The organism is Bacillus sp. FJAT-50079 (genome assembly GCF_018343515.1).
GTDB lineage: Bacteria > Bacillota > Bacilli > Bacillales > Bacillaceae_C > Lederbergia.
In genome coordinates this window covers 403,701-461,371 of sequence record NZ_JAGYPD010000001.1, presented here as the reverse complement: position 1 = coordinate 461,371, position 57,671 = coordinate 403,701, and the positions used below count along the sequence as shown (strand labels likewise).

The following is a 57,671-nucleotide window of genomic DNA, read 5'->3' as shown; positions in this document are numbered from 1 at the left end:
ATCCGTTATCGCGGGCTGATGCTGAGTCATTGGCAGATTATTTTATTGATGTGTATGCTCCTAGTAGAAGTGGAAATAATCGACTGAGAAATTTTGAAGGTTTTATTCTAGAAGGTCCCGAATATTTAACGGTCTTTGAAGGTGCAACAGGGGATGAATTAGAAACGATTCATTATAAACCAGGACGACATGATGACGGCTTGATGTGGGGCGACTATGCGATGGCAAGAATTGAGCCAGGAAATCGGGTAGACCGTTTTCTAGCAGGTGTTGCCTATCTTGATGGCGAGAAACCCGCGGCTGTTTTTGCAAGAGGATATTATACGAGAACGACACTCGTTTCGTATAATTGGAACGGAAAAAATTTAGAAGAAATTTGGTATGTTGATAGTGGTTGGACGCCGATGACGAATCCATTTAATGACGGTCCGCATGGTCGCGATGGGACTGATCCGGAGTTTGGAACGCTTACCACTCAAGGAGCCCACTCACTAAGTACTGCTGATGTGGATGGAGATGGAAAGCAGGAAATCATATATGGCGGAGCTACGATTGACCATGACGGAACATTATTATACAGTTCGATGGATATTATGCCTCCTCAAAGTGCAGACCCCGGAGCAATAGCAAGAGTTGGGCATGGTGATGCACTGCATGTTGCTGATATTGATCCTGACAGGCCCGGACTTGAAATTTTCATGGTTCATGAAGGAGGCGCTTCGGCACCTTATGGATATGCATTGCGCGATGCGAAAACAGGTAAAGTGATTTACGGCGGATATACCGGAAGAGATACAGGTCGTGGAATGGTGGGAGACGTCGATCCTGACAAGCGTGGTTTAGAAACATGGGCGGTGGGATTATGGACGGCTGATGGTGAGCAGATTAATACTTCAGCTCCGGGAACAAACATGAATATTAAATGGTCGGCAAATATGACGACCCAAATTGTCGGAGGTTCTGGTGATGCCACTACAACAATCGATGATTGGAAAAAAGGTAGATTGCTAACCGCAACTGATACGAGAACGAACAATGGTACGAAGGGAAATCCTTCATTAGTAGCTGATATTTTCGGTGACTGGAGGGAAGAGCTACTTGTCAGAACCGCAGATAGCTCAGCAATTCGAATTTTTGTGACTACAGAAGTAACAGATCGAAAATTGTATACATTAATGCATGATGCTCAATATAGAACGGGAATTGCTTGGCAAAATGTGACGTATAATCAGCCAGCATATCCGAGCTTCTATTTTGCATCTGACATTGATTGGAGCAAGGTGCCGATTCCTTCATTGGAGACGCCAGCATTGTTCACGGCATTGGAAGGCTTAATGTCCCAATATGAAAACAATGGTGAATTAACAGGTCCGCTAGCATCTCAATTAAATAATAGTTATAAACAAGCGATTCACCATGCTGAAAAAGGATCAACAAAGCAAGCAATTAAGTTTATGGAAAAACATTTATCGCAGATCGACCATAAAACAAAACAGGCAAATATTTCAGAGAAAGCGAAGCGAAACTTAAGTTATCTTGCTGAGCAGATTATTGATATGTGGAATAAGTAAGTGATAGATGATCCTGACATTCGAAAAATGAATGTTAGGATCTTTTTAATTGTTTTCGACCAAATTGGTATTAAAGGAACGAAGCTCGGGGTCTGAAAAAGCTCACGGACCGCCCCGCGGAAATCACCAGTTTTAATATCATGAAAAAAACATCCATATTTTTGCTATACTATTATGTATCTACTAGTATGGAGGTTTTATCTATTGCTCACTAAAGCAAATCACCTGCTGCACACACATTTCGGATATGATCATTTCCGAGATGGGCAGGAAGCGATTATTCAAAAAGTAATGGATGGTAAGGATACGCTCGGTATCATGCCGACGGGCGGGGGGAAATCAGTTTGTTACCAAATACCAGCGATGCTTTTTCGCGGTGTGACGATTGTCATTTCTCCTCTTATTTCATTAATGAAAGATCAAGTGGATGCGTTAGATAAAGCAGGCATTCCCTCTACATATATTAATAGTGCGATTTCTGGAGAAGAGATGCAGCAACGGCTTGCTGGTGTTTATAATGGAGAGTATAAGCTTGTTTATGTAGCTCCAGAACGGCTTGAAGCTCCGTCATTTCTTCGATTGCTTGATGGAATTCACATTTCTCTCATTGCAATTGATGAGGCGCATTGTATTTCGCAATGGGGTCATGATTTTAGACCGAGCTATTTAAATATAAAACAATTGATTAGTCGAATTAAGCCAAAGCCGGTCGTTTTGGCTCTAACCGCAACGGCTACTCCTCATGTGCGCGAAGATATTTGTGAACTTCTCCATATTGACGATCAAAACACAGTGATTACTGGTTTTGGTCGGGAAAATTTGCATTTCCAAGTTGTAAAAGGACAAGATCGTGATCGTTTTCTTATAGACTATATTGGAAAAAATAAGGAGCAGGCTGGAATTATTTATGCAGCAACTCGGAAAGAAGTCGATCGACTTCATCATTTTTTACAGACAAAAGGGATAGCGGTAGGAAAATATCATGCGGGGATGTCAGAGCATGAGCGGAATCGAATGCAAGAACGTTTTCTTTACGATGACGTGACGGTTATGATTGCAACGAATGCTTTTGGAATGGGGATTAATAAGTCTAACGTAAGATTTGTTATCCACTTTCATATCCCTCGCAATATGGAGGCTTACTATCAAGAGGCGGGAAGAGCGGGCCGTGATGGTGAAGAAAGTGCTTGTATTCTACTGTTTTCTCCACAGGATATCCACATCCAATCGTTTTTAATAGAGCAATCTGATATGGATGAAGGTCGCAAAGAAAACGAATATGCAAAGCTAAGGCAGATGGTTGCCTATGGTCATACAGAGTCATGTTTACAGCAATATATTCTTCATTATTTTGGTGAAGAGAATGCTTCTGAGTGTGAAAAATGCGGAAATTGTACAGATGATCGCGAACAGGTCGATGTAACGGTTGAGGCGCAAATGGTATTGTCTTGTATTCGACGGATGAATGAGCGCTTCGGCAAGACGATGATTGCGAAGGTACTTACAGGTTCAGGGGATAAAAAAATAAAAAGCTTTCAGTTTGATCAGTTGTCGACGTACGGAATTATGAAGGAAAAGACGCAGAAGGAAGTAAGTGAATTCATCGACTTTCTGACGGCCGAGGGATATTTACGACCAACGGATGGCGCATATCCGACCTTATTGCTAACAAATCAGGCTGGAGAAGTTCTTCGTGGAAAAGAACATGTGATGCAGAAGGAAAAAGTACAGATTACACAAATTATTGAAGACAATGACTTATTTGAAAAGCTACGTGCGTTACGAAGAGAGATTGCTGAAGCGGAAAAAGTACCTCCATATATCATCTTCTCGGATGCGACATTGCGAGAAATGAGTGGATTGTTGCCGCGTAACGAGCAAGAGCTCCTGCACATAAAAGGCATCGGAGAACGAAAATTAGAAGCGTATGGAGCACCATTTCTTGAAGTGATTCAATTGTATTGTGAGGAAAATGACGTTGAAAAAACTTCAAGCTTTGTTCCGAATATAGAAAAAAGGCCGGCCGTAAAAAGCGATAAAGAAGTGAGTCATCATACAACTTACAAGATGTTACAAGAGGGTCATAGTGTTGCTCAGATTGCAAATGAACGCGAGATTTCTGAGAGAACGATTGAAGGACATTTGATCAAGTGTTTTGACGAAGGAATGGAAATCGATTGGAACCAATTTATCCCGGAGCAATATGAAGACCTTATTGCGAAGGCTGTTAAAGAAGCTGATTCAACGAGACTGACACCAATCAAAGAGCTGCTACCGGATGAAATTAGCTTTTTCATGATTAGAGCGTATTTGCAAAAAAATGCATGATGCAATAAATGCCTAGCATCCGACCAAAATGGTTAGAGGCTAGGCATTTTTAAAATTAAAAAATGATATGAGCAACTAAGGTAATGATTGGCAATGTGATTAAAGTCCGCAATAGGAATAAAATAATTAAATCTTTCATGCCAACTGGTATTTTTGAACCGAGCAACAATCCACCTACTTCAGACATATAAATGAGCTGAGTAACGGAGACAGCAGCAATAATAAATCGTGTCATTTCTGACTCAATTCCTGCTGCTAAGATGGAAGGCAGGAACATATCCGCAAAACCAACAATCAATGTTTGTGATGCTGCTTGTGCTTCAGGAATTCTCAGTAATTCAAGGAGCGGGATGAATGGCAGACCAAGCCATTGAAAGATCGGCGTATATTCCGCGATGATTAATGCAACCGTACCGATGGCCATAACGATCGGTGCGACACCTATCCACATATCAAGAATATTTTTGACTCCATCTTGAAGAAATTTACTAACGCTGCGGCTTCTTCTTGCTTGTAACTGGGCTTGTTCCATTCCGTATTCGAAGCGCGAATAGCCATCAGGAATTAATTCCATTGTATTGTCGTCGACTTTCTCATTAATGAACGTGTTCGGCTTGTTAGCAAGCGGCCATATGCGTGGCAAGACAATCGCGGCAATCATACCTGAGAGGGTAACCGTCAAATAATAAGGGACGAAATAGCTTTCTAAGCCAACTTGCTTAATGATAACGATGCTAAATGTGATCGATACGACCGAGAAAGTTGTGCCGATAATTGCCGCTTCTCGTTTCGTATAGTACCCATCTTCATATTGTTTGCTAGTAAGCAAAACCCCAATTGTCCCATCACCAAGCCATGAGGCGAGCGCATCAATGGCAGATCTTCCAGGCAATTTAAAAACGGGACGCATAAATTTTGTTAAAAGTGCCCCGAAAAGCTCGAGCAATCCAAAGTTTAGGAGCAGTGGAAGCAATAACCCTGCAAAAAAGAAAACACAAAAAAGTACAGGCAATAAATCGAACATTAAAATGGCCCCAGTATTTTCAGACCAAATCGCTTCTGGACCAAGCTTAAAGAAAACCATGATTGAAAAAATGACTGCCAAAACTCGAGCAATTACCCAAATAACCGGAACATCAAACAATGCTGTTAGAAATGAGGATCGGCTCATAAAAAGAGGTCTTACTGTTTTTACTAGTAAGGTTCCAATAAAAGCAATAAAAATAATCGCTACCATGATTGTTGGAATCATTGCACTTAACCAATTTTGTAATGAGTTAGATAAAATAGCAATTGGAATGGTGATCCCACTCTTTGAGGGATTGGAATCATGAATAAAAAAACGCCGATAATGGACGGGATTAAAAATAGAAGTAAATCATTTATTGTAAATGCCCTAGTGTTTTTCACTGTTTACGTTCCTTTCATCTAATACATAAAAATTCAAACCTTCCTTATCTTAATGCATTGAGGTAAGGAAATCCAGAGCTTTATTTTGCCAAAAAAGAGAGTGTTCGTGAAAACAGTGATTTAGATAATGATCATAGCAGATAGGCTCCCTTTTTTGCAAAGTGTCGCTTATTCAGTTACAATATGAAGCAATAAGAGAGGGGAGAACCTCTTCGAGAAGGAGCTTTTCAATGATTAAATGTATTGCATCAGATATGGATGGAACATTATTAAACGCGAAACAAGAAGTCAGTGAGGCGACCGTTCAAGCAATTAAAGCAGCACAGGAACAAGGAATTGATTTTATCGTTGCGACGGGCAGGGCATATAGTGAGGTCCGCTACGTATTAGATAGAGCTGGAATTGATTGTCCTGCTATTTGTGTAAATGGCGGGGAAATTCGTGATAAAGATGGAAATGTATCTTTTTCGGTGGGGCTTGATGGCGAAACTTCAACAAAAATCACGTCCGTTTTTTCCGATTTAGATATTTATTTTGAATTGTATACACGAGGTGGCACGTATACGACAAGCTATGAAAATGGAATTCAAGTCGTTGTCGATATTTTCCATACGGCAAATCCATCGATGAACATTGAAGAAATCCGTAAATCAGCAGATGACCGTTTTAATCAGCGCTTAATCAAAGTCATTGACGATTATGGTCCAATTTTTGCAGAGGAAGATTGTCATGTATATAAATTTCTTGCCTTTTCACGAGACGAAGAAACATTGGAAAAAGCAAGAACACTTCTGAAAGAAATTGCTGGAATTGAAGTGACATCATCAGGCCGTAATAACCTTGAGGTGATGCATTATCAAGCTCAAAAAGGAGCCGCTTTGCAAAGATATACAGAAGCTCAAGGCATTTCATTAGCAGACACAATGGCATTGGGAGACAACTATAACGACATCTCTATGCTAGAAATTGCTGGTCATTCGGTTGCAATGGGCAATGGGGAAAAGCCAGTGAAAGAAATCGCTAAGCATGTGACTGATACAAACGATAATGATGGAGTTGCCAAGGCAATTGTACAGGCGCTTGAAGGGTTGAAAATATCAAAATAACAATGAACCGCTGAAATGAATTCAGCGGTATTTTTATGTTTAAAATTCACGAATTGAGATAAATAAGTAGTAAAAAAGCAGGTGAATGGGTATGCGTACTCCGGAGCTTTTTGCGTTAATCATGTTTATTGTTTTCATTGTATTGATTTTAGTCCCAATCGTTATTTTTCTTTGGATTTACATACTTGACGCGCGTCAAAAGGAACATTCGGTATTAAGGAATTACCCGTTGCTCGGAAATATTCGTTATTTAATGGAAAATATCGGACCGGAATTTAGACAGTATCTATTTACTAATAATCGTGAGGGTAAACCATTTTCAAGACACCAATATGAAAGTGTCGTGAAATCAGGAAAGTATAAAGAGCGTATCCATGCATTTGGATCTGAGCGAGATTTTGATCAACCGGGATTTTACATAAGGAATGCAATGTTTCCGCTTTTACACGAGGAGCTACGCATTGACCAAAAGCCTAAAGTACAAACGAAGTTATATACAATTGATCGAGAAGGACTGTTTAATCGCAAAGAGCATTGTGAAGATCGACTCGTAGATCCTCAGCTATTAGCTAATGAAGATGCGGTCGTTATCGGTGAACACCATTGTAGACAGGCATTTAAAGTGAAAGGGCTCGTCGGCCAATCGGCGATGAGTTATGGGGCTTTAGGGAAAAATGCGATTATTGCCTTATCGAAAGGTCTTGGGATTGCAGGCGGAACATGGATGAATACAGGAGAAGGTGGCCTTTCCTTGCATCATTTACGAGGAGACGTCGATATTATTATGCAAATTGGTCCTGGACTATTTGGTGTCCGAACAGAGGAAGGGGAGTTTTCTTGGGAGCTGTTTAAGAAAAAAAGTGAAATGAACCAAGTAAAGGCATTTGAAATAAAGCTAGCACAGGGGGCAAAAACACGAGGTGGTCATATTCTAGGTGAAAAAGTCACACCTGAAATTGCCGAAATTCGTAATGTACCCCCTTGGCAAACGGTTGATAGCCCGAACAGATTCCGGCAATTTCGCGATACGGAAGGGTTATTACATTTCGTAGAGGAGTTAAGGGAAGTAGGAGGGAAGCCAGTTGGGGTAAAAATCGTCGCGGGATCAATAGCAGAAGTGGAGAGCTTTGTAAGTGAAATGGCTAAGCTTGGAAGAACCCCTGATTTTTTAACGATTGATGGCGGCGAGGGCGGGACAGGAGCCACTTTTCAAGAGTTATCTGATGCAGCAGGGCTTCCATTATTTTCAGCCTTGCCTTTACTTGATGATATGCTAAAAAAATATGGCATTCGTGATCAGCTGAAAATCATTGCTTCGGGAAAATTAGTTACACCTGATCAGATCGCCTATGCATTATGCCTTGGCGCCGACCTTGTTAATACCGCCCGCGGCATGATGATTTCAGTGGGCTGTATTATGGCGCAAGTATGCCATAACAATACATGTCCGGTCGGTGTCGCAACAACGGACCCAAACCGTGAAAAAGCGCTTGTCATTGAGGAGAAAATGTACCGGGTCGCCAATTACGTTATTTCACTTAGAGAAGGATTATTTAATCTTGCTGCCGCGGCGGGTGTCGCTTCACCGACCGAATTGTCTGAGGAACATCTTATGTATCGCTCACCATCGGGGCAACTGATGACCGGTACGGAATTTAAAAGAAGCATACTCGATTTTGCGCCAGTAAAAAACTGAAATATACCTAAATGCAAAAAGCCCCTTCGTTGGCCTGAAGGGGCTATTTTTTATAAAACCTTATCTTTTTCCCAGTCATACGTCCAGAAGCGTTCTTTTTGCCAGCGTTCGATTAAATCCGGGTTTTGCGCTGCTTGTTCGTCTTCCATGTCCTCAAACATACCAGCTGTTTGGGAAATATGAGCTTTTAACGTTTCAATTTTTCTTTTCCAATATGGGCTAACATCATGAACGATATCGGCTTGCCCAATTTCGGCTTCATGATTATTCGAAAAGGCGACGCAATGTAATTTGGGGCGTGATTCTTTTGGCAATCTGCGAACAGCACGAACGACAGCCCTTCCAGTCGCTTCATGATCAGGGTGAACCGAATAACCAGGATAAAAGGTAATGACAAGTGAAGGGTTAAGCTCCTCAATTAAACCAAAAACCATGTTTGCAAGCTGCTCATCATTTTCGAATTCCAACGTTTTATCACGATAGCCCATCAATCGTAAATCGGCTAAACCCATTGCTTTAGCAGCGGCTTTTAGTTCCTCTTTACGAATGTGTGGGAGTGATTCCCGGGTTGCAAACGGTGGATTTCCAAGGCTCCTCCCCATTTCACCTAAAGTTAAACAAGCGTACGTAACGGGAGTTCCTTGGTCGATATATGCAGAAATTGTCCCCGAAATTCCAAACGCTTCATCATCGGGATGGGGAAGCACAATTAAAACGTGACGTTCTTTTTCCAACGGAATTCGTCTCCTTTTTATTAAAAAATTATTCGAAAGGTGTTTCACTTAATTCAAGTGCAACCGCCAATTTACCATCGAAGTCTAAACCTGCAAGCAAAAGCCTGCCAAGATGATCAATTTCAAAATGGGTAAGTCCTTCAGCATATACCCAGCCGTATGGGAGCTTCAATCCTACTCGGTACGGACCATCCCCAACGATTTTTCCATGTTCATAACATATTTCTCCGTTGCGAATATACGCTCCGGCTGAAAAAAAAGTTTCGTCTTTATGTGAAGCATAGGCCCCATTCGTCGTTTCTAAATGTATGAAGACCTTCTTTCCAGCAAATTGATTAATCACTTGCTGTACTTGCATTGTATTCATTTCTTCCATTCAAATAAACCTCCCTTAATATGGGGTAATGGTTCTATTTTACTAAAAAAAAGGAGTGATTACGAGGGAGTAGTCCTTATTTGGGTGCGATAAAAGTGGATTAAACAGATTAGAGTCTTTAATATAGTATGTAAAAGTGATCGAAAGAGGAAGATGTTATGTCAAGGGTAACGATGGCCGATGTCGCCAAAAAAGCAGGGGTTTCCAAAAGCACTGTTTCTCAATTTATTAATAAACGATTTGAATATATGGGAGAAGAGACAAAGAAAAAAATCGATCAAGCGATCAAAGAACTAGGTTATCAACCTAATTATTTGGCCCGGAGCCTTAAGCAAAAACGTACATCAATGATCGGCGTAATTGTCGCAAATATTATGCACCGCTTTTCCACAGAAGTCAGCCGTTCCATCGAGGATTATTGCCAGCAACATGGATTGCACGCCATCCTTTGTAATGCAGATGATGATCCGGAAAAGGAAAGGGAATACATAGAAGTATTGCGGGCAAAGCAAGTGGATGGTCTGATTATTTTTCCAACGGGAAAAAATATCGAATTGTATGAAAAAATGATGAATGAAAATTACCCCGTTGTTTTCATGGATAGGAAAGTCGAAGGTTTACATGCTAATTTCGTCTTGGCGAGCAATAGCGAGGCTAGTTACGAGGCAATTCGTCATTTTATAGGAAACGGACATAAGCGGATTGCGATTGCCACCCAGCCATTAAGCATAAGTCCGCGAATTGACAGGCTGCAAGGATATAAAGATGCAATGAAGGAAGAGAATATCCCGCTAAGAGAAGACTATATGTTACATGCAGAAATTCATAAAATGAAAGCTGAATTAAAGAAGCTCTTTTCGCTACCAGAGCCACCAACCGCTTTATTTGCTGGAAATGATCTAGTTTTCCTTGAAACACTTGAGGCATTTAAAGAAAATCAAGTGAAAATTGGTGAAGACATTGCACTCATAGTTTTTGATAATATTCCATTTGCACATTTAGTCGAGACGCCAGTAACGACGATTGCTCAGCCCGGATTTGAGATGGGGCAAAAGGCAGCAGAATTACTTATTAATAATATTGAAAATAAGGTGTCGCAAGTTGCTCGACAATATGTGTTTCCTTGTGAATTAATGGTTAGAGAATCTTCACAGTCAAAAGTAGAATAGAGTTTGCTTGAACTAAATCGATTTATGATCAACAAACCCGCTGAGACGAAAAATGTCCCACCGGGTTTTTGAAATTAGTTTTTCACATTGCCAACATATTGACTATAAGCGCCATGCATAACAGGGCCGACATATTCATTTAATTTCCAGCCATGTTCAATCGCTGCTGTTACAAATTGTTTAGCGGCTTCAACAGCATCTCTTACTGATTTGCCTTTTGCAAGGTTAGCAGTAATCGCTGCCGCAAATGTGCATCCAGCACCGTGATTATACGTTGTTTCAAGTTTAGGTTCTTTAAACAGTGTAAAATCCGTACCATCATAGAAAAGATCAACGGCCTTATCATGCTCAATGCCTACGCCACCTTTAATCACAACGTTTTTAGCACCGAGCTCGTGAATTTTTGCTGCCGCTTCTTTCATATCATCGATCGTTTTGATCGGTCCAGTTTTGGCCAGTTGCCATGCTTCGAATAAGTTTGGAGTTACAATTGTTGCACGCGGAACTAAAAGCTCGCGCATCGCTTCAGTATTTTCAGGTTGAAGTACCTCATCTTCCCCTTTACAAACCATGACAGGATCGATGACGATATTCGCCATTTGATGTTCGTCCATTTTTCTTGCGCCAAGTTCAATAATGTCTACTGAACCGAGCATTCCTGTTTTCATTGCATCAATTCCAACAGAAAGAATCGTATTTAATTGTTTTTCAACGGTAGCAACATCAATCGGAAAAACTTCATGATTCCATCCGTTGTTTGGATCCATCGTTACGATAGATGTTAACGCCGTCATTCCATACACACCATTTTCTTGAAAAGTTTTCAAGTCTGCTTGTATGCCTGCTCCACCGCTCGAATCGGATCCAGCGAGTGTCAATGTTTTTTTCATTGTCATAAAAATTTCCTCCCAGATAGCGCTTGTTGTTTATTTTAGAATATACCAATAGCTTGATAAAAGAAAGCAAGGAAATTTAACAATTTTAGGGAGACGTTTTCATTAATCAAACGTTTGATTAAACAACGGATCTTTACAATTAATGTTCGCTCATAGTACAATCATTGTAGTAAATACATCAGATTTTCCAAGGGAGGAATGCATTATGGCTATTGTAATAAGTGATATAACAAATTTCATTATTCTGCCCATGGAAATCGGTGTCGACTGTTCGTAACGTATTTTACTTCTGTCATCATTCCAATTTCCATGGGCAATATGTAAGCTCATGGTTTTATCGTGGACGGGTTTTGTATGCCTGTTATATGAACATAATTAACCGCAGCTTGCGGTTATTTTTTATGAGAAAATTGAATTGGAGGATGGACATGAATTTGAACAAATTAGGTTGGGGTCGTTTTTTTGAAGCTGAATTTGAATCATATACACATAAAGGATTCACAGTAGGAAGAGTAGCCCTTGAACATAAACGGATGTATCGAGTAATTACGGAACATGGGGAAGTGCTTGCTGAAGTGTCGGGAAAATTCCGTTTCAATGCTGCTGGGCCCAGTGAATATCCGGCTGTCGGTGATTGGGTAGTTCTTACAGTGAGGGAAGATGAAGGCCGAGCGACGATACATCATATTATAAATCGAAAAAGTAAATTTTCCCGAAATGTTGCGGGCAATCGAACAGAAGAGCAAATTGTTGCCGCAAACGTGGATACGGTCTTTATTGTTGTTGCATTGAACGCTGATTTTAACGTACGGAGAATGGAACGATATATACTTACCGCTTGGGAAAGTGGGGCAAATCCGGTAATAGTATTAAGTAAAGCCGATCTTTGTCATGAAATCGAGGAGAGAGTGAAGGAAACAGAATCCGTGGCAATGGGGGTTCCAATCCATGTTGTCAGTGTCGAACAGAATTTTGGGCTTGAATCACTATCGGCATATATAGAGCAAGGGAAAACCGTTGCACTGCTTGGTTCGTCAGGAGTCGGGAAATCGACACTGGTCAATGCCTTTATTGGAACGGAAAAATTGAAAACGGGACATATTCGTAAGGATGACGATAAAGGCCGACACACAACGACTCATCGAGAGCTGATCGTGCTTGAGCAAGGTGGAATTTTAATCGATACGCCGGGAATGAGAGAATTGCAGCTTTGGGAAGCAGATACCGGCTTGAGCCAAGGGTTTGCAGATATTGAAGAGCTCGCATCACAGTGTAAATTCAGAGATTGTCTGCATCATGGTGAACCAGGCTGTGCGATACAACAGGCGATTGAAGAAGGAACGATCGGTGTTGAACGTTATCAAAGCTATGTAAAACTGCAAAAAGAACTTTCATACATTGAGCGCAAAGAAGATAAACAGCTTGCCCTTGCTGAAAAAGAGAAATGGAAAAAGATTACGGTTTGGCAGAAGAAACGGAAGAAATAGGGGGGAGGGGCTGTTCTAGAAGTCAAACTTTTATTGACTTTTGAATAACCCCTTCTTTTTTATGCTCAGATTATTATCAATTTCCCCTTGATAGCAAATTAAACCATTATGGTAAGTCGAACCCCGCCCAATTGCCCCTCCTCGTCCAAAAATCCTCAATAAGGTAAATCGAGCCTCTTCCGATAGCCCCTCCCGGTCAAAAGATCCTCAGTAAGGTAAATCGAGCCTCGTCCGATAGCCCCTCCCCGTCAAAAGATCCTTAGTAAGGTAAATCGAACCCCGCCCGATAGCCCCTCCCGGTCAAAAGATCTTTAGTAAGGTAAATCGAACCCCGTCCGATAGCCCCTCCCGGTCAAAAGATCCTCAGTAAGGTAAATCGAACCCCACCCGATAGCCCCTCCCGGTCAAAAGATCCTCAGTAAGGTAAATCGAACCTCGTCCGATTGCCCTTCATCGTCCAAAAATCCTCAATAAGGTAAATCGAACCCCGTCCGATAGCCCCTCATGGTCAAAAGATCCTCAGTAAGGTAAATCGAACCCCACCCGATAGCCCCTCACGGTCAAAAAATCCTCAATAAGGTAAATCGAACCTCGTCCGATTACCCCTCCCCGTCAAAAAATCCTCAGTAAGGTAAATCGAACCTCGTCCGATAGCCCCTCCCGGTCAAAAGATCCTCAGTAAGGTAAATCGAACCTCGTCCGATTTACCTTCACTGGTAAAAAGTCTTTAATACAGCCAATCGAACGTACGATGTTTAGTAAAATCCCACTTCTTTTATATGGTTCTTATTTATCAAACTGCCTTTTCCTATAAATAACAAAAGTGATGACTAATGAAGCAATTGCCCAAATAAGTAGAACGAAAACATGATGACCAATATCGCTTTGTCCATTGCTAAGTATAAGCCAAGCAGCAGTAAAATGTTCACTCGGCAAGAAATTGATGAGCTTTACGATCGCTTTATTTTCGATTAAGGAAATGAACATTGGGGCTAATCCGAAAATAACCATGGCAGGCATTCCGATGATCGTTGTCTCCATAACCGTCCTTGAAAGCAGGCCAAGGATCGTCCCCATGGAAATATAAAAAATAAGATTAATTAAAATAAGTAAGGAAAACATTGCCATATTTTCAACGTGAAAATCGCTTAGCGTGATTGAGCCAATGATCACAAGTACAGTCATGATGAAGGTTAGTGCACTTTTTCCAATTAATATTTCAATTGTTGTTGCAGGTGAAAGCAGCAGTCCGCGTAATGTATTCTTCTCTTTTTCTTCAGCAATCATGGCAGCTTGAATAAAGACACCGGCAATGAGCAATGCGAGCGTAATCGGCATTGATTGCATATGGGCGGCTTCATCCCCGATTCTGCCTAATAATGCCGCGAAAGCTAAAGGCATCGCTAATGTGAATAAAATATATGAATTTTTATATAATTCCTTCCAATCCTTTTGGAAAATGGCATTTATTCGTTTAAATGAAAATGTCATACTAAATCCCTCCCAGTCAACGTAACGAAAATATCTCCTAATGTTGGTTCATTCGAATGGATGGAAAGCAGTTCATCCTTTTTCATCCATTGATATATTTGATCTGCTCCAGCGGCGTTTTTTTCAATGGAGATCTTGCGCTTATCTTTCAAAAGGACAGTAATTGTTAAATCTGCATATTGTAAACGTAGATTTTGCGGCGTATCGAGTGCTTGAATTTCTCCATTATGAAGAAAGGCGACTCGATCACATAAGTGTTCGGCTTCATCCATATCATGTGTCGTTAAGAAGATCGTCGTACCTTCTTTATTTAATTGGCGTAAGCCTTCGTGAATCTGCTTTGTATTAACTGGGTCAAGTGCTGAAGTTGGCTCGTCTAAAAACAGTAAAGCTGGTTTATGGATAATTGCACGAGCAAGTGTGACGCGTTGCTTCATTCCTTTGGAAAGTTCTTTAACGATTGTTCTCTGCTCGTTTGCTAAGTTAACCTGTTCTAATACTTCGCTAATCCTGTTTTCTTTTACTCCATACAACTTGCAATAAAGTAAAAGATTGTCATAAATCGATAATCGATCATACAACCCGCTATTATCTGTTAGAATTCCGATCTTTTCCATAATGGAAGGGTGTTTCTTTTTCGATACCGATTTACCGAGTACATTCACATTCCCGGCAGTATGTAATAATTGTGAAGTTAAAATTTTTATCGTCGTTGTTTTCCCAGATCCACTTGGTCCGAGAAAACCAAAAGTTTCTCCTTTTTTTACATGAAAAGAAACGTTTTTTAAAGCTGTTTTATTACCAAACGTTTTCATTAATTGGTTCACTTCAATGATATGTTCCATTCTATCTGCTCCTTTTTCATTTGCTGACTTCATCATATGGAGAAAATGAAGAAACCGCATTAGATCAACGTTCAAAGGAGCATATAAGAGGGCGAATGGCGCAAAATAGAGCCTGAATGGAGCAGAAAAAAGGGCGGAAATTCGCCTTTACATCCCGATAATTTGCTTCAATTCATCCATTTTACCTTTCGATAAAGGGATCGAGCTTTTTTTCTGATCGTCGAGAATTAAACTGTAACTATTTCTCGTCCATGTAATTACTTCTTTTACTTTTTGTAGATTAACGATATAAGAACGGTGACAGCGAAAAAATCCAAATGGCTGCAAACGATCATGTAACGCTTGAAGGGTAAGCGAGCTAGGAAATGTTTCGCCATTGACATTTAAATTTGAAACACCGCTATTGCTTTCAATAAAATCAATTTCGGTCGGATCAAATAAAATAATCTTATCGTCTACCTTTGCTGGAATTTTATCAATGCGAATAGGGATACTCGATTCTGGCTCTGTTTGTTCTTGAACGATGCTTTCATGTTTTTCTTCAATCATCGGTTCTTCACGATCATCTACTACATCTAATTTATTAAGACCAGTATGATCTAAACGATATACAAGATTGGTCAGTGAAATCGCGTTTTCTAAATTATCAGTTGTGATCAATATCGACTTACCTTGCTTTTCCAAATTGGAAATGAATCGATGTAAAATCATCGTACTCTCTAAATCGAGATTTTGGGTAGGATTTTCCATCATAATAAAACTTGGATTATGTAAGATCGATCTTCCGAAATGGAGTCGCTTTTTCTCGGAAGAAGATAGCTTCTCAGAACGAATATGTTTTTTATCAATAAGTCGAACTTCTTCAAGTATAATGTCGATGTTTACTTCGACATCATATAGTTTTTTGAAAAAATGCAAGTATTCTTTTGCGTTCAATCGTTCATATAATTCGTCTGATTGCAAAGAAAGGCCGAACTGCTTAAAAAATTCTTGCCTATTCTTCGCCTGTTTTTGAAAATGAATGTTTCCGCCAGTTGGAGGCAGTTCACCACAAATAATGCGAAGTAAAGTATTTCCAATTACACTATTGCAATAAATAGCAATGGTCTCACCTTTATTAATGGTCAAATCAAATGCAGGAAAGTCTAATGTGTTTCCTGTTCTTTTCTCTAGTTGAACAATCGATAATAATGTCACTCCAGCTGCACTCCTATCAATATTTAAGCGTTTTTTATATCAACTAATGTAAATCGTTCACATACTAATATCATATCATCCGAAAATGTAAGGCCGTGACGACTTAATTCATCAGTAAAGAATTTTTCGTGGGCTTCTTTCCAATATTGATACGTCCGATCCCCTTCACCTTCTGCAAACGCAAACTCCTCAGGAACTTCATTCATCGGCATGATTTTAACATCGACCGTTTTAATCATTGCTAAAGGTTCGTCTTTACTATTTAAGATGATGCTATAATCTTCAATCGAAGGAAGTGGCACGTTTTCAATTTCGTAAAAAATCAGTCCAGAGCAAGTGGCTGATTTTATCCCATCTATGACTAATTGAGCTAAATTGTCTGGATTAACTCCAAATTGCCATGCGCTTACTGATTTGGGTTTTTCTTGGCCTTGAGCTTGCCAAAATTCCTCCCAATAAATTTGTGATGCATCGTTCATTGTTCTCTCTCCTTCAAACAATCGGAAAATCATTATTTTAAGTGAAACGGGTCATCCAAGAAATGAGGCGCTTTCTGTTATAATAAATGGACAAGCTTATTTTCCAACCATCATCGTTTTCAGCAATGCAAGCCGTTCGCGAGCAAACAATTTATGCCGAACGATTTTCGGTGTTTTAGCAGGGATGACATTAACTTGCAGTCCGAGTGATGCGGCTAGTTTTTTTGCCCTCGCTAAATGGTAATCGCTTGAGATGATGGTGATCCCTTTGACTTGAGGTGGCAGTAGCCCTTTGGAAAAAAGAAGATTTTCATACGTGGACGTAGATTGCTTTTCAAGGAGCATACGCTCTTCATTTATTCCATGTTCCATTAAATATATTTTCATCGCTTCGGCTTCAGTGATAAACTCACCGGGACCTTGACCGCCTGATAAAATGAAGGTGACGTGAGGGTGCTTTTCGGCATATTGCAATGCTGCATCTAATCGATATTGTAAAGAAAGTGAGGGAGTTTCTCCGTTCACTTTTGCACCTAGAATAATTGCATAGGGGTGCTCGCCGTTAGCAATCGGGCGCTTGCCAGTTTGGATCCAATTGCCGGTCATTAGCCACAAAATTGCCCCTGAGGCGATGATACCCACAACTGAAATAATGATTTTCTTAATAATCATGTGATCACTCAATTCAGAATAATGAATAGTTTAAGAATAGCGGACTTTACTTAATTAGTAAATCTTGATGATGGGGGAGACTTGCCGTTGAAAACGATTATTTTAGCAGGTGGAAAATCAAGTCGAATGGGCGAAAATAAGGCTTTGATGAAAATTAGCGGAATGCGGGTCATTGATCGACTCATTGCCGAGTTTACCCCAATCTCAGAAGAAATCATCTTAATCACAAATGATCCGTCATTATACGAAGGACTTCCAGTTACAATCGTAGAAGATTGCCCTGCTTATAAAGGGCATGGTCCATTAGCTGGCATATATACCGGGCTATCGGCTGTAAAGAATGATCTATGTCTTATCGTCGCCTGTGATCTGCCATTTGCTTCTGCCCAATTCGGGCGAGCATTAGTAAATAAACTGCGGGAAAAAAATAGCGATGCGGTCGTGCCTCAGGACAAAGAGCAAATGCATCCACTGTTTGCAGCGTATGACCCACGGATCGTTGAGAAGGCGGAACAAACGTTAAAAGATGGAAAAAGATCTGTAAAGGCATTACTTGATCAAATACATACAGAATGGTTTCATATAGAGAGGGACGAAAAAATTGTCTGGAATATGAATACCCAGGATGATTATATAGAGGCTGTGAAACTTGCCAAAGGTGGTAGAAATAAATGAATTGTGAAATTACGAGAGAACCGATTAAGATTGACGACGTTTTTCAAAAAGTAGTGCGGCGTGAAGCCGGTGCGGTCACTACTTTCATAGGAACAGTAAGGGAATTAACGTACGGAAAAAGGACGTTATATCTTGAGTACGAAGCATATGAATCGATGGCATTGAAAAAAATGGAGCAAGTCGTTATGGAAATGAAAGAACGTTGGCCAGGTGTCGAAGCTGCTATGGTCCACAGAATTGGCCGTTTGGAAATTAGTGACATAGCGATTGCGATTGCTGTTTCCGCACCGCATCGACCAGAAGCATATGAGGCAAATCGCTATGCGCTAGAGCGGGTGAAGGAAATCGTGCCAATTTGGAAGAAAGAGCATTGGGAAAACGGCGAAATGTGGGTTGGAAATCAGCAGGGAACAAAGCAATATACCGATGGCGAGCCGAAGGAGGCAGATTTGAATGAATAAATTATTATTATTTGCTCATCTCAAAGATGAGGCTGGCAGTGCGGAGCTAGCGATTAACGCTGCAGGAAAAAGCGTTCAGCAATTGCGGGTGGATTTAGAAGCTGAATATTCATTTGGCAGCCTGGCTGGCATTATGATCGCGATCAATGAGGAGTTTGTAACTGACGATGTGATCATTGAAGCTGGCGATGAAATTGCGCTAATCCCACCAGTGAGTGGAGGATAATTCCTGATGGATGAACGCTATTCACGGCAAATATTGTTTAAGCCAATCGGGGAAAAAGGACAAGCAGAAATTGGGAAAAAGCATGCATTGATTGTTGGAGTCGGTGCGCTTGGCACCCATACGTCAGAGCTGCTTACAAGGGCAGGAATTCGTAAGTTAACACTGATCGACCGCGATTATGTAGAAATGAGCAATTTGCAGAGACAAAATTTATTTACGGAAGAGGATGCATTGCAAAAATGGCCGAAAGCGGCGGCCGCAAAAAAAAGATTGGCGCAAATCAATCCTGCCGTTGAAATTGAAGCAATTGTTGCTCAAGCTGATTCTGTTCTTTTGGAAAATCTCATTGACGATGTCGACTTACTTATCGATGGAACCGATAATTTTGAAACGCGCTTTTTACTAAATGATGTAGCGCAAAAGTATACGATTCCTTATTTATTCGGTTCATGTGTAGGCAGCTTTGGGATGGCGTTTACGATTATTCCAGGGGTGACCCCATGCTTGCAATGCCTATTGAAAAAATTACCATTACAAGGGCAAACATGTGATACAGTTGGCATCATTGCTCCGACTGTGCAAATGGTTACGGCCCATCAAGGGGCAGAGGCATTAAAGATTTTATCGGGGAATATGGATGCGGTAAGGGCTGCCTATGTTTCTTTTGATCTATGGGAAAATCATTATTTATCATTGAAGGCAGGGGCATTAAAAGATGTTGGCTGCCTATCATGCGGGGATGAGCGGACATACCCGTATTTGCAAGCCGATTCAGGAATGAAAGTTGCCGTTTTATGTGGGAGAGATACCGTACAAATTCGTCCAGCCCTTCGCGATGGGTTAGCATTAGAAAAGCTTGCTAATCAATGGCGCGCGGCAGGATATGAAGTTGGCGGTAATCCATTCCTCGTTTCTGTTTTGAAGGAAGGGACCCGGGCTGTGTTTTTTAAAGACGGACGTGCGCTTATCCATGGTACGAAAGATTCCAAAGAGGCGAGAAAAATATATGATTCTTTAATCGGGTAAAAAGGGAAAGGAGAGTAAACCAATGGTAACAACCGCAACAATGATCGCAATTATCGTTTCTTTTCTCATTGCAGTAGGAACACCAATTGCTTTGCTAATTATTTTTAAAAAGAAATTTGGTATATCGCTGAAAGTTCTTTTATTCGGTATGTTGACGTTTTTCTTATTTGCCCAAGTGTTAGAAGGGCTTGCCCATAGCTTTTTCCTCGTTGGAAATGAAACGACAAAGCAATGGTTTGAAAACCCGTGGTTATTTATGCTTTATGGTGGACTGATGGCTGGTATTTTTGAAGAAACGGGCAGATTTTTAATGATGAAATTCGCCTTGAAGAAGTTCCGTAGATGGAAGGATGGACTTTCTTTTGGAATCGGGCATGGTGGAATTGAAGCGATTCTTCTGATCGGTATTAATAGCGTGATGCTGTTTGTCTTCGCGTTGATGATTAATAATGGTACATTCGAATCGCTAATTGTAAATGAACAAGCAAGTGTAGCACTTGCACCGGTTCAAGAGCAATTAACAACTGGGTCACCACTTTTAATTTTACTCAGTGGAATTGAGCGATTAGGTGCAATGTCGCTTCATATTGGATTATCCATTCTCGTTCTTTATGCGATTAAAAGTAAAAGACCGCTCTACTTTATTTATGCGATTTTGATTCATGCACTCTTTGATTTCCCTGCTGCGCTTTATCAAGCAGGTGTAATTAAAAATATTTTTATGATTGAAGCATTTATTGCGATTGTTGCAATTGGTGCGGTCGTTTGGACGGTAAAGTCGAAACGATTATTTGCAGAATAATAGAAGGCTGTCCCGATTTTGAGACAGCCTTACATCCGACGTATATTAATGGGTTGCTACAATGACTACTTGTCCGCCATCAAGCACTTCTTCATATTTTTCAGCTTCTTGCTCGGATAATCCGACGGCTTCAAATTTGGAACGAAGCTCGTCACCTCTTTTTTGGAATACATTGCTAATTGTGTTAAATAACCCTTGTTCGCCAACGCCTACTGCTGCTGTATCCGTTGCATCCGTTAGATCTTTAGACCGCTCAATCCCATGAGCAAATATATAAATATCATCGTGGGTAAACCCTTGAGCCGTCAAGTCTTCAACGATATCTAATGCTTGTACACCATTCTCACAAACTTTTACTACATGCATGGAAAAATATCCTCCCTTTAAAAAAAGCTATTGGTCTTGCATATTTGTTATTTATCCTTTCTCAACTCGTTTAAACATAAGAATGGAAAATTGGGTATAGAGAAATAGGAATTAGAAAGGATGGTTCACTTGAAAAAAATATTAAAAAATGACTGGTCACCTCTTCTTGAAGAGGAGTTTCATAAGCCGTATTACTTGCAGCTGCGTTCCTTTTTAAAAGACGAATATGCACATAAAGTGATTTATCCTGAAATGGAAGACATTTTCAACGCATTGCATTATACATCATTTAATCAGGTAAAGGCGGTCATCCTAGGACAAGACCCATATCATGGACAAGGACAAGCACATGGTTTAAGTTTTTCTGTAAAGCCAGATGTAAATATCCCGCCATCATTAAGAAATATTTACAAAGAATTAAATGATGATCTTGGCTGTTACATTCCGAATCATGGGCATTTAGTTAAATGGGCAGAACAAGGGGTATTAATGCTTAATACAGTTTTAACAGTGAGGGCTGGTGCAGCTCATTCACATCGTGGAAAAGGCTGGGAAATATTCACCGATAAAGTCATTTCTCTTTTGAACGAACGAGAAAAGCCAATTGTCTTCATTTTATGGGGACGGCCTGCTCAGGAGAAAATAAAGCTAATCAATACGCAGAAACATTTGATTATCCAATCGCCGCATCCAAGCCCATTTGCAGCTCATAAAGGCTTTTTCGGGAGCAAGCCCTTTTCGAAAACGAATAAAATGTTGCTAGAAATGGATGAAGAACCAATTGATTGGCAAATTCCAAATCTTTGATTTTTCCATGGAAAATGCCTATGCTTGTACATAGAAAAATGGGTTACGGGAGTTGGCGAACATGAATGTTTCGTATGAAAAGCTTTTTGAAAAAATGGAGCTTGAATTGAGAAAGGCAAAAGCAACGAGAAATAAACAGCAGCTTCAAGGGCATATGCATGTAATCAAAGCCTTAGCAGAGGTCATGTTAGAAGAAGATAAAAGTGAAAAAGTTGCGCTAGAACAACAGCCATTCGTTCCTCAGGTCGTACCTTCACCGATTCCGACCGTTACGGGAATAGGTGAAAAAACGCTAGAAACAGATGACGGAGCAAATGGAGATTCACTCTTTGATTTTTAAAACGGATAGAAAAGAGGAGCATAGATGAAGGTATTTATTATTATAGGGGCAATTAATGCCTTTTTGTCAGTTGCGTTAGGAGCCTTCGGTGCACATGCACTTGAAGGGAAAATCGAACCTCGATACTTGGAAGTATGGAAAACAGGAGTAACCTATCAAATGTTTCATGCGCTCGGTTTAATCGCAATCGGTATAATTGGAAGAAATGTTTCTCCGTCTGTACTCCTTTCATCATCGGGCTGGTTCATGTTGGCAGGAATCATTCTTTTTTCAGGAAGCCTATACGTGCTCAGTACATCCGGTATAAAAGTGCTGGGCGCAATTACACCACTAGGCGGAGTTGCTTTTCTTATCTCATGGGTGTTACTCATTATTTTTACTGTAAAACATCTTTAAAAACAGCAAATTGAAGCTTTTTTGCAAGCAAAAGGATTATAACGGCTTAGAAAACGGCGTAATGGCTTATAAATTCGTTTATTGGCTTAGAAATTACCACAATGGCTTATAAATTTAACAATCCGTTTGCAAATTTTTGCAATATGGCCTCTAAACTCAACATAGCATACAAAATGGGCAGTGAAAAAAATCACTGCCCATTTCCTTTAGCCTTTGATCTTTATCTTGGCGGATAATTAGCGAGTGGTCCTGCGCCGCTACCAAATGGATATTCATATTCAATCGGCTCATCGAACGTAATAAAATCTACATATATCATTGGGATTAAATAACGTTTACCTGTTTGTGGATCGCTTAAAATTACATGGTCTCGACCGGCAGCTTCAATGATGCCGTGGAAAATTTTTGCATTCCATTCTTTATTATGTTCGTATGTGCTATTAATCTGGACGAGCTTTCCTTTGTTTAAACGGAGAATATTTTCAATATACGACTCTTCGACTGGCAGCATTCCCGGAACATTGATTCCGCCGCTTGGAGTAGCAGCAGTTGGCGTCGGAAATGGAACCTGCATCTGTTGTGGCATTGGGGCGAAAGGTTGACCGTAAGGCATTTGTGAAAACTGACCTTGTGGAAAAAAGCCAGCTGGATTTGGTTGTTGTGCCAAAGTATTCCCTCCTAATAAAAGTTTCAAGATATTGGTAGAAAACGAACTTCACTCTCTTTCATTTCTATGCAGGAGGGACTGGCGATATGCAAAAAAGAAGAGATCCTACATGAGTGTTTCATGTGGATCTCTTTATTGTTATTTTGCTATGCTTGGCACAGATAGGAAGCGCTCAAGATCATTGTCTTCAAGTAAATTACCGACGTAGAATGACCCGAATTCTCCATAGCGTGCACTTACTTCATCAAAGCGCATTTCGTAGACGATTTTTTTGAACTGAAGTACGTCATCAGAGAAAAGGGTGACACCCCACTCCCAGTCATCGAAACCGACAGACCCACAAATAAGCTGTCTCACTTTCCCTGCATATTGGCGGCCAATCATCCCATGACTGTACATTAAATCTTTCCGCTCTTGCATGGAAAGCATGTACCAGTTATCGTTTCCTTCGCGGCGCTTATCCATCGGATAGAAGCACACATGCTTCATTTTCGGCAAAATTGGATATAATCGTCCACGTACGTATGGATTTTCATATGGATCTTCATCCGAATCTTTTGCTAAATAGTTACTTAGTTCAACGACTGATACGTATGAATATGTAGGGATTGTATATTCGGCAATCGTTAATTTATTAAATTCATTTTCGAGCTCATTCAATTCTTCCATCGTTGGACGTAAGATCATCAACATGAAATCTGCCTTTTGGCCGACGATTGTGTAAAGGGCATGACTGCCTTCTTTATTCTCTTGAACAACATTTAGTTTTTCAAGGTATTGGGTGAATTCATGGATCGCTGCTTGGCGTTCTTCATTTGATAATTTCTTCCATGCAGCCCAGTCGATTGATCGAAAATCATGCAATGTATACCAACCATCTAACGTTTGTGCTGGTTCACTCATGTAGATCAACTCCTATTCATCATATTCTGATCTTAATATAGCATAGTTTGTCCAAGATCGCGTTTTCAAGGCTTAAATGTAAGAAAAAAGTCAATAATACACCCATATCATTATGAGTTATGGAGCAAAAGGGTATATGATGGTAGTGGATAGCTATTTATGTATAAGACATCTTAGACTAAGATTTACGAAAATAAGGAGGACGAAGTAAATGGCTGATTTGTTTGTAGGAATTAAAGAAAAGATTGCCGGACAGGATCGGAAAATTGTTTTTCCAGAAGCGTTAGATGAGCGTGTGCTTGCTGCGGCAGGAAGACTTGCAGAAGATGGGCTGGTTAAGCCTATTCTCATTGGAAATATAGAAGCGATTCAAGCGAAAGCAAAAGAGCATAACGTAAAATTAGATCAAATGGAATTGTATGATCCGGAAAACTATGCAGAGTTCGATGAAATGGTTGCGGCTTTTGTTGAGCGTCGAAAAGGGAAAGCAACTGATGCAGATGCGAGAAAGCTATTGTTAGATGAAAATTATTTTGGAACAATGCTTGTATATATGAATAAAGCCCATGGCTTAGTAAGTGGAGCGGTTCATTCAACAGCGGATACCGTTCGCCCAGCATTGCAAATTGTGAAAATGAAACCAGGACTTGGAAAAACGTCTGGTGTCTTTATTATGGTAAAAGATGATGAAAAATTTGTTTTTGCTGATTGTGCGATTAATATTGCGCCAAATAGCCAAGACCTAGCGGAAATTGCAGTGGAAAGTGCAAAAACAGCAGCAATGTTTGACATTGATCCACGCGTAGCAATGCTTAGCTTTTCAACGAAAGGTTCTGCTGTTTCAGATGAAACGAAAAAGGTTTCAGACGCATTGGAATTAGCGAAGGAAATCGATCCACAACTACTCATCGATGGAGAATTCCAATTTGATGCTGCGATTGTTCCGTCCGTTGCTGCGAAAAAGGCGCCAGATTCACCGATTCAAGGGGATGCAAATGTCTTTGTTTTCCCTAGCTTAGAGGCAGGAAATATCGGATATAAAATCGCTCAGCGTTTAGGTGGATTTGAAGCAGTTGGTCCGATTTTACAAGGTCTAAATGCACCGGTAAATGATCTATCACGCGGATGTAGTGAAGAGGATGTGTACAAGCTCGCTCTCATTACAGCACTGCAATCACTAGGCGCTTAAGCTTAAGTATAGAAGGAGTTCAGCTCATGTCAGAGGGGATATTATTATTGCAGCAAGAAAAGTGGAGATTAATTGATCAATCCTCATTCAATCCTCATTTTCATGCGTTACAGTCGTTTGCAATCGATGATACACTTTGCATGTCGGTAGGAAGGGGCTACTCCCCTCCTACGGCAAGAGCTTGGGTTCATCCACGGACGATTGTTCTTGGGATTCAAGATACGAAACTCCCAGAGTTACAAGCAGGATTAGCTTTTCTTGCAGAGGAAAATTATGATTATATCGTTCGTAATTCCGGCGGATTAGCAGTTGTGCTTGACGATGGGGTACTCAATCTCTCGCTTATTCTACCTGAAAAAGAGAAGGGGATTGATATTAATCGCGGGTATGACTCGATGTGGGAACTGATCCGTTTCATGTTTCAAGACTTTCCAGTCGAGATCGAAGCACGGGAAATTGTTGGTTCCTATTGTCCGGGAAGCTATGATTTGAGTATCGGCGGAAAGAAATTTGCTGGCATTTCTCAGCGGAGAATCCGTAAAGGAGTTGCTGTGCAAATTTATTTATGCGTGACAGGGAGCGGAAGGCAACGTGCGGAGCTGATTAGACAGTTTTACAAACGTGCGAAAAACGATCAACCAACGAAATTTATTTTCCCAGAAGTGCGCCCAGAAGTGATGGCATCTTTGTCAGAACTGCTCGGTGTACAATTGACAATCCAAGATGTCATGCTCAGATTTATGAATGTTTTACAAAAGATGAGCACGGAGCTATTCGCCGACCAACTACAAGGGGACGAATTAGAATGGTTCCAAGCGTATTACGAGCGAATGGTAGAAAGAAATAGAAAAATATAAAAAGATGCCTGCCCCCAAAGTGTTAGCTGAGGGGAGGCACCATTTATTCTGCTAGCTTTTCCAAGTTTCCATTGCGATCCATTTTAAATGTTGTTGGCCGTTCTTCATCTTCAAATAAAACATGTTTGCGAGCGCGATTTAAGATTTTCATCATCGTTTCATAATCGTCTTGCATCGTGACCGATTTGTCTTCTAGTTTGTTCACCTGTTGCTGTAAACGCTGATTCTCACTCTTCAAACCAGCCATTTCCCTTTTTAATCTTGCATTCTCATTTTTTAATATATCTAACTGAAACTCAGAAGTTTGTAATTGTTGCAAATAAGCAATAATAGAGCGAATATTGATTCCTTCCGCATTTCCTTCCGGTTTAGGCGCAGGTAAAAGATGCGTTGAAACAGGAACAGTTTCCTCTGAGAATTCTACAGTTGTCATTTCTGTTAGCTCAGGTTCTAACATAGGCTCAAGGATTTCTTCAACGGTTGGAACAGGTGGCTGATAAAGCAGTTTCTTTTTGCCCCCTTGATCTTTACCAAGCATTCGTTGTCGCTGCTTTCGTTGTTTTTTCGCTAAATCAAGCGCTTTTTCATATTGATGGCGAACGACTGCATTCCATCTGAAGCCACATGCTGCCGATGTTCGATTCAGTTTATCACCAACTTCCTCAAACGCGTTCAATTGCGTACTTCCTTCACGTACATGGCGAAGCACCGTTTCCGCTAAAAGCAAGTCGTTTTCTTCTGTCCATGCATCTTGTCGTGTTTTCATTTCTCTTCAACTCCCTATCATTCATCTTTTGATTTTTTGATTCAGTAATCATAGGATGGACAAGGAAATGCATCTTTATACCAATATCGCAAAAAAAATGATAGAAACTTCTGTACTTTTAATAAAAGGGTAAAGCCGATATAATGGAATCATGATAGATAGGAAGAGGGGCGTTTATGCATCATTCCAATTTAAAATTAAGTGAGGAAAAAGTTTTTAAAGACCCTGTTCATCGCTATGCACATGTGAGAGACCAAACGATCTGGGATTTAATCGGCACGAAGGAATTTCAGCGCCTGCGCCGAATAAAGCAGCTCGGTACGACATATTTAACGTTCCACGGTGCGGAACATAGCCGCTTTAATCATTCTTTGGGTGTATATGAAATCGTGAGACGAATCGTTGATGATGTTTTTCAAGGACGACCAGAATGGGATGACGATCAACGATTGCTGTCTTTATGTGCCGCACTTTTACATGATCTTGGACATGGACCATTTTCTCATTCATTTGAAAAAGTGTACGGATTAGATCATGAACAGTTCACGAAGAAAATCATTCTTGGCGATACAGAAGTGAATGCGGTTCTGCAACGTGTCAGCCCAGATTTTCCGCAAAATGTGGCGGAAGTAATAGGGAAAACGTATAAAGATAAGCTCGTTGTCAGTTTGATTTCCAGTCAAATCGATGCTGATCGAATGGATTACTTGCAACGTGACGCATATTTTACTGGAGTCAGCTATGGGCATTTTGATATGGAACGGGTTTTACGTGTCATGCGCCCGCGGGAAGATCAGGTCGTTTTTAAATCGACAGGGATGCATGCGGTTGAAGATTATATAATGAGTCGCTATCAAATGTATTGGCAAGTGTATTTTCATCCTGTCACGAGAAGTGCAGAGGTAATTTTGACGAAAATCTTAAAGCGTGCCAAAGCGCTATATGAAGACTCTTACTCTTTTAAGTATGAACCTACGCATTTTGTCTCGCTTTTTGCTGAAAAAGTCACATTGGAAGATTATTTAAAATTAGATGAGTCCGTCATTTTATATTATTTTCAAATGTGGGAAGATGAAGATGACTTTATTTTACGAGATTTATGCCAGCGGTTTATGAATCGGAATCTATTCAAATACATTGAATTTGATCCAGCTCGACAGTATAAATTATCAGTTCGTCTGCATGAGCTCTTTAGAGAAGCGGGAATTGATCCAGATTATTATTTGGCGGTCGACTCTTCATCAGATTTGCCATATGATTTTTACCGTGGGGGAGAAGAAGAAGAGCGGATGCCGATTCAATTATTAATGCCGAATGGCGATATACGTGAGCTTTCAAGGGAATCAACGATCGTTGAGGCGATTTCAGGGAAGAAACGAACAGATCATAAATTGTATTTTCCAGAGGATTTCCTTTTAGATGATTCAAAGCATGCAAACATTAAGCAACAAATTTTATCGATTTTGAAAAAACATTAGAAGGAGCCCATTGCTGGACTCCTTCGTTGTTTTCTTATTGATCGCTAAGACGTTTGCCGCCAACGGCATAATGGTTTTTACTCATTTCTTCGATGAAGACAACAATTTTATCTTCGGTTGCACCAGTTGTTTCACTGACAGCAGCTGTTACTTTCTCCACAAGCGCTTTCTTTTGTTCTTCACTACGACCTTCAATCATTTTTACTGTTACGTATGGCATATTGGAACCCCTCCTAGAAAATATGTATCATCAAAAGTGTATGCTTTTTCGGTTGTTGAGGCAAGATGGAGAATTCAATGCTTTTTTTGTATAATAGAGATTATGTTAGAAAAAAGGGAGTTGGATGTATGGAGCGTTTCCTCGCATTTCGCTTAGAACAAATTCCGCTCGTTGCAGCGGCATTATTAATTGCTTTTACCGTTCATGAATTTGCTCATGCGTATACTGCATATAAATTAGGGGATCCAACTGCGAAAGATCAAGGTAGATTAACGCTAAATCCGATGCAACATCTTGACCCAATCGGGACATTGCTTATTTTTATCGTAGGATTTGGCTGGGCACGCCCTGTTCCCGTCAATCGTTTTCTCTTAAAGAACAAACGAATTGGGGGCATTCTCGTTTCTCTCATGGGTCCGATAAGTAATTTGCTTCTGGCGATCATTGGGACTGCGATTATTTTTGTTCTAATTACAACGGGTATGGCAGCGTCAATGCCTTCGATGGTTATGCAGTTTTTCAATTTATTCGTGTACTTAAATGTTCTTTTATTCGTTTTTAATCTACTGCCGTTACCACCATTGGATGGCTATCGAATTGTCGAGGATCTTGTATCACCATCTGTTAGGGCAAAGATGACTCAATATGAACAATATGGTGCACTCGTTTTTTTAATTCTCGTCATCACTCCATTGGGAGGATATACGATTTATCCAATCATTCATAATGCCGTTCCGTTTTTTATTCAAAGTATCAATCAATTATTTTCGGTCTTTTTATGAAATGAGTAGAGGGGGAGCTTATTAATGAGTCAAGGCAATCGGAAAATAGAATTTAATATTATTAAAAACGCTCCGACGGATGGCCATAAAGGCTTTGGAATCGGGTCTCTTAATCTTGAGAATATAACGCCTTTATTAATTGATCCAGAAAAGAATGAAGTATGGATTGAGCCGCAAGCAATGCATGCGCGCAGCAAAACAGAGCGGGGAGTTAAATATTTAAAGGATCGCTCGGAGTTACCAGAAGAAGGAACGAAGCTTTATTGGGTCATATGGGTTGCCATCGATCGTAAGCCGGAAGGACCTTATTATGCTGGAGTCACAGCGTGTGAATTACTTATCAATCGTTCGATCCGCCGTGGATATAAATCAATGCCGGAGCACGTAAACCATCTTGATCGGGCAATGAAAGGGAAGATTATCGTCGAGCAAATGGACGAAAAATCACGTAAGTTACTTGGAGAATTTTTGCGCGGACATGATGAACAGATATGGGAACGATCCAGCGAGGAATTAAAGCAAAGCTTAATGTGAACAATCTATGACAGTTTAATAAAACAAACAAAGCTAGCTTGCTGAATAACTGAAAAAAAAGTAAACTGAAAGTAGATTGCACATAAGCAACTAGGACATAAAAAACCCGAGGCCGCACACCTCGGGTTTTTTTATATGAAGAAAATCAGGAATTGCGCCACTTTCGATTGTAATTGCGTGTCTTTTGGATTAATTGCGTCAATTTTAGTGTTAATTGCGCCTTTTTCATAGATAATTGCGTATTTGACCTAGTTTGGTGCAATTGGAAGATGATCCGTACAAACTTCAGTTGGCTCGGTCCCTTTTTTAAAATAAGTAAGGCGAAAGACTGGGCAAAATTCGGTTGCAATTTTCCCTGTTTCCGGATCAATCGGTAACACCTCAACACCGGATGGAGGTTTGAACTCGTGAAGCTGTTCCATTTGTCCTTCAATCGCTTGTTCCATAAAACGAATCCACACATTTTTGGCAACGACTTTATCCTCGGTCAAAGTTAAGTCTTCTCCTTGGTCATAGCCTGTCCAAACGGCAGCTGCTAGTCCAGGAGTAAATCCCGCCATCCAGCTATCTGACTGGGTTGAACCGGATTTCCCTGCATACAAACGCCTCATTTGTGAAGAAATGGATGCGCCTGTCACCGTCGCATAGCCATTTAATTTCGTATCAAACATCCCCGTCATCATTTGACTCATTACAAAAGCATGTTGAGGATTTAAGATTTGTTCATCGTTTGAATTTGCTTCATAAATGATCTTTCCGTCCTGATCTTCCACTCGCTGAATCAGTGTCGGTTCTACTTTTCTTCCGCCATTGGCAAGAATGCTATAAGCATTGACGAGCTCAGTTACCTTTATACCCGAAGTGCCTAGTGCGAGCGATGGAACTTGATTGATATTAGTTGAAATTCCAAATCGTTTCATCGTATCAACGAGCACATCCTGCCCTAAAAACAAATGAGTTTTCACTGCATAAATATTATCGGAAACCGCTAACGCTTGCGCCATCGTTATTTCTCTATTTGCATACTCATTATTAAAATTATGCGGTGTATACTCTGCATTCCCATCAAGCTTAAATGTTGTCGGCTCGCTCGCTAACAGGGTAGAAGGAGTAAAGCCGTGTTCAAGCGCCGCGTAATAAAGCAAAGGCTTGACAGTAGAGCCTGGCTGGCGAACAGCCTGGGTGGCTCGGTTAAATGGGCTTTCATCATAATCACGTCCACCGACCATAGCGGTAATAAACCCAGTTTTTGGATCCATCGCTGTAAAACCAATTTGTAATTCTGATTGGTCAGAAATGGTTTCCTTAACGATTTCCTCCGCTATTTTTTGCTGCCGTTCATCGAGGGTAGTAAACACCTTTAACCCTCCGAGAGAGACCATTCGTTCATCAAGACCAACCGTTGTCACAAGCTCCTTTTGCACCGCATCAAAAAAATACGGAGCTGATTCTGCTCGGTGATGCGGATGTTCACCTGTAAAGTTAAGTTCTTCCTTCCCAGCAATGTCCGCTTGGCGTTGTGAAATAGCACCCGTATCGACCATTGCATCTAAAATAAGCAATTGTCTATTTTTCGCCTTTTCATAGGAATGAAGAGGTGAAAAGCTACTCGGACCTTTCGGAATCCCCGATAGCATTGCGCCTTCTGCTAAAGAAAGATCTTTGGCACTTTTGCCAAAATAAAACTGGCTTGCTGCTTCGATTCCGTAAGCGCCGTGTCCAAAATTAATCGTATTCAAATAGCCCTCTAATATTTCATCTTTATCATAATTCACTTCTAAACGAAGCGCATAAAATGCTTCGGACAATTTACGCTTCCACGTTTTATCCATCGTTAAAAATAAATTTCGTGCATATTGTTGGGTGATCGTACTCGCCCCTTGCACTTTGTCCATTTGCTTGGCATTTGCTAAGATCGCTCCACCGATTCTTTTTATATCGAAACCAAAATGGCTGTAAAACGTTCGGTCTTCGATCGCAACGACCGCATCTTTTACGTTTGGGGAAATTTCATCTAAATGAACCCAATAACGTTTTTGTCCACTATTGCTTTCGCCGATAATGGCACCATCATTAGCATAATATAATGTCGACTGCGGAATGGCGAGCGCCGGCGGACCTAGAATTTTAATATACAAATAAACAGAAAAAAGCAAGCATGCGGCCACAACGCTCAAAATAAGTGCAGCATAGCTATATAATCGGATCGTTCTCCATTTTCTCCGCGATCTCCGTGTCACCTTTTTTGGCTCCAACGTTTTCACCCCATACTCCAAATCTTTTTTTCAACAGTATGAGGTCAATAAACAAGTTTTATTCAAAAATTTCCGAAATTATTTTCTGTTCGTCTTATTTCGTGGTCAAAGCACAATTATGCTATATTGAAAGATAGGACATGTCGGTTTATAATGAGGAGATTATTGTAACGATTGAAAGAGGGCGAAGTTTATGAACGCAGTAGAAAATAAAAGCCCAGCGAAAATTAAGCTTATTACGACGATCCGTCATCCAGACCAAGAAAAAGAGACATTTGAATTGTGGGTAGAAGGGTTTTTCATTCGAAAGCAAGGTCAAATGTATTTATCATACACAGAAATCCAAGAAGGTGGAAATGTAAGGACGACGGTGAGAATGGGTGATCACGAAGCGCTTATATTAAGAGGCGGGGCGATTCGAATGCGCTTGCCGTTCCGATTGAATGAACAACAACCAGGTAGTTATGATGGTGGGTTTGGTTCACTGGCTATAACTGTTCACACCCATCGTTTAACATTTGATCCTGATCAACGTCAATTTTTTGTAGAATATGACTTACTTGCTGACGATCAGCATGTAGGGGCTTATCGATTAGAATTTTCATATACGGAGGAGTCACAATGAATGTAGTTGAAAAAATGCAGAGCGATTTAAAAACGGCCATTCAAGATGCGGTCGTACAGGCTGGCTTAGCAACGAAGGAAGAAATGCCAGAAGTAATTTTAGAAACGCCAAAAGATAAATCTCATGGCGACTATTCGACGAATATGGCAATGCAACTTGCTCGAATTGCGAAAAAGGCGCCACGAATGATTGCGGAACAAATTCAAGCGAATCTTGATCGCTCCAAAGCATCGATCGAAAAAATCGATATTGCTGGACCAGGATTTATTAACTTCTATTTAAATAATCGTTATTTAACGGAGCTCGTTCCTGCTATTTTAGAAGCAGGAGATGAATATGGCCGTTCCAATGCAGGAAATCAGCTAAAAGTACAAGTTGAATTTGTTTCAGCTAATCCGACTGGCGACCTTCATCTTGGTCATGCACGTGGCGCAGCGGTTGGCGATTCATTATGCAATGTACTCGACAAAGCGGGCTATAGTGTATCCCGTGAATATTATATTAATGATGCTGGAAATCAGATTCATAATTTAGCGTTATCTGTGGAAGCCCGCTATTTTCAAGCGCTTGGATTAGAAAAAGAAATGCCAGAAGATGGCTATCATGGAAAAGATATCGTGGAAATTGGTAAAAAGCTCGCGAAAGAATTCGGCGAACAATATGTCCATATGGATGAAAAGGAACGCTTTGAATTTTTCCGCCGCTACGGACTTGACTATGAAATGGAAAAATTGAAAGCGGATCTGGAACAATTCCGCGTGTTATTTGATGTTTGGTATTCAGAAACCTCTTTATACGAAAATGGAAAAATTGATAATGCATTAAATGTGCTTCGAAATCAAGGTCATATTTACGAAGAGGATGGAGCAACATGGTTCCGCTCAACGACGTTTGGCGATGATAAAGATCGCGTTCTTATTAAAAATGATGGAACGTACACATATTTAACTCCTGACATTGCCTACCATCAAGATAAATATGAACGGGGTTTTGAGAAGCTTATTAATATTTGGGGAGCGGATCATCACGGATACATTCCAAGAATGAAAGCAGCGGTTGAGGCGCTCGGCCATGAAAAAGATAGCTTGGAAGTTGAGATCATTCAACTCGTCAATCTTTATAAAGACGGAGAAAGAATGAAGATGAGCAAAAGAACAGGTAAAGCTGTTACAATGCGTGAATTAATTGAAGAAGTGGGCCTTGATGCTGTTCGCTACTTCTTCGCAATGAGAAGCGGTGACACGCATATGGATTTTGATTTGGATCTCGCTGTTTCCGAATCAAATGAAAACCCGGTCTATTATTCGCAATATGCACATGCACGAATTTGCAGCATCATGCGCTCTGCTGAAGAGAAAGGCTTCACTGTTGATCAAAATGCAGATCTTACTTCTCTAAGTAGCGAAAAGACAGTAGAACTATTGAAAAAGCTCGGGGAATTTCCTCAAGTAGTTGCGGATGCGGCTGAAAAGCGAATCCCGCATCGGATTACGAATTATATTTTTGAGCTTGCTTCTACCTTCCATAGCTTCTACAATGCGGAGAAAGTATTGAACGAAGACAATCCGGAAGAAACGAAAGCTCGACTCGCTCTCGTAAAAGCTGTACAAATTACACTGAAAAACGCACTCGCCCTAGTCGGCGTGTCTGCACCAGAAAAAATGTAATAAAAAAGGCCGCTATGTTCAATAGCGGCCTTTTTGAATGGATACTAATATGAAGAAGTACTTCTAATTTGTAGGGGAATTTCTCGAAGTTCGGTAGGTAAGCTCCAGTTCTAATGGATGTAGAAAGTAGGGACCCCCTAAATTCTAGTAGATGAGCCGCTATCCAATAACAAGCAAACGTCAGATCTCATAAAATCACTTCAATAATTCCAGGCCAAAACGATAGTATTTGCTTCAATAAGAAATTCGAACGGTTTCATATTACAATAATCCCTTTATAATATAGCTAATTCCTTCTTTCCAGCGAGCGCCGAGTGGAAGTGAATATAAGTTTTCCAGTTTGAGGCGGGTCGAATGACGAATGTCTTCAGCGAGCGCCGCCTCGACTTCGGCAATGAATGCTCGTTCATAAATAAAACAATTGATTTCATGGTTTAAGAGGATGCTTCTGTAATCAAAATTAGCTGTGCCAATGTCACAGATTTTCCCATCAATGACAATCACTTTCGCGTGAAAAAATCCATTCTCAAATTGATAAACGATCCCATCTTTAGCGAGGATTCGTCGTAAATAGCGAAAAGAAGCTTCTTTTACAAGCGGGTGATCGGATTTATTTGGAACGAGTACAGTGACGTTTACTCCTCTATCCATTGCCGCTTCGATTGCTGAAAATAATCTTCTTGGTGGAATAAAGTAAGGGGTGCCAATCACAAGCGACGTTTTTGCTTTTTCAATGAGTTGAATGAGCATGTTTTCTACATCGACTCCTTCAGATGGATAAAGCCGATGCTCCATATCAAATCGGGAGGGGGATGGTTGTATAATTTGAAAAGCGTCCCCTGTTGCTCGCTCCCAATCCATTAAAAATTCCTGTTCAAGATCGGCAACGGCCTCACCGATTAAGCGAACGTGATAATCGCGCCATGGAGACAGTTCAGGATCGAGATCAATGTATTCCTTCCCAATATTGTATCCGCCTAGATAGCCAACCTGACCATCGATGATCGTAATTTTCCGATGGTTTCGCTGTTGGAGGGAAAACATGAGAAATGGCAAGCGCGGTTTGTGGCAATAAGCGATATGGATACCGACGGCACGGGCCTCTTTTATCCATTGTTTTGGTACGCTGCGACCACCGAACCAGTCTAGTAGTAGCCGGACTTTTACACCTTTTATAGCTTGCTTCTTCAAGGCTTCAAAAAAAGCTTGGCTAAAACGGTCATTTTTGACGATATAAAAAAGAATGTGGATCGTTGATGTGGCTGCTTGCAAATCAGAGAAATAAGCTTGATATAAATCTGATCCATTCGTAATCAATTCGAGTTTGCCGTCCCGGATCGGATATTCACGCGTTTTCCAACGTTTTCGATGGATGTACTTTCCGATATGAAAGTCGATATACCCCCATAGCACGATGATCAAAATGATGACGCAAACTGTTGCAAACGATCCCATTAGTTATCCTCCAAATACGTTCTCATCGAATTCTTTCACTTTAATCTTTAGTAAGTATTCCCTTAATAGTACCAAAAAAGATGTGAGAAAAGAAAAAAACATGTATAATAATGGATGTTCATTCAACTACATAGCTTGGACGTCGGTGCTTCTTTTCAAAAAGGAGCTGAAAAGGGAAGTTGGTGCAATTCCAACGCGGTCCCGCCACTGTAAATGGGAGTGAGCTGTTAAAAACCACTGTGCGATGCATGGGAAGGTGCAGCAAGCAATGACCATGAGCCAGGAGACCTGCCGATGCCACTGCACCAGCGTACCTACGAGGATAGGGAGGTGAAGAAGCGGCATTCGTCGCTTTATGTTCTAATGTACATCTTCCTTCTGTGAGGGTGTTTTTTATTTTGTAAAAAAAGAGGAGGAGTAGGCAGAATGAAAAAATTACACCTATTGTTAGCAGCTTTGCTACTCGCATTATTAACTGCTTGTGGAGCTACTGCGGATCCAAAGCCGGCTGAAAAAGAACCAGTAACAGAGCAAGCAAATGAAAAAGAAGCGGCATTTCCGGTAACTATTAAAGATGGTGTCGGAAAAGATGTTAATCTTGAACAAAAGCCAGAGAAAATTGTTTCGCTAATTCCGAGCAACACGGAAATTGTATATGCACTAGGTGAAGGTGAAACAATCGTCGGTGTGACAGATGTAGATAACTATCCGGAAGAAGTGGCAGATAAAGAAATCGTCTCAACATTTATGGAGCTGAATATCGAAAAGATCATTTCATTAGAACCTGACGTTGTGCTCGCACACGCTTCAACTGCTTCGTATTGGGAAGCAGGATTGCAACAGTTAGAGGATAGCGGAGTAACTGTACTTGTTGTTAATGATGCCCAAAGCTTTGATGGAGTGTATGAATCAATTGAAATGATTGGAAAAGCAACGGGTAAAATAGAAGAAGCGGATACATTGATCGAAGATATGAAAGGGAAATTGGCAGAATTGAAAAAACAAGCAGAGTCGATTTCAGATGAAGATCAAAAATCAGTATTTGTTGAAATATCTCCCGCACCAGAAATTTATGCAACAGGGAAAAATACATTTATAAACGAGATGCTTGAATTGATTCATGCGAAAAATGCGGTGGAAGAGGAAGGTTGGCCGCAAATGAATGAAGAAGCAATCATCGCCCTTAACCCGGACGTCATCGTGCTTACATATGGATATGTTGAAAATGCAGTTGATCAAGTATTAGAGCGTGCAGGTTGGGAAGATGTAACAGCTGTGAAAGAAAAGCAAGTGTATGAAGTGAACGAAGACCTTGTGAGCCGTTCGGGTCCAAGAGTTGTTGAAGGAGTAGAGGAGCTTGCAAAAGCCATTTACCCGGATGTTTTCGGGAAGTAAAACGGTAATTTCATACAGTGTAGCAACGGGTTGCTTATTTTTCGCTATGTTGCTTGCGATTTCCCTTGGAACAGTACATGTACCTTTCAAGGAAATCATGGCGATCATTGGTAGCGAGGTATTTCATTTACCGCTCAATCATTCGCTTGATCCAATGAATACAAACATCGTTATGAAAATTCGCTTACCACGTGTGATTTTAGCTGGACTTGTTGGGGCTTCTCTCGCTTTAGCGGGAGCGGCCTTCCAAGGCCTACTTCGTAATCCGCTCGCAGATCCATACACACTTGGCGTGTCATCAGGCGCATCGATTGGTGCAGTTTGTGTGTTATTTTTTCAACTAAGTTTACCGATGACGGGAATCTTCACATTGCCATTTATAAGCATTATTGCTGCCTTCATTACTTTATTCCTCGTATTACTATTTGCTAAAACAGTTGAACCTTCGATGAAGGTGGAGACGATTATTTTAACGGGAATTATTTTTAGCTCATTTCTTGGTGCCCTTCTATCATTAATGATTGCCTTATCGGGGGAAGAATTACGGCAAATTATCGGTTGGCTACTTGGTAGTGTTTCGATGCGGGGCTGGAGTTATATCCGGATTATTCTACCGTTCTTCATTATCGGCAGTATAATATTACTTTTCAATTCTAGGGAGCTCAATGCGATGTCATTTGGAGAAGAGCGTGCGCAGCATCTAGGAGTAAACGTTGAATTGCGTAAGCTTGTTATTCTTGTAGCTGGCTCAATGCTTACAGGTGCGGCTGTTGCCGTTTCGGGAACGATCGGATTTGTTGGACTCGTTATTCCTCATTTTGTTCGTATTCTCTCAGGGCCTGATCATCGCAGGCTTTTACCATTAACGCTGCTCGTTGGCGCTGCCTTCCTTATACTCGCTGATTTAACGGCCCGAACCATCATTCAGCCGGCTGAGCTGCCAATCGGCGTTATAACTGCACTTATCGGAGCGCCGGCATTTGCAGCAATATTAGTGAAACGACGAATGGAAAGTAGAGGATAGCAATGCTGAACATACATCAGTTATCAGGAGGTTACCCTGGTCAAACAGTTTTAAAAAACGTAAATTTTTCAGTGAGACAAGGGGAGCTATTCGGAATACTAGGACCAAATGGAAGTGGGAAGACAACATTATTAAAAATGATGAGTAAGCTGCTTGTCCCTGAGCAGGGAGAGATTTTATTAAAAGGTCGCTCACTCCATAAGTACTCAGCTAAAGAGCTCGCGAAAAAAGTGGCTGTCTTGCCACAAGTATCATCAGCTTTTTTTTCCTACACAGTGAAAGAAACGGTTGCGCTTGGACGCTATCCACATCAAAAAGGCTTATTTCATTCTAAGCAGCCTTATGATGAAGAAGTCATTCAAACAGTGATGAATATGACAGGGGTCGAAAAGCTGCAATCGAAAATGCTTCATGAATTATCAGGTGGGGAAAGACAGCGTGTGTTTCTTGCCCAAGCACTTGCCCAAGAACCGGAAATTTTACTATTGGATGAGCCAACGAATCATTTGGATCTCTCTTTTCAAAAAGATCTTTTAGATCAACTTAAAAAATGGACAAGAGAGCAAGGGATGACGGTCATTTCTATTTTTCACGATGTCAATCTTGCCGGGCTTTATTGTGACCGGCTTTTATTATTACATCAAGGAGAAGTGAATGCCCTTGGTGCACCAGAAGAAATTTTGCAAGAAGAGAAAATTCGCGATATATATAATACGACAGTTGTCAATCAACCGCATCCCCATGTACCACAGCCGCAAATGCTTCTATTACCTGAATTGATGCAAAGGGAAGCAGAGACCAGCGTTGGAGAACGATTTTTAAATAAAACCGATAGTGTGCTGGAGTATTGCTCACCACTCCCATTACGAACGATTGCTACGGGTGTTGCTTCCGGTGGTGGGATCGGTTGGCATCAATCTTTCATCCGGACATCGAAAAAAGAGGAGGCGCGACCGAATACGATTCTATCCACTCATGCATTTCCAGCACAGAAAGTAACAACAAAACACATAAGAGAAAAAGAGTTTTCCGTCTTCCTTGTGACGTCGGCAAATGAAATCTGGATTTTTATCGAAGCGTTCCTATCCGATGAACAATTGGTTACGCTCGTTGTCGACATCGCTGCGGCAAAAGCTCGAGATGAGCGCTCATCTTCTAGTAGTATCATTGTTGGTGCAACGCAAACAGGGAATCATCTCCAAGCAAGAAGGGTAACTGAAAAAATCGCTGCGTGGATCAAGGGATCATAGACTTAGAGGGAAGGCTTTTGCTCATTCACATAGCAAAAGTCTTTCATTATCCATACGACCAGCTACTGTCATAATATTATGTTCTCTATTCTCCCATGAAAGCAGAAAAACTCGTCCCCCGGTCGAATAGGTTAGTTTTAATCTCCCATGAAAGCGGAAAAACTCGTCCCCCGGTCGAATAGGCTAGTTTTAATCTCCCATGAAAGCAGAAAAACTCGTCCCCCGGTCGAATAGGTCAGTTTTAATCTCCCATGGAAGCGGAAAAACTCGTCACTCGGTCGAATAGGTCAGTTTTAATCTCCCATGAAAGCGGAAAAACTCGTCCCTCGGTCGAATAGGCTAGTTTTAATCTCCCGTGAAAGCAGAAAAACTCGTCCCCCGGTGGAATAGGTCAGTTTTAATCTCCCACGAAAGCAGAAAAGCTCATTTCTCGGTCGAATAAGCCCTCTTCTAATCTTCCTCGAAAAAAACTCCGTCCCTTATCCGCTCATTTCTTCTTCAAAGTCAATGATCTTCCCCGATTAAAAGCTTTCACATTCCCGAATAGAACAAAAATCCTGTCTTGACTGAATGCTCATTCATTATATAATAAAATTAACAACATTAAGAATATAAAGAAGGGAGTGCTATCAGTGAATATATTGTTATGGGTGAACTGGATCGCGTTCATCATTGTAACCGCTTACGCTATTTCTTTATTTATCTATGTCGTGAAGACGCGCATTGCGTTCATTAAACTTGGCAAAAAGGCGGAATTCGATCACAACTTAAAAGCGCGTCTTAATAAAATTTGGATCAACGTGTTTGGGCAAAAGAAGCTTTTGAAAGATAAAAAAAGTGGCGCCATTCACGTTGTATTTTTTTATGGATTCATTCTCGTGCAGTTCGGTGCAATTGATTATATTTGGAAAGGACTTGCGCCTGGATCACATCTCCCGCTTGGTCCGCTTTATCCAGGTTTTAAATTTTTCCAAGAGCTCGTTACCCTCGCGATTTTAGTTGCGGTCGTTTGGGCATTTTACCGCCGCTATATTGAAAAACTTGTCAGACTGAAGCGTGGTTTTTATGCAGGGCTCGTTCTTTTGTTCATCGGGGGCTTAATGCTAACAGTGCTGCTTGGAAATGGCATGGCACTCATATGGAATGGAAATGAGTTTACTTGGTCTGAGCCAGTTGCTTCTGGCATTGCCGCTATCTTTGGCTGGATGAGTTCGACTGCTGCTGCGGTCGTCTTCTATATCGCATGGTGGCTACATTTATTATTATTGCTTTCTTTCCTCGTCTATGTCCCGCAATCAAAGCATGCCCATTTAATCGCGGGCCCGGCTAATGCTTACCTTGAGCCATTAGATGGCGGAAAAAAGCTTGAGCCGATTGATTTTGAGGACGAATCTCAAGAAACATTCGGAGTTGGAAAAATTGATGAATTTACCGATCTTCAGCTTGTTGATTTATATGCATGTGTAGAATGTGGGCGTTGTACGAATATGTGTCCGGCTACGGGAACAGGTAAAATGCTTTCCCCGATGGATATTATGGTCAAACTGCGCGATCATCTGACGAATTACGGTGCGGCTGTTACGCATAAACAGCCGTGGGTACCGACGTATGCCTTTTCGGGGACAATCGGAAATCAGCTTGCCAAGGCAGGTAACAGTAAAGGAACGATTGAGGCTGCTTCGGCGGTTGACTACGCACCAAATATGATCGGGGACATTATTACTGAGGAAGAACTGTGGGCTTGTACGACATGCCGCAATTGTGAAGATCAATGCCCAGTAATGAATAAGCATGTGAGCCATATTATCGATATGCGCCGTTATCTCGTTTTAACCGAAGGAAAAATGAATCCGGATGCTCAACGTGCAATGCAAAACATTGAGCGTCAAGGCAATCCATGGGGATTAAACCGCAAGGAGAAAGAAAATTGGCGCGATGGGCGTGAGGATGTATATGTGCCGACGGTGAAGGAATTGAAAAAAGCAGGCGAGGATTTTGAGTATTTGTTCTGGGTTGGTTCCATGGGAGCGTTTGATAACCGCAGCCAAAAAATCGCCCTTGCTTTTGTAAAACTGTTAAACGCAGCCGGCGTCTCGTTTGCGATCCTCGGCAATAAGGAAAAAAACTCAGGAGATACCCCCAGAAGATTAGGAAATGAATTTTTATTCCAAGAGCTTGCAACAGCAAATATTGCTGAGTTCGAGAAAAATAATGTAGAAAAAATTGTGACGATTGATCCACATGCATACAATATTTTCAAAAATGAATATCCTGATTTTGGATTAAAAGCAGAAGTGTATCATCATACCGAATTGCTTTATGAACTAGTAAAAGAAGGACGTTTACAACCACAATACGCCGTGGAAGAAACGATCACTTTCCACGATTCATGCTATTTGGGACGTTATAACGACGTGTACGATCCGCCGCGTGAGCTATTGAAAAAAATTCCGGGTGTGAAGCTCGTCGAAATGGAACGCAACCGTGAAAACGGAATGTGCTGTGGGGCTGGCGGCGGAATGATGTGGATGGAAGAGGATACGGGCCAGCGTGTGAACGTTGCTAGAACGGAGCAGGCATTAGCGGTCGACCCGACGGTAATCAGTTCGGGCTGTCCATATTGTTTAACGATGCTGTCAGACGGAACAAAAGCAAAAGAAGTCGAAGACCAGGTGAAAACATATGATATCGCTGAGTTGCTAGAAAGATCGATCGTAGCAAGTACGGCTTAAATGAGGAGGGATGGGTGATGGCACGAACGGTTATTTTGTCGGGAGCACGGACACCTTTTGGAAAATTAGGTGGCGGATTACATTCGTTGACTGCTTCCCAGCTTGGAGGGATGGCGCTAAAAGAAGCGTTACAACGGGCGGATGTTAATCCGGAATTGGTTCAGGAAGTGATCCTTGGAAACGTTTTGCAAGGTGGGCAAGGTCAATTGCCATCACGGCAAGCAGCTCGTAAAGCCGGCTTGCCTTGGGATGTAAAAACAGAAACGATCAATAAAGTGTGTGCGTCAGGAATGCGGGCGATCACATTAGCTGATCAAATTATCCGGGCAGGAGATGAAGAACTGATCGTTGCGGGCGGGATGGAGTCGATGTCCAATGCCCCATATGCACTGAAAAATGCGCGTTGGGGCTATAAAATGGGCGATGCAAAGATGATCGATTTGCTCAAGTATGATGGCTTAACTTGTTCATTTACTGGAGTTCATATGGGAACGTATGGCAATGCGACCGCAAAAGAATACGAGATTACGAGAGAAGAGCAAGATGAATGGGCGCTGCGAAGCCATAAACGGGCGATGAAGGCGATCGAAGCGGGATATTTTGCAGAAGAAATCGTTAAAGTGGAAATCCCACAACGAAAGGGGGAGCCACTCCTCATTGACAAAGATGAAGCACCGCGCAGCGATACAACGCTCGAAAAGTTAACGAAACTAACATCCGTGTTTGATCAAGATGGAACGATCACCGCCGGCAATGCTCCGGGAGTGAATGACGGCGCAGCCGCACTCGTATTAATGAGCGAAGAACGCGCCATAAAAGAGGGAAGACGACCGCTCGCCTATATATTAGGTCACGCTGAAATTGCTGTGGAGGCAAAGGATTTTCCAAAAACTCCGGGATTGGTCATTGAACAATTATTAAAGAAAACAGGAAAAACGCTTGATGAGATTGATCTTTTTGAAATCAATGAGGCTTTTGCAGCAGTAGTGCTTACGAGCAGTAAAATTGCCGGGCTAGATTCAGAAAAGGTGAATGTAAATGGCGGGGCGGTTGCATTAGGGCATCCGATTGGTGCGAGTGGGGCACGGATCATCCTAACGCTTATGTATGAATTGAAAAGGTGTGGTGGTGGACTTGGTATTGCCTCGATCTGTTCCGGGGGCGGTCAAGGCGATGCGGTATTAATTGAAGTACCAAAGGAGGCTTAAGATGGACATCAAATCGGTCATGGTGATTGGAGCAGGACAAATGGGGTCTGGAATTGCTCAAGTATGTGCTCTTGCTGGGTATCATGTCTACCTGCATGATTTGCATGAGGAAATCGTGAACAATGGAATTGCGCTAATTAAAAAGAATTTGAACCGTCAAGTGGAAAAAGAGAGAATGACAGAAATAGAGAAAAAGTCAGCATTAGAAAATATCATCGCTTCAACAAAGATAAACGATGCGGAAAAGGTTGATATTGTCATTGAGGCAGCGACAGAAAATATGCAAATAAAAACAAAGATTTTCGCAGAGCTTGATCAATATGCCCCTAACCACGCCATCCTGGCATCGAATACATCGTCTTTGCCGATTACCGAGATTGCGGCGGCGACAAAGCGACCAGAGCAAGTCATTGGTATGCATTTTATGAATCCTGTTCCGGTGATGAAGCTTGTTGAGATTATTCGTGGGTTGGCAACGACTGATGAAGTATATAAAGCAGTCGAGCAAATGGCGAAAAAATTAAACAAAATTCCGGTTGAAGTAAATGATTTTCCTGGATTCGTGTCCAACCGTGTGCTTATGCCGATGATTAATGAAGCAGTATATACATTGTACGAGGGGGTGGCGACAAAGGAAGCGATTGATGAAGTGATGAAGCTTGGGATGAATCATCCGATGGGACCATTGACATTAGCAGATTTCATTGGACTTGATACGTGTTTGTACATTATGGAAACCTTGCATGCCGGCTTTGGGGATGATAAATATCGACCATGCCCGCTTTTAAGAAAATATGTGAAGGCCGGTTGGCTTGGAAGAAAGGTCGGTCGTGGATTTTACACTTATGAGTAAATTGGAGGCGAATTAATGATGCATCTACAATTTACAGAAGAACAGCTGATGATAAGGAAAATGGTTCGTGACTTTGCCAAAGCAGAAATTGAACCGTTCATTGAAAAAATGGAGGGGGGGACATTTCCACGAGCGATCATAAAGAAAATGGGTGAGCTTGGTTTAATGGGCATTCCAATTGAGGAGCAATACGGTGGGGCGAGTATGGACTTTATCTCCTATATTATTGCGATTCATGAATTATCAAAAGTAAGTGCAACGGTTGGCGTCATTTTATCTGTGCACACATCTGTTGGCACGAATCCGATCGTGTCTTTTGGATCGGAAGAACAAAAGCAACGATACGTGCCGAAGCTTGCAAGTGGAGAATATTTAGCAGCATTTAGCCTGACAGAGCCGAATGCAGGCTCGGACGCCGCGAGCATCCAAACAAGAGCTGTACGCAAAGCCGATCATTATATCTTAAATGGAACGAAGCTGTTTGTCACAAATGGCGGCGAAGCCGATCTTTATATTACGTTTGCGAGAACCGATCAAGGCATTACTGCTTTTATCGTTGAAAAAGGAACAGAAGGCCTAGTGATTGGCAAGGACGAAGCAAAAATGGGGCTGCACGGATCCAGAACGGTTCAGTTAACATTTGAAAATATGAAAGTACCCGTTGAAAATTTGCTTGGAAGAGAAGGGGACGGCTTTCGTGTTGCATTAGCGAATTTAAACACCGGAAGAATTGGGATTGCAGCCCAAGCATTAGGAATCGCCGAAGCGGCTTTTGAGGCAGCAGCCAATTATGCTCAAGAACGAAAACAATTTGGCAAACCGATTGCCGAGCAACAAGGTATTGCATTTAAACTCGCTGATATGGCGACAGCGGTGGAAGCTGCTCGCCTCCTCGTTTACCGGGCAGCTGATTTATGTGAACGCGGCCTACGCTGTGGGAAGGAAGTGTCGATGGCAAAGCTATTTGCTACTAAAACGGCTGTCGAAGTAACAACTGAAGCGATCCAAGTATTTGGTGGATATGGATATACGAAGGATTACCCGGTTGAGCGCTATTTCCGTGACGCGAAAGTCACCGAGATTTATGAAGGGACGAGTGAAATTCAGCGAATCGTCATCGGCAAACAACTACTTTGATGAAGGTGAAAGGTGGCGGGGAAATTGAACTTCCAATTAAGTGAAGAGCATGAAATGATTCGCAAGCTAGTCCGTGATTTTGCGAAAAAAGAAGTCGAGCCAAGCGCGGCAGAACGCGATGAGGAAGAGCGTTTTGATCGTGGGATTTTTACAAAAATGGCTGAAATCGGGCTAACAGGTATTCCGTGGCCAGAAAAATATGGAGGGATTGGCAGCGATTATTTAGCTTATTGTATCGCAGTTGAGGAATTATCACGTGTTTGTGCATCGACAGGGGTGACGCTTTCAGCCCATACATCGCTCGCTTGCTGGCCTTTATTTGCATTTGGAACGGAGGAACAGAAACAAACCTATTTAAAGCCGCTAGCGGAAGGGAAGAAAATCGGTGCGTATGGTTTGACTGAGCCTGCTTCTGGTTCGGATGCCGGCGCTATGAAAACAACCGCTCGTCTTGATGGAAAACATTATGTCCTAAACGGATCAAAAATTTTCACGACGAACGGGGGAGTTGCTGACACCTACATCGTCTTTGCCTTAACCGATCCAAACGATAAAAGAAGTTCGACGGCTTTTATTATCGAAAAGGATTTCCCGGGCTTTTCAATTGGAAAAAAGGAGAAGAAACTCGGCATTCGCTCATCGCCGACAACAGAAATTATTTTTGAAGATTGTCAAGTACCTGTCGCCAATGTTCTCGGTCAAGTGGGCCAAGGCTTTAAGATTGCGATGATGACGCTTGATGGCGGGAGGAATGGAATTGCGGCACAAGCGGTTGGCATTGCCCAAGGAGCATTGGATGCGGCAATTGCGTACGCAAAAGAACGGAAGCAATTTGGCAAACCGATCGCCGACAATCAAGGAATCTCTTTTAAACTAGCGGATATGGCAACGAATATTGAAGCGGCGCGCTTGCTGACATATCAAGCTGCTTGGCTAGAGTCTGAAGGGCTTCCGTATGGCAAGGCGTCGGCGATGTCGAAGCTAATGGCTGGTGATACAGCGATGAAGGTGACAACCGACGCCGTCCAAGTATTTGGTGGATATGGATATACAAAGGATTACCCTGTCGAACGCTATATGCGTGATGCAAAAATTACGCAAATTTACGAAGGAACACAAGAAATTCAGCGTCTCGTCATTTCTCGGATGTTGCTGAAATAATGATAAAAGTAGGTGAAGAAAGGTGGGGCAAAAGCGGGAAATTTACGCATCTGTCAAAGATGAAGCACTTATAAAAAAACGACGCAGCCAAATGATTAAGGGAGCGGTGTTGCTTTTTAAGCAAAAAGGATTTCATCGAACGACAACAAGGGAAATCGCAGAAGCATCTGGCTTTAGTATCGGGACGTTATATGAATATATCCGCACGAAGGAAGATGTGCTTTATCTCGTTTGCGACAGCATTTACGATGAAGTAAGTATGAGGTTAAGCAGCATTGATCAAGAACAAGGCACGCTCGCAAGTTTGAAGCTTGGCATTCGTCATTATTTTAAAGTGATCGACGACATGCAGGATGAAGTGCTCGTCATGTATCAGGAAGCGAAGGCATTGTCACAAGACGCACTCCCATATGTATTGCAAAAAGAAATGGAAATGGTGGAAATGTTTGAACGCCTTATCGAGCGCTGTGTTGATAATGGAGAACTGGCAATTGGGAAGGCGCATCAACATTTACTTGCCCATAATATTTTTGTCCAAGGGCAAATGTGGGGGTTTCGGCGCTGGGCATTAAAGAAAATATATTCACTTGATGAATACATTGAATTGCAAACGGATTTGCTTATCTCTGGGGTCAATTTAGAGCATGTGTGAAAGGAGAAAAAAAGATGATGAGCGCTGGACACGTGTATAAGCCGAAAAATCATGTCAGGTTCGTAACGGCTTCAAGCTTGTTTGATGGGCATGATGCATCGATTAATATTATGCGGAGAATTTTACAGTCAAGCGGTGCGGAAGTCATCCATCTCGGTCACAATCGTTCTGTGGAGGAAGTTGTCAATGCGGCGATCCAGGAAGATGTGCAAGGGATCGCTATCTCCTCCTATCAAGGTGGGCATGTTGAATATTTTAAGTATATGTATGATTTACTTGCACAGCGAGGGGCCTCCCATATTCGCATTTATGGGGGCGGCGGCGGTGTCATTATCCCGCGTGAGAGAAAAGAGCTGCATGAATACGGGATCGCAAAAATATTTTCTCCAAATGACGGGCGCAACTATGGGCTCCAAGGGATGATCAATTTAATGATTGAGGAATGTGATTTCCCGCCTATGCCATTAACGAATGAAGTAGAGCGCTTGGCTAAAGGGGACCCGCAAGCGATTGCTAGATTAATTACTGCCGCTGAACAAAAAGATGACGCAGATCTCTTCTTGCGGATAAAAGAACAAGAAGCTGAGGTTCCGGTGTTGGGGATGACTGGGACGGGTGGCGCAGGAAAAAGTTCATTAACGGATGAACTTATTCGCCGTTTTTTAAATGAAATTCCAGACAAAAAACTCGCCATTTTATCGGTTGACCCGACAAAACAAAAAACAGGCGGTGCTTTATTAGGCGATCGAATTCGGATGAATGCAATTTTTTCTCCTCGTGTCTATATGCGGAGCTTGGCAACGAGACGCTCGGGAAGCGAATTATCGCTCGCCATCCGCGATGCGATTTCGGTCGTAAAAGCGGCTGGATTCGATCTTGTTATTGTCGAGACGAGTGGAATTGGTCAGGGAGATGCAGAAATCACGGAAATTAGTGATGTGTCGATGTATGTGATGACGAGTGAGTTTGGCGCACCTTCGCAATTAGAAAAAATCGATATGATCGATTATGCTGATTTCATCGTCATTAATAAATATGAGCGCAAAGGGTCGGAAGACGCACGAAATCAAGTGCGTAAACAATACCAACGCAGCCACTTGCTTTTTGATGTTCCTCTTGAACAAATGCCGGTGTACGGTACGATTGCCAGTCAATTTAATGATCCAGGCACAAATGCGTTATTCGCCGCTCTTGTGGAAAAGTTAGACCGCAATTGGCATACGTCTTTATCAAAAGATGAAATTGTTGAAAAGCGCAACGTCATTATTCCAAATAGCAGACAGCATTATTTACGAGAAATTGCTCAGACGGTTCGACAGTATCACGAACATGCAAAAGCCGAGGTAAAGCTCGCACGTAAAATATTTCAATTAGAAGGAGCGATTGCCTCTGCGGAAGAAGCGAGCAGCGATGAGCATGTTATCACAGCATTGAAGCAATTACATGCTGATATCGAACAAAGATTAACATATGCATCCCGCGAAATGCTTGTGGACTGGCAAAAAACGCAAAAAGCATACAAACAAGAGCACTACATTACAAATATTCGCGGTCGACAAATTTCGACGGAATTAACGACAAAAAGCTTATCCGGATTGGCGATCCCAAAAGTCGCTTTACCAAAATATGAAGATTACGGAGAAATTTTAAGTTGGGTATATAAAGAAAATGTCCCGGGATCTTTTCCGTTTACAGCTGGTGTTTTTCCATTTAAACGAAAAGGGGAAGACCCGAAACGGCAATTTGCCGGGGAAGGGACACCAGAACGGACGAACCGCCGTTTTCATTACTTATCAAAGGATGATGATGCGAAACGGTTAAGCACCGCTTTTGATTCGGTTACTCTTTATGGGGAAAATCCGGATGAGCGCCCTGATATTTATGGGAAAGTCGGTGAGAGCGGCGTAAATGTTTGTACGCTTGATGACATGAAAAAGCTCTATGCAGGATTTGATTTATGTGCTCCATCCACTTCTGTTTCGATGACGATTAACGGGCCAGCGCCAATTATTTTGGCGATGTTTATGAACACGGCAATCGCTCAACAAGTAGACGCCAAAGTGGAAGAGCGAGGCAGAGAATTAACGGAACAAGAACTGGAAGAAGTGAAAACATACACATTGAAAACGGTCCGTGGCACAGTTCAGGCAGATATATTAAAAGAAGATCAAGGGCAAAATACATGCATTTTTTCGACAGAGTTTGCGCTGCGGATGATGGGGGACATTCAGCAATATTTTATCGATCACCACGTGCGCAATTATTATTCTGTCTCGATTTCTGGGTATCATATTGCTGAAGCGGGGGCAAATCCACTCTCCCAGCTCGCCTTTACATTGGCAAATGGATTTACGTATGTCGAGTATTATTTAAGCCGGGGAATGGACATTAATGATTTTGCACCGAATTTATCGTTCTTTTTCTCCAATGGGCTCGATCCGGAGTATACGGTCATTGGCCGGGTGGCACGGAGAATTTGGGCAACGGTTATGCGCGATAAATATGGAGCGAATGAGCGAAGTCAAAAATTGAAATATCATATCCAAACATCTGGACGCTCACTGCATGCGCAAGAAATTGATTTTAACGATATAAGAACGACACTGCAAGCGTTAATGGCGCTGCAGGACCATTGTAACTCACTCCATACGAATGCATATGATGAGGCGATTACAACACCGACAGAGGAATCGGTTCGCCGTGCGATGGCGATCCAAATGATTATAACGAAGGAGCATGGTCTCTCGAAAAATGAAAATCCATTACAAGGCTCATTCATTATCGAAGAGCTGACTGATTTGGTTGAAGAAGCGGTTTTACAAGAATTCGAGCGCTTAAATGACCGTGGCGGAGTGCTCGGATCAATGGAGTCGCAATACCAACGCGGAAAAATTCAAGAAGAATCGATGTATTATGAAATGCTCAAGCATTCAGGGCAATTGCCAATTATCGGGGTAAACACGTACGTAAATCCGAATCCACCTACGGAGGAAGAAATCGATAGCATGGAATTAGCGCGGGCATCAAAGGAGGAAAAGGAACTACAAATTCAACATTTACGGGAATTTCAAGCGCGACATAAAGACGTAGCAGCTGAAGCGTTGCATCAATTAAAAGAAACTGCGATCACCGGCGGCAATATTTTTGCGGAGTTAATGGAAACGACCAAAGTAGCAAGCCTTGGAGAAATTACTCAAGCGCTTTATGAAGTGGGCGGACAGTATCGAAGAAATATGTAATCAAACCGTAACAGGCTTTTAGCTTCCATATGGTATAATAAGGGTATAAACTACTTAGAATTGCTTAATGAATAGGGAGTGGACAGATGAAAGTCGTACTAATGATCGTGGGGTGCTGTGTCGTTGGAGCGTTCTTTTTTTTCTTATACCGGATTCAGCTTGGAGCAATCCCTTTTTTACTTGGCTCCATCCTCCTATTTTACATTAGTTATCGATTTGTGATCCATTCAACCGTTCAGCAAGAAAATGATGAAGAAGATCCAGATGCAATCAAAATTCAAGAAAAACCATAATTCCCGCAAGCTAGAGCTTGCGGGAATTTTTTTATTAATATAGAAAATAATGGAGGATGGGACAAAAAATTAAATATTAGCTAAAAACAGTAGCATAAATGAAAACAATTTGTTTATAATGTTGAGGACAGAATGAGGTCAAGCAGGTTTTGCTTACCTTTTAAATTATGGTGAGTGCAAAAAGGATGATGAAAAGGACTGGAAATGAATAAAGATATTCGGTATGTTATTTTTACTGGACTTTTTGAACATCCTCTTACTTAATAGAAGAAATGAAGGGACGTGCGATCGTTGAGTTTACTTGAACTATCGTTAGAGGAACGCCGGGAAATGTCATTTATTGAAATCGCGGAGCATATTTTTTATGAAAGAAGAGAAGCAATTGTATTTGAGGATTTGGTGAAGGAAATTGCAAGCATTTTGGAATTAAGTAAAGAAGAGCTTCGCCCACGTATGCTTCAATTTTATACAGACTTGAATGTTGAAGGTCGTTTTATCACATTGGGTGAAAATCGCTGGGGCTTACGTGAATGGTATTTATTTGACCAAGTAGACGAAGAAATTATTACTCCGGTAAAACCTAAGAAGAAAAAGAAGAAAAAAGTGGTCGAACTTGATGATGTTTTAGAGGAAGAGCTGGAAGATGAAGATCTTGATTATGAAGAAGACGATGAAGATCTTGAAGATGAAGAGGAAGAAGATCTTGATGAAAGTTTAGAAGCTCTTATTGAGGAAGAAGAGGAAGAATACGACGAAGAAGATCTCCTCGATAGTGAATTTGAGCTTGATGAAGATGACGAATTAGAGATTGATGAAGAAGAAGAAGAAGAGGAAGAAGAAGAGGAATAAGTTCTTGACTTTCATTTCGTGAATATGTAATATTTTATTTGGGCTCCTCGAATGAGGACAAAAATAATAGGTACGCTCCCATACGTTTGTGCGGGAGCTTTTTTTATTTTAATATAGATTATTTGCTCTTAAAATGTGAAAACATATGAATGTCGAGAAGGAGGAAGAAATTGTGTCAAAATATATATTCGTAACGGGTGGGGTTGTCTCATCATTAGGAAAAGGGATTACGGCGGCATCGCTTGGCCGTTTGTTAAAAAATCGTGGGTTAAGAGTAACGATTCAAAAATTTGACCCATACATTAATGTCGATCCTGGAACGATGAGCCCTTACCAGCATGGGGAAGTATTCGTAACAGATGATGGTGCTGAAACAGACCTTGATCTTGGGCATTATGAGCGCTTTATCGATATTAACTTGAATAAATATAGCAACGTAACAACAGGTAAAGTGTATTCAGAAGTATTAAAAAAGGAACGTCGTGGCGATTATAATGGTGCGACAGTACAAGTGATTCCCCATATTACCAATGAAATTAAAGATCGAATTTATCGAGCAGCTAAAAAAACAGAAGCTGACGTAGTCATTACAGAAATTGGTGGAACGGTTGGTGATATTGAATCACTTCCATTCCTTGAAGCAATTCGCCAAATGAAAAATGATGTTGGTCGTGACAATGTCATGTACATTCACTGTACGCTTGTTCCGTATTTAAAAGCGGCAGGTGAGATGAAAACAAAGCCAACACAGCATAGTGTGAAAGAGCTGCGCAGTCTTGGTATCCAGCCAAATGTGATCGTCGTTCGTACGGAAATGCCAATTTCTCAAGATATGAAGGATAAAATTGCGTTATTCTGTGATATCGATAAGGAGGCCGTCATTGAAGCGGGTGATGCGAACACATTGTATTCCATTCCTCTTTCATTGCAAGAACAGAAGCTTGATTCAATCGTATGTAATCATTTAAAACTTGTGTGCGGCGAAGCGGATATGACGGAATGGACACAACTAGTGGAAAAGGTGCTAGGACTTTCGAAAGTAGTGAAAATCGCCCTCGTTGGAAAATATGTTGAGCTGCAAGATGCGTATATTTCTGTTGTCGAGGCATTGAGACATGCCGGTTATTCATTTGATGCAGATATTGAAATTGAATGGGTAAATGCAGAAGAAATTTCCGATGAAAATGCGGCAGAAACACTTGCGCATGTAGATGGCATCCTTGTCCCGGGCGGATTTGGTGATCGTGGAGTCGAAGGGAAAATCGCAGCTATTCGTTACGCACGCGAACAAAAGATTCCATTCTTTGGTATTTGTTTAGGTATGCAGCTTGCTTCAATTGAATATGCCCGCAATGTTGTAGGATTAGACAATGCCCATTCTTCTGAACTTGACTCATCGACGGAATACCCGATCATCGATTTGTTACCAGAGCAAGAAGATGTAGAAGACCTTGGTGGAACACTTCGTCTCGGTTTATATCCATGTAAGCTACAACCAGGTACAAAAGCGTATCAATTGTATAACGAGGACCTCGTTCAAGAGCGTCACCGTCACCGCTACGAATTTAATAATGCATATCGTGAACAAATGGAAGAAGCTGGATTTGTCTTCTCTGGAACAAGCCCAGACGGACGACTCGTTGAAGTGGTTGAGCTTGCCGATCATCCTTGGTTTATTGCTTGCCAATTCCACCCGGAATTCACTTCTAGACCGACACGTCCACAACCATTGTTCTACGGCTTTGTAGAGGCGGCATTAAAGCATAAAGAATAAAATCAGTATGGTGTTAATAAAGCGAGCGTACAAGCGGTAGAAGAGCGGTCAGACCATTGTTGCAAATGGTTAAAGTGCTGCTATCGAATCTGTAGGGTAAAAAGCTAGCTTCGTTAGAAAAGGGTGTCCTTCAAACTGCAAATGACAGACTGTTTTACGTAAAAAATAGAAATCGGCATTACATGTCATTTGTATGTATGTTATTTATTTCAACTTATATAATTCAGCGAAAATACAAAAGCAGGTAAAGAAAAATTGAAGTTTTTCTCTACCTGCTTCTTTTTTACTCGTATTCAGCCACCATTTCTTCGATCATGAATTTCAATCCAAAATAAATATACAATGCCGCGATCGATGAAGGGAAGCCAACCCGCGTTCCATCTTCAGTAGGCAGAAGTGGACGGGTGACATTCGTATGGATGAAAACATCCGCTAATTGCTCAAGTGTAGGTTGACCGCTTTCTGTTCTCTTTCCGGCAACCGCAACGAAAGGAACTCCTTCAGCTTCGAGCTTATTTCCAAGTGCAACAGCTTCTTCATCGTCCGCAAATCTCGTAAAAATAATGACACGATCCGCTGATGAAAGAGAAGAGGACGATTCCAGTGTTCGAGCACTTTTTAAAGGTTCTGCTCCTTCGATTGCCTCTTTTATGACCGCACCCATCTCTTGAAATCCTTTTATATAAATGAGTCCCTCCCCAACGGGTGCCTGCGCAAGCAATCTAGCACCATCTTCAAACTGAAACGACTCTTTTTCCATAATTCGCTGAAACAACCCTGTAAGCTGGGTTGAAAACATTTTGAGCATAGTTTTCTCTCCTTTTTGTATCATTAATCCTATTATACGCCTCTAATAAAAAAATCGTATAAATTTTAGAGGGAAACGTCGAGCCAATGTTGAAGTTAACTACATGACAAGGCAAAGTAGATTTAAAAATGCATCTTTACATTCAAGGATATTTTTTTAGAGAATGATAGAGGGGGGAATAGAAATGTCCGAGAAAATTTTGATCGTCGATGACCAGTTCGGGATTCGGGTGTTATTAAATGAAATTTTGCAAAAAGAGGGATATGAAATTTATCAAGCATCTAATGGACAACAAGCATTGGAAATTACAAAAGCACATACCCCGGATCTTGTATTACTCGATATGAAAATTCCGGGAATGGATGGGCTGGAAATATTTAGAGAGATGAAAAAAATCGAACCAAATATTCGGGTCATTATTATGACAGCATACGGAGAATTGGAAATGATTGAGGCATCCAATAAGCTCGGAGCACTTGCTCATTTCGCTAAGCCTTTTGATATTAATGAAATTCGAGATGCGGTAAAAAAATATATTGGCATAACACCATCTTATTAAGTGTTTTTTTAATATAGCTTCTTAAGAAATTACATAATTTGATGCAAGCGTTAACATGCAGTTGGATTCAGAACAATGAGGAGTCAGCGGAAGAATAATCATAATTTTCTAAGATAGAAACTTTTTTACACAAAATTAAAAATCCATATTTTTCTTCTGAAAATAGCTTTTCAGCATTGGTAAACCGAAGGCGAATTTGATATGATAACAATGAAAAAAGATTATGGTAATTTTGCACAGCTTTTGTGCGTCTATCTAAGGAGGAAAAATAATGCCTTTAGTTTCCATGACTGAAATGCTGAATAAAGCAAAAGAAGAAAAGTATGCAGTTGGTCAGTTCAACTTGAACAACCTTGAGTTTACTCAAGCGATCCTGCAAGCAGCGGAGGAAGAAAAGTCCCCTGTTATCCTTGGTGTATCAGAAGGTGCAGCACGTTATATGGGTGGCTTCAAGTTTGTTGTTAAAATGGTTGAAACGTTAATGGAAGAGTATGGAACAACGGTTCCTGTTGCTATCCATCTTGACCATGGTTCAAGCTATGAAACTTGTGCGAAAGCAATCCATGCTGGCTTCACATCTGTAATGATTGACGGATCACACTTCCCACTTGATGAGAACATTGAACTAACGAAAAAAGTTGTTGAGCTTGCACATTTCCACGGTGTATCTGTTGAAGCAGAGCTCGGCCGCATCGGTGGTCAAGAAGATGATCTATCAGTAGATGAAGCAGATGCATCATACGCAATTCCTGAAGAATGTGATCGTTTAGTACGTGAAACGGGCGTTGACTGCTTTGCACCAGCTCTTGGTTCTGTTCATGGACCATACAAAGGCGAACCAAATCTTGGCTTCGATCGCATGGAAGAAATTATGAACTTAACGGGTATTCCACTTGTTTTACATGGTGGGACAGGCATTCCGCTTAAAGATATCCAAAGAGCAATCTCTCTTGGGACTGCAAAAATCAACGTAAATACAGAAAACCAAATTGCTTCTGCAAAACGTGTTCGTGAAGTATTGGCAGATCTTCCAAATGAGTATGATCCGCGTAAATACTTAGGGCCAGCTCGTGATGCAATTAAAGAAACAGTTATTGGCAAGATGCGTGAATTTGGTTCATCTGGTAGAGCATAAGAATCATTAAGCAAATTTCATCTCAGACTTGCAACTAGACAATTGCGGTAAATAGTAAAGATAAAAGGAAACCGCCCAAAAATGGAGCGGTTTCCGACTTTAAAAGGAGATGGAGAAAAATGAAATTTTTTGTTGATACAGCTAACCTTGAAGATATTAAGAAAGCACACGCACTTGGGATTGTAGCCGGAGTAACGACAAACCCATCACTCGTAGCAAAAGAAGGGGTTTCTTTCCACGATCGCTTAAGAGAAATCACATCATTTATCACTGGTTCCGTTAGTGCGGAAGTAATTGCACTTGATGCTGAAGGAATGATTTCTGAAGGACGCGAACTTGCTGCGATTGCTCCAAACATTACTGTGAAGGTGCCAATGACGCCGGAAGGAATGAAAGCGGTAAGCACGTTCGCGAAAGAAGGAATTAAAACAAATGTAACACTTGTGTTTAGCTCTAACCAAGCATTGCTTGCAGCTCGTGCAGGTGCTACATATGTATCGCCATTTCTTGGTCGTTTGGATGATATCGGTCATAACGGAGTTGAATTAATTTCTGAAATTTCGGATCTTTTCAACATCCACGGCATTGATACTGAAATTATTGCAGCATCAATTCGTCATCCACAGCACGTAACACAAGCAGCTTTAGCAGGTGCTCATATTGGAACAATGCCATATGGTGTCATTGAGCAATTATTTAAACATCCATTAACGGATAAAGGAATTGAAGCTTTCTTGAAAGATTGGGAAGGTATGAAAAATAACGCTTAACTCGATTTAGTATAAATGAGGCTGGGATAAAAACTTTTTATCAAATCAAAATACGAACGCTAGCAACTGCATATAACTCACTCCGGAAATATACTGCGCTTTCAGGGGGCACTGTTGAGCCGCTGATTAGCAGGATGGTGGTCACGAAGCGGTTGCCAAATTTAGGTTTCGTTCCTTAAACGCTACGGAATCTCAAATGATGCCGCAAGAGTCTAGGTATATTACCTACGCTAAGGTATTGCATTGTTCGTCTGTGGATTTGATTACTTTAGTTATGTCCTAGCCTCGATAAATGCTGTATTGTTTTAAATCAGTTCAAACTCCCTGTACCTGACGCTTCGTTTTCGATAAAAAAGATTTGCCGATTTAAGTTAAGCTGCGGCGGATGTCATAGATTTTTTTATCGAGCCCGATAAAATCTGGACGCAATGACGCTGACGTGTCATTGATTGGAAAATACTTGGTAAATTCTACATGTTTCGAGCAAATTCGTATATAATAAAAGGTAAAATGCCGATCAATTCGATGACTAGCTCTAGGTGTCAGTCTCATGGACTACATATTTACTTTTAGCTACGTATTCAAAGCAGGCAGAAAGGAAGTCGAAAATGGAAAAGCTTAAAATTGCAGGCGGATATCCGTTAAAAGGGACGATTAAAGTGAGTGGCGCGAAGAATAGTGCCGTTGCTTTAATTCCCGCTACGATCTTGGCCGAATCGCCTGTTTCGATTGAGGGCCTTCCTGATATTTCAGATGTTCATACATTGCAATCTCTATTGGAAGAAATCGGTGGAGATGTTACTTTTCAAGACGGTCAAATGACCGTTGATCCAAGTCAAATGATTTCAATGCCGCTTCCAAATGGAAAGGTCAAGAAG

At 41.2% G+C, this 57,671-nt stretch carries 54 protein-coding genes, 1 pseudogene and 1 riboswitch (2 of these 56 cut by a window edge); of the genes and pseudogenes, 38 read left to right on the top strand and 17 right to left on the bottom strand.

The features are described from left to right. A protein-coding gene (locus tag KHA95_RS02180) for a rhamnogalacturonan lyase (RefSeq protein WP_213135818.1) crosses the window boundary here: on the top strand, nt 1–1,571 show its 3' portion. It extends 982 nt beyond the left edge of the window; the window shows 1,571 of its 2,553 coding nt (coding positions 983–2,553); its start codon lies off the left edge, out of view; the stop codon is at nt 1,569–1,571. A gap of 204 nt (nt 1,572–1,775) precedes the next feature. Beyond that, nucleotides 1,776–3,899: a DNA helicase RecQ gene (gene recQ / locus KHA95_RS02175; RefSeq protein ID WP_213135817.1), complete on the top strand. Its 2,124-nt coding sequence runs from the start codon at nt 1,776–1,778 to the stop codon at nt 3,897–3,899. Between the two features lie 55 nt (nt 3,900–3,954). Here the strand turns inward: recQ and KHA95_RS02170 are convergent. Further along, nucleotides 3,955–5,231, bottom strand: a pseudogene (locus KHA95_RS02170) (YjiH family protein). Between the two features lie 308 nt (nt 5,232–5,539). Here KHA95_RS02170 and KHA95_RS02165 point away from each other — a divergent pair. Beyond that, nucleotides 5,540–6,415, top strand: a complete 876-nt coding sequence (locus tag KHA95_RS02165) for a Cof-type HAD-IIB family hydrolase (protein WP_213135816.1) — start codon at nt 5,540–5,542, stop codon at nt 6,413–6,415. Between the two features lie 91 nt (nt 6,416–6,506). Further along, nucleotides 6,507–8,111 carry an FMN-binding glutamate synthase family protein gene (locus KHA95_RS02160; protein ID WP_213135815.1) on the top strand — a complete coding sequence of 535 codons (1,605 nt, stop codon included), beginning with the start codon at nt 6,507–6,509 and terminating at the stop codon, nt 8,109–8,111. A gap of 50 nt (nt 8,112–8,161) precedes the next feature. Here the strand turns inward: KHA95_RS02160 and bshB2 are convergent, their stop codons facing one another. Beyond that, on the bottom strand, nt 8,162–8,845 hold the full coding sequence (gene bshB2 / locus KHA95_RS02155; protein WP_213135814.1) for a bacillithiol biosynthesis deacetylase BshB2: 684 nt from the start codon (nt 8,843–8,845) through the stop codon (nt 8,162–8,164). Between the two features lie 28 nt (nt 8,846–8,873). Next, nucleotides 8,874–9,221 (bottom strand): YojF family protein, encoded by a 348-nt coding sequence (locus KHA95_RS02150; RefSeq protein WP_213135813.1) that lies wholly within the window; start codon nt 9,219–9,221, stop codon nt 8,874–8,876. A 158-nt stretch (nt 9,222–9,379) separates the two neighbouring features. Here KHA95_RS02150 and KHA95_RS02145 point away from each other — a divergent pair, with 158 nt between their 5' ends. After that, on the top strand, nt 9,380–10,390 hold the full coding sequence (locus tag KHA95_RS02145; protein WP_213135812.1) for a substrate-binding domain-containing protein: 1,011 nt from the start codon (nt 9,380–9,382) through the stop codon (nt 10,388–10,390). Nucleotides 10,391–10,464: 74 nt separating this feature from the next. Here the strand turns inward: KHA95_RS02145 and pdxK are convergent, their stop codons facing one another. Continuing rightward, complete coding sequence (pdxK, locus tag KHA95_RS02140; RefSeq protein WP_213135811.1) at nt 10,465–11,286, bottom strand: pyridoxine/pyridoxal/pyridoxamine kinase; 822 nt, start codon at nt 11,284–11,286, stop codon at nt 10,465–10,467. 428 nt (nt 11,287–11,714) lie between these two features. Here pdxK and rsgA point away from each other — a divergent pair, with 428 nt between their 5' ends. Beyond that, on the top strand, nt 11,715–12,773 hold the full coding sequence (gene rsgA / locus KHA95_RS02135) for a ribosome small subunit-dependent GTPase A (RefSeq protein WP_213135810.1): 1,059 nt from the start codon (nt 11,715–11,717) through the stop codon (nt 12,771–12,773). Nucleotides 12,774–13,559: 786 nt separating this feature from the next. On the opposite strand, the gene KHA95_RS02130 is transcribed toward rsgA, so the two are convergent. The 5 genes from KHA95_RS02130 to KHA95_RS02110 form a co-directional block, all read right to left on the bottom strand. After that, on the bottom strand, nt 13,560–14,264 hold the full coding sequence (locus KHA95_RS02130) for an ABC transporter permease (RefSeq protein ID WP_213135809.1): 705 nt from the start codon (nt 14,262–14,264) through the stop codon (nt 13,560–13,562). Continuing rightward, on the bottom strand, nt 14,261–15,109 hold the full coding sequence (locus KHA95_RS02125; protein ID WP_213135808.1) for an ABC transporter ATP-binding protein: 849 nt from the start codon (nt 15,107–15,109) through the stop codon (nt 14,261–14,263). The genes KHA95_RS02130 and KHA95_RS02125 overlap by 4 nt, the downstream gene beginning before the upstream one ends. Nucleotides 15,110–15,256: 147 nt before the next feature. Beyond that, nucleotides 15,257–16,306, bottom strand: coding sequence for a LytTR family transcriptional regulator DNA-binding domain-containing protein (locus KHA95_RS02120; RefSeq protein WP_213135807.1), 1,050 nt, complete (start codon nt 16,304–16,306; stop codon nt 15,257–15,259). Between the two features lie 23 nt (nt 16,307–16,329). Beyond that, complete coding sequence (locus KHA95_RS02115) at nt 16,330–16,785, bottom strand: ASCH domain-containing protein (RefSeq protein ID WP_213135806.1); 456 nt, start codon at nt 16,783–16,785, stop codon at nt 16,330–16,332. Between the two features lie 96 nt (nt 16,786–16,881). Further along, a complete protein-coding gene (locus KHA95_RS02110; RefSeq protein ID WP_213135805.1) occupies nt 16,882–17,457 on the bottom strand; it encodes a YdcF family protein in 576 nt (191 codons plus the stop codon). 87 nt (nt 17,458–17,544) lie between these two features. On the opposite strand from KHA95_RS02110, the gene mobA reads away from it, so the two are divergent. From mobA to KHA95_RS02085, 5 genes are read left to right on the top strand one after another with little or no spacing between them, the layout of a single operon-like run. Continuing rightward, complete coding sequence (gene mobA, locus KHA95_RS02105; RefSeq protein ID WP_213135804.1) at nt 17,545–18,132, top strand: molybdenum cofactor guanylyltransferase; 588 nt, start codon at nt 17,545–17,547, stop codon at nt 18,130–18,132. Continuing rightward, on the top strand, nt 18,129–18,593 hold the full coding sequence (locus tag KHA95_RS02100; RefSeq protein ID WP_213135803.1) for a molybdenum cofactor biosynthesis protein MoaE: 465 nt from the start codon (nt 18,129–18,131) through the stop codon (nt 18,591–18,593). Before mobA ends, KHA95_RS02100 begins: the two co-directional genes overlap by 4 nt. Further along, complete coding sequence (moaD, locus tag KHA95_RS02095) at nt 18,586–18,819, top strand: molybdopterin converting factor subunit 1 (RefSeq protein ID WP_213135802.1); 234 nt, start codon at nt 18,586–18,588, stop codon at nt 18,817–18,819. Before KHA95_RS02100 ends, moaD begins: the two co-directional genes overlap by 8 nt. 6 nt (nt 18,820–18,825) lie before the next feature. Further along, nucleotides 18,826–19,845, top strand: a complete 1,020-nt coding sequence (locus tag KHA95_RS02090; protein WP_213135801.1) for a ThiF family adenylyltransferase — start codon at nt 18,826–18,828, stop codon at nt 19,843–19,845. Between the two features lie 22 nt (nt 19,846–19,867). Next, complete coding sequence (locus KHA95_RS02085) at nt 19,868–20,647, top strand: YhfC family intramembrane metalloprotease (RefSeq protein ID WP_213135800.1); 780 nt, start codon at nt 19,868–19,870, stop codon at nt 20,645–20,647. Between the two features lie 45 nt (nt 20,648–20,692). On the opposite strand, the gene KHA95_RS02080 is transcribed toward KHA95_RS02085, so the two are convergent. Beyond that, on the bottom strand, nt 20,693–21,013 hold the full coding sequence (locus tag KHA95_RS02080; RefSeq protein WP_213135799.1) for a YflT domain-containing protein: 321 nt from the start codon (nt 21,011–21,013) through the stop codon (nt 20,693–20,695). A 129-nt stretch (nt 21,014–21,142) separates the two neighbouring features. Between KHA95_RS02080 and KHA95_RS02075 the strand changes: the two genes are divergently transcribed. The 3 genes from KHA95_RS02075 to KHA95_RS02065 all read left to right on the top strand — a co-directional run bounded on the left by KHA95_RS02075 (nt 21,143) and on the right by KHA95_RS02065 (nt 22,556). Next, the gene (locus KHA95_RS02075) at nt 21,143–21,820 is read left to right on the top strand and encodes a uracil-DNA glycosylase (protein WP_249316451.1); all 678 of its coding nucleotides are present in this window, start codon (nt 21,143–21,145) and stop codon (nt 21,818–21,820) included. A gap of 61 nt (nt 21,821–21,881) precedes the next feature. After that, nucleotides 21,882–22,160, top strand: a complete 279-nt coding sequence (locus KHA95_RS02070) for a YwdI family protein (RefSeq protein ID WP_213135797.1) — start codon at nt 21,882–21,884, stop codon at nt 22,158–22,160. A gap of 24 nt (nt 22,161–22,184) precedes the next feature. Then, the gene (locus KHA95_RS02065; protein ID WP_213135796.1) at nt 22,185–22,556 is read left to right on the top strand and encodes a DUF423 domain-containing protein; all 372 of its coding nucleotides are present in this window, start codon (nt 22,185–22,187) and stop codon (nt 22,554–22,556) included. A gap of 220 nt (nt 22,557–22,776) precedes the next feature. Here KHA95_RS02065 and gerQ read toward each other — a convergent pair whose 3' ends face one another. Together gerQ and hemQ are read right to left on the bottom strand one after the other, a co-directional pair. Beyond that, nucleotides 22,777–23,169 (bottom strand): spore coat protein GerQ, encoded by a 393-nt coding sequence (gene gerQ / locus KHA95_RS02060; RefSeq protein WP_213136136.1) that lies wholly within the window; start codon nt 23,167–23,169, stop codon nt 22,777–22,779. A gap of 192 nt (nt 23,170–23,361) precedes the next feature. Next, nucleotides 23,362–24,126: a hydrogen peroxide-dependent heme synthase gene (gene hemQ, locus KHA95_RS02055; protein WP_213135795.1), complete on the bottom strand. Its 765-nt coding sequence runs from the start codon at nt 24,124–24,126 to the stop codon at nt 23,362–23,364. Nucleotides 24,127–24,337: 211 nt separating this feature from the next. Between hemQ and pta the strand changes: the two genes are divergently transcribed. Both pta and lipL read left to right on the top strand, forming a co-directional pair. Further along, on the top strand, nt 24,338–25,315 hold the full coding sequence (gene pta / locus KHA95_RS02050; RefSeq protein WP_213135794.1) for a phosphate acetyltransferase: 978 nt from the start codon (nt 24,338–24,340) through the stop codon (nt 25,313–25,315). 26 nt (nt 25,316–25,341) lie between these two features. Beyond that, entirely contained in the window at nt 25,342–26,172 is an 831-nt protein-coding gene (gene lipL / locus KHA95_RS02045) for an octanoyl-[GcvH]:protein N-octanoyltransferase (RefSeq protein WP_213135793.1), read from the top strand. A 43-nt stretch (nt 26,173–26,215) separates the two neighbouring features. On the opposite strand, the gene KHA95_RS02040 is transcribed toward lipL, so the two are convergent. Beyond that, nucleotides 26,216–26,938 carry an RsfA family transcriptional regulator gene (locus KHA95_RS02040; protein ID WP_213135792.1) on the bottom strand — a complete coding sequence of 241 codons (723 nt, stop codon included), beginning with the start codon at nt 26,936–26,938 and terminating at the stop codon, nt 26,216–26,218. Nucleotides 26,939–27,114: 176 nt separating this feature from the next. Here KHA95_RS02040 and KHA95_RS02035 point away from each other — a divergent pair, with 176 nt between their 5' ends. Beyond that, the gene (locus tag KHA95_RS02035) at nt 27,115–28,416 is read left to right on the top strand and encodes an HD domain-containing protein (protein WP_213135791.1); all 1,302 of its coding nucleotides are present in this window, start codon (nt 27,115–27,117) and stop codon (nt 28,414–28,416) included. Between the two features lie 34 nt (nt 28,417–28,450). Here the strand turns inward: KHA95_RS02035 and KHA95_RS02030 are convergent, their stop codons facing one another. Continuing rightward, nucleotides 28,451–28,636 (bottom strand): 2-hydroxymuconate tautomerase, encoded by a 186-nt coding sequence (locus KHA95_RS02030; RefSeq protein WP_213135790.1) that lies wholly within the window; start codon nt 28,634–28,636, stop codon nt 28,451–28,453. Nucleotides 28,637–28,764: 128 nt separating this feature from the next. Here KHA95_RS02030 and KHA95_RS02025 point away from each other — a divergent pair, with 128 nt between their 5' ends. Beyond that, nucleotides 28,765–29,418, top strand: a complete 654-nt coding sequence (locus KHA95_RS02025; RefSeq protein ID WP_213135789.1) for a site-2 protease family protein — start codon at nt 28,765–28,767, stop codon at nt 29,416–29,418. A gap of 24 nt (nt 29,419–29,442) precedes the next feature. Next, on the top strand, nt 29,443–29,952 hold the full coding sequence (locus KHA95_RS02020) for a YwhD family protein (protein WP_213135788.1): 510 nt from the start codon (nt 29,443–29,445) through the stop codon (nt 29,950–29,952). 248 nt (nt 29,953–30,200) lie between these two features. On the opposite strand, the gene KHA95_RS02015 is transcribed toward KHA95_RS02020, so the two are convergent. Next, nucleotides 30,201–32,216: a transglycosylase domain-containing protein gene (locus tag KHA95_RS02015; RefSeq protein WP_481748395.1), complete on the bottom strand. Its 2,016-nt coding sequence runs from the start codon at nt 32,214–32,216 to the stop codon at nt 30,201–30,203. Between the two features lie 184 nt (nt 32,217–32,400). On the opposite strand from KHA95_RS02015, the gene KHA95_RS02010 reads away from it, so the two are divergent. Further along, complete coding sequence (locus KHA95_RS02010) at nt 32,401–32,832, top strand: YwiB family protein (protein WP_213135787.1); 432 nt, start codon at nt 32,401–32,403, stop codon at nt 32,830–32,832. Continuing rightward, nucleotides 32,829–34,499, top strand: coding sequence for an arginine--tRNA ligase (gene argS, locus KHA95_RS02005; protein WP_213135786.1), 1,671 nt, complete (start codon nt 32,829–32,831; stop codon nt 34,497–34,499). Before KHA95_RS02010 ends, argS begins: the two co-directional genes overlap by 4 nt. A gap of 261 nt (nt 34,500–34,760) precedes the next feature. On the opposite strand, the gene cls is transcribed toward argS, so the two are convergent. Further along, complete coding sequence (gene cls, locus KHA95_RS02000; RefSeq protein WP_213135785.1) at nt 34,761–35,954, bottom strand: cardiolipin synthase; 1,194 nt, start codon at nt 35,952–35,954, stop codon at nt 34,761–34,763. 126 nt (nt 35,955–36,080) lie between these two features. Next, nucleotides 36,081–36,264: riboswitch (cobalamin riboswitch) on the top strand. A gap of 116 nt (nt 36,265–36,380) precedes the next feature. Here cls and KHA95_RS01995 point away from each other — a divergent pair. The 13 genes from KHA95_RS01995 (at nt 36,381) to KHA95_RS01935 (ending at nt 53,521) form a co-directional block, all read left to right on the top strand. Next, nucleotides 36,381–37,349, top strand: coding sequence for an ABC transporter substrate-binding protein (locus KHA95_RS01995; protein WP_213135784.1), 969 nt, complete (start codon nt 36,381–36,383; stop codon nt 37,347–37,349). Next, nucleotides 37,312–38,373: a FecCD family ABC transporter permease gene (locus KHA95_RS01990; protein ID WP_481748394.1), complete on the top strand. Its 1,062-nt coding sequence runs from the start codon at nt 37,312–37,314 to the stop codon at nt 38,371–38,373. Before KHA95_RS01995 ends, KHA95_RS01990 begins: the two co-directional genes overlap by 38 nt. A 2-nt stretch (nt 38,374–38,375) precedes the next feature. Then, nucleotides 38,376–39,623, top strand: coding sequence for an ABC transporter ATP-binding protein (locus tag KHA95_RS01985; protein WP_213135783.1), 1,248 nt, complete (start codon nt 38,376–38,378; stop codon nt 39,621–39,623). Between the two features lie 632 nt (nt 39,624–40,255). Next, on the top strand, nt 40,256–42,355 hold the full coding sequence (locus tag KHA95_RS01980) for a 4Fe-4S dicluster domain-containing protein (RefSeq protein WP_213135782.1): 2,100 nt from the start codon (nt 40,256–40,258) through the stop codon (nt 42,353–42,355). 17 nt (nt 42,356–42,372) lie between these two features. Continuing rightward, a complete protein-coding gene (locus tag KHA95_RS01975; RefSeq protein WP_213135781.1) occupies nt 42,373–43,563 on the top strand; it encodes an acetyl-CoA C-acetyltransferase in 1,191 nt (396 codons plus the stop codon). A gap of 1 nt (nt 43,564) precedes the next feature. Then, nucleotides 43,565–44,416 (top strand): 3-hydroxybutyryl-CoA dehydrogenase, encoded by an 852-nt coding sequence (locus KHA95_RS01970; RefSeq protein WP_213135780.1) that lies wholly within the window; start codon nt 43,565–43,567, stop codon nt 44,414–44,416. Nucleotides 44,417–44,434: 18 nt separating this feature from the next. Beyond that, complete coding sequence (locus KHA95_RS01965; protein ID WP_213136133.1) at nt 44,435–45,553, top strand: acyl-CoA dehydrogenase; 1,119 nt, start codon at nt 44,435–44,437, stop codon at nt 45,551–45,553. Between the two features lie 24 nt (nt 45,554–45,577). Beyond that, the gene (locus KHA95_RS01960; protein WP_213135779.1) at nt 45,578–46,714 is read left to right on the top strand and encodes an acyl-CoA dehydrogenase; all 1,137 of its coding nucleotides are present in this window, start codon (nt 45,578–45,580) and stop codon (nt 46,712–46,714) included. A 22-nt stretch (nt 46,715–46,736) separates the two neighbouring features. Beyond that, entirely contained in the window at nt 46,737–47,366 is a 630-nt protein-coding gene (locus tag KHA95_RS01955) for a TetR/AcrR family transcriptional regulator (RefSeq protein WP_349305422.1), read from the top strand. A 17-nt stretch (nt 47,367–47,383) separates the two neighbouring features. Continuing rightward, on the top strand, nt 47,384–50,605 hold the full coding sequence (gene icmF, locus KHA95_RS01950) for a fused isobutyryl-CoA mutase/GTPase IcmF (protein WP_213136131.1): 3,222 nt from the start codon (nt 47,384–47,386) through the stop codon (nt 50,603–50,605). A gap of 86 nt (nt 50,606–50,691) precedes the next feature. After that, entirely contained in the window at nt 50,692–50,898 is a 207-nt protein-coding gene (locus tag KHA95_RS01945; RefSeq protein ID WP_213136167.1) for a hypothetical protein, read from the top strand. 282 nt (nt 50,899–51,180) lie between these two features. Beyond that, a complete protein-coding gene (gene rpoE, locus KHA95_RS01940; protein WP_349305421.1) occupies nt 51,181–51,747 on the top strand; it encodes a DNA-directed RNA polymerase subunit delta in 567 nt (188 codons plus the stop codon). Nucleotides 51,748–51,919: 172 nt separating this feature from the next. Further along, complete coding sequence (locus tag KHA95_RS01935; protein WP_213135777.1) at nt 51,920–53,521, top strand: CTP synthase; 1,602 nt, start codon at nt 51,920–51,922, stop codon at nt 53,519–53,521. Nucleotides 53,522–53,804: 283 nt separating this feature from the next. Here the strand turns inward: KHA95_RS01935 and KHA95_RS01930 are convergent, their stop codons facing one another. Then, complete coding sequence (locus KHA95_RS01930) at nt 53,805–54,329, bottom strand: DUF2529 domain-containing protein (protein ID WP_213135776.1); 525 nt, start codon at nt 54,327–54,329, stop codon at nt 53,805–53,807. A 184-nt stretch (nt 54,330–54,513) separates the two neighbouring features. On the opposite strand from KHA95_RS01930, the gene KHA95_RS01925 reads away from it, so the two are divergent. The 4 genes from KHA95_RS01925 to KHA95_RS01910 all read left to right on the top strand — a co-directional run. Next, entirely contained in the window at nt 54,514–54,888 is a 375-nt protein-coding gene (locus tag KHA95_RS01925) for a response regulator (RefSeq protein ID WP_213135775.1), read from the top strand. 271 nt (nt 54,889–55,159) lie between these two features. Beyond that, a complete protein-coding gene (gene fba / locus KHA95_RS01920; protein WP_213135774.1) occupies nt 55,160–56,023 on the top strand; it encodes a class II fructose-1,6-bisphosphate aldolase in 864 nt (287 codons plus the stop codon). Nucleotides 56,024–56,142: 119 nt separating this feature from the next. Beyond that, entirely contained in the window at nt 56,143–56,793 is a 651-nt protein-coding gene (fsa, locus tag KHA95_RS01915; RefSeq protein WP_213135773.1) for a fructose-6-phosphate aldolase, read from the top strand. Nucleotides 56,794–57,401: 608 nt separating this feature from the next. Continuing rightward, nucleotides 57,402–57,671, top strand: the beginning of a protein-coding gene (locus KHA95_RS01910; protein ID WP_213135772.1) for a UDP-N-acetylglucosamine 1-carboxyvinyltransferase. 1,017 nt of this gene lie beyond the right edge of the window; the window shows 270 of its 1,287 coding nt (coding positions 1–270); its start codon is at nt 57,402–57,404; its stop codon lies off the right edge, out of view.

Coding starts and splice junctions, on each gene's coding strand:
- icmF (WP_213136131.1), top strand. CDS start 47,384: ATGAGCGCTGGACACGTGTATAAGCCGAAAAATCATGTCAGGTTCGTA.
- lipL (WP_213135793.1), top strand. CDS start 25,342: ATGTCAGAGGGGATATTATTATTGCAGCAAGAAAAGTGGAGATTAATT.
- KHA95_RS02065 (WP_213135796.1), top strand. CDS start 22,185: ATGAAGGTATTTATTATTATAGGGGCAATTAATGCCTTTTTGTCAGTT.
- KHA95_RS01930 (WP_213135776.1), bottom strand. CDS start 54,329: ATGCTCAAAATGTTTTCAACCCAGCTTACAGGGTTGTTTCAGCGAATT.
- KHA95_RS02025 (WP_213135789.1), top strand. CDS start 28,765: ATGGAGCGTTTCCTCGCATTTCGCTTAGAACAAATTCCGCTCGTTGCA.
- argS (WP_213135786.1), top strand. CDS start 32,829: ATGAATGTAGTTGAAAAAATGCAGAGCGATTTAAAAACGGCCATTCAA.
- KHA95_RS02070 (WP_213135797.1), top strand. CDS start 21,882: ATGAATGTTTCGTATGAAAAGCTTTTTGAAAAAATGGAGCTTGAATTG.
- KHA95_RS02160 (WP_213135815.1), top strand. CDS start 6,507: ATGCGTACTCCGGAGCTTTTTGCGTTAATCATGTTTATTGTTTTCATT.
- KHA95_RS02115 (WP_213135806.1), bottom strand. CDS start 16,785: ATGAACGATGCATCACAAATTTATTGGGAGGAATTTTGGCAAGCTCAA.
- KHA95_RS02165 (WP_213135816.1), top strand. CDS start 5,540: ATGATTAAATGTATTGCATCAGATATGGATGGAACATTATTAAACGCG.
- pdxK (WP_213135811.1), bottom strand. CDS start 11,286: ATGACAATGAAAAAAACATTGACACTCGCTGGATCCGATTCGAGCGGT.
- KHA95_RS02130 (WP_213135809.1), bottom strand. CDS start 14,264: ATGACATTTTCATTTAAACGAATAAATGCCATTTTCCAAAAGGATTGG.
- KHA95_RS02035 (WP_213135791.1), top strand. CDS start 27,115: ATGCATCATTCCAATTTAAAATTAAGTGAGGAAAAAGTTTTTAAAGAC.
- KHA95_RS01945 (WP_213136167.1), top strand. CDS start 50,692: ATGAAAGTCGTACTAATGATCGTGGGGTGCTGTGTCGTTGGAGCGTTC.
- KHA95_RS02150 (WP_213135813.1), bottom strand. CDS start 9,221: ATGGAAGAAATGAATACAATGCAAGTACAGCAAGTGATTAATCAATTT.
- KHA95_RS02040 (WP_213135792.1), bottom strand. CDS start 26,938: ATGAAAACACGACAAGATGCATGGACAGAAGAAAACGACTTGCTTTTA.
- KHA95_RS02090 (WP_213135801.1), top strand. CDS start 18,826: ATGGATGAACGCTATTCACGGCAAATATTGTTTAAGCCAATCGGGGAA.
- KHA95_RS01975 (WP_213135781.1), top strand. CDS start 42,373: ATGGCACGAACGGTTATTTTGTCGGGAGCACGGACACCTTTTGGAAAA.
- moaD (WP_213135802.1), top strand. CDS start 18,586: ATGAATAAATTATTATTATTTGCTCATCTCAAAGATGAGGCTGGCAGT.
- KHA95_RS02080 (WP_213135799.1), bottom strand. CDS start 21,013: ATGCATGTAGTAAAAGTTTGTGAGAATGGTGTACAAGCATTAGATATC.
- KHA95_RS02010 (WP_213135787.1), top strand. CDS start 32,401: ATGAACGCAGTAGAAAATAAAAGCCCAGCGAAAATTAAGCTTATTACG.
- gerQ (WP_213136136.1), bottom strand. CDS start 23,169: ATGCCTTACGGTCAACCTTTCGCCCCAATGCCACAACAGATGCAGGTT.
- KHA95_RS01985 (WP_213135783.1), top strand. CDS start 38,376: ATGCTGAACATACATCAGTTATCAGGAGGTTACCCTGGTCAAACAGTT.
- fba (WP_213135774.1), top strand. CDS start 55,160: ATGCCTTTAGTTTCCATGACTGAAATGCTGAATAAAGCAAAAGAAGAA.
- KHA95_RS02125 (WP_213135808.1), bottom strand. CDS start 15,109: ATGGAACATATCATTGAAGTGAACCAATTAATGAAAACGTTTGGTAAT.
- rsgA (WP_213135810.1), top strand. CDS start 11,715: ATGAATTTGAACAAATTAGGTTGGGGTCGTTTTTTTGAAGCTGAATTT.
- KHA95_RS02020 (WP_213135788.1), top strand. CDS start 29,443: ATGAGTCAAGGCAATCGGAAAATAGAATTTAATATTATTAAAAACGCT.
- KHA95_RS01925 (WP_213135775.1), top strand. CDS start 54,514: ATGTCCGAGAAAATTTTGATCGTCGATGACCAGTTCGGGATTCGGGTG.
- KHA95_RS01965 (WP_213136133.1), top strand. CDS start 44,435: ATGCATCTACAATTTACAGAAGAACAGCTGATGATAAGGAAAATGGTT.
- pta (WP_213135794.1), top strand. CDS start 24,338: ATGGCTGATTTGTTTGTAGGAATTAAAGAAAAGATTGCCGGACAGGAT.
- hemQ (WP_213135795.1), bottom strand. CDS start 24,126: ATGAGTGAACCAGCACAAACGTTAGATGGTTGGTATACATTGCATGAT.
- KHA95_RS01995 (WP_213135784.1), top strand. CDS start 36,381: ATGAAAAAATTACACCTATTGTTAGCAGCTTTGCTACTCGCATTATTA.
- KHA95_RS02085 (WP_213135800.1), top strand. CDS start 19,868: ATGGTAACAACCGCAACAATGATCGCAATTATCGTTTCTTTTCTCATT.
- KHA95_RS02100 (WP_213135803.1), top strand. CDS start 18,129: ATGAATTGTGAAATTACGAGAGAACCGATTAAGATTGACGACGTTTTT.
- KHA95_RS02145 (WP_213135812.1), top strand. CDS start 9,380: ATGTCAAGGGTAACGATGGCCGATGTCGCCAAAAAAGCAGGGGTTTCC.
- KHA95_RS02110 (WP_213135805.1), bottom strand. CDS start 17,457: ATGATTATTAAGAAAATCATTATTTCAGTTGTGGGTATCATCGCCTCA.
- fsa (WP_213135773.1), top strand. CDS start 56,143: ATGAAATTTTTTGTTGATACAGCTAACCTTGAAGATATTAAGAAAGCA.
- KHA95_RS01970 (WP_213135780.1), top strand. CDS start 43,565: ATGGACATCAAATCGGTCATGGTGATTGGAGCAGGACAAATGGGGTCT.
- KHA95_RS02030 (WP_213135790.1), bottom strand. CDS start 28,636: ATGCCATACGTAACAGTAAAAATGATTGAAGGTCGTAGTGAAGAACAA.
- cls (WP_213135785.1), bottom strand. CDS start 35,954: ATGGGATCGTTTGCAACAGTTTGCGTCATCATTTTGATCATCGTGCTA.